Source organism: Paenibacillus sp. VCA1, from assembly GCF_031583795.1.
In the GTDB taxonomy this organism is placed as follows: Bacteria; Bacillota; Bacilli; order Paenibacillales; family Paenibacillaceae; genus Paenibacillus_AQ; species Paenibacillus_AQ albilobatus.
In genome coordinates this window covers 290,858-348,528 of record NZ_JAVLSX010000001.1, presented here as the reverse complement: position 1 = coordinate 348,528, position 57,671 = coordinate 290,858, and the positions used below count along the sequence as shown (strand labels likewise).

General features: G+C 53.9%; 42 protein-coding genes and 1 pseudogene (2 of these 43 running past the window's edge). 20 read left to right on the top strand and 23 right to left on the bottom strand.

All coding sequences use genetic code 11. The features are described 5' to 3' along the window. The 6 genes from RJP21_RS01440 to RJP21_RS01415 form a co-directional block, all read right to left on the bottom strand. Positions 1–771 carry the 5' portion of a hypothetical protein gene (locus RJP21_RS01440; RefSeq protein WP_310857784.1) on the bottom strand. The gene continues 492 nt to the left of window position 1, outside the view, so the window shows 771 of its 1,263 coding nt (coding positions 1–771); its start codon is at positions 769–771; its stop codon lies beyond the left edge, outside the window. Positions 772–1,731: 960 nt separating this feature from the next. Beyond that, the gene (locus RJP21_RS01435) at positions 1,732–2,379 is read right to left on the bottom strand and encodes a beta-mannanase (protein WP_310857783.1); all 648 of its coding nucleotides are present in this window, start codon (positions 2,377–2,379) and stop codon (positions 1,732–1,734) included. A gap of 18 nt (positions 2,380–2,397) precedes the next feature. Further along, a complete protein-coding gene (locus tag RJP21_RS01430; protein ID WP_310857782.1) occupies positions 2,398–3,678 on the bottom strand; it encodes a vWA domain-containing protein in 1,281 nt (426 codons plus the stop codon). Positions 3,679–3,737: 59 nt separating this feature from the next. Further along, entirely contained in the window at positions 3,738–6,194 is a 2,457-nt protein-coding gene (locus tag RJP21_RS01425; RefSeq protein WP_310858109.1) for a transcription initiation factor TFIID, read from the bottom strand. Continuing rightward, on the bottom strand, positions 6,194–9,586 hold the full coding sequence (locus RJP21_RS01420; protein ID WP_310857781.1) for a tubulin-like doman-containing protein: 3,393 nt from the start codon (positions 9,584–9,586) through the stop codon (positions 6,194–6,196). Before RJP21_RS01420 ends, RJP21_RS01425 begins: the two co-directional genes overlap by 1 nt. A 61-nt stretch (positions 9,587–9,647) precedes the next feature. Further along, complete coding sequence (locus RJP21_RS01415; protein WP_310857780.1) at positions 9,648–11,426, bottom strand: vWA domain-containing protein; 1,779 nt, start codon at positions 11,424–11,426, stop codon at positions 9,648–9,650. Between the two features lie 298 nt (positions 11,427–11,724). Between RJP21_RS01415 and RJP21_RS01410 the strand changes: the two genes are divergently transcribed. Then, positions 11,725–11,874, top strand: a complete 150-nt coding sequence (locus tag RJP21_RS01410; protein WP_310857779.1) for a hypothetical protein — start codon at positions 11,725–11,727, stop codon at positions 11,872–11,874. Next, a complete protein-coding gene (locus RJP21_RS01405) occupies positions 11,871–12,809 on the top strand; it encodes a hypothetical protein (protein WP_310857778.1) in 939 nt (312 codons plus the stop codon). The genes RJP21_RS01410 and RJP21_RS01405 overlap by 4 nt, the downstream gene beginning before the upstream one ends. A gap of 337 nt (positions 12,810–13,146) precedes the next feature. Here the strand turns inward: RJP21_RS01405 and RJP21_RS01400 are convergent, their stop codons facing one another. Continuing rightward, complete coding sequence (locus RJP21_RS01400) at positions 13,147–14,466, bottom strand: polysaccharide deacetylase family protein (RefSeq protein ID WP_310857777.1); 1,320 nt, start codon at positions 14,464–14,466, stop codon at positions 13,147–13,149. A 19-nt stretch (positions 14,467–14,485) separates the two neighbouring features. Next, entirely contained in the window at positions 14,486–15,190 is a 705-nt protein-coding gene (locus RJP21_RS01395; RefSeq protein WP_160039307.1) for a coiled-coil domain-containing protein, read from the bottom strand. Positions 15,191–15,324: 134 nt separating this feature from the next. On the opposite strand from RJP21_RS01395, the gene RJP21_RS01390 reads away from it, so the two are divergent. Next, positions 15,325–17,100 carry a hypothetical protein gene (locus RJP21_RS01390; protein WP_310857776.1) on the top strand — a complete coding sequence of 592 codons (1,776 nt, stop codon included), beginning with the start codon at positions 15,325–15,327 and terminating at the stop codon, positions 17,098–17,100. A 57-nt stretch (positions 17,101–17,157) separates the two neighbouring features. On the opposite strand, the gene RJP21_RS01385 is transcribed toward RJP21_RS01390, so the two are convergent. Continuing rightward, positions 17,158–19,545, bottom strand: a complete 2,388-nt coding sequence (locus tag RJP21_RS01385) for an Ig-like domain-containing protein (RefSeq protein WP_310857775.1) — start codon at positions 19,543–19,545, stop codon at positions 17,158–17,160. 233 nt (positions 19,546–19,778) lie between these two features. On the opposite strand from RJP21_RS01385, the gene RJP21_RS01380 reads away from it, so the two are divergent. Next, entirely contained in the window at positions 19,779–20,834 is a 1,056-nt protein-coding gene (locus RJP21_RS01380) for a serine hydrolase domain-containing protein (protein ID WP_310857774.1), read from the top strand. A gap of 102 nt (positions 20,835–20,936) precedes the next feature. Here RJP21_RS01380 and RJP21_RS01375 read toward each other — a convergent pair whose 3' ends face one another. Next, a complete protein-coding gene (locus tag RJP21_RS01375; protein ID WP_310857773.1) occupies positions 20,937–21,650 on the bottom strand; it encodes a DsbA family oxidoreductase in 714 nt (237 codons plus the stop codon). A gap of 222 nt (positions 21,651–21,872) precedes the next feature. Next, entirely contained in the window at positions 21,873–23,282 is a 1,410-nt protein-coding gene (locus tag RJP21_RS01370) for an MATE family efflux transporter (RefSeq protein WP_310857772.1), read from the bottom strand. Positions 23,283–23,725: 443 nt separating this feature from the next. Between RJP21_RS01370 and RJP21_RS01365 the strand changes: the two genes are divergently transcribed. The 6 genes from RJP21_RS01365 (at position 23,726) to RJP21_RS01340 (ending at position 30,484) form a co-directional block, all read left to right on the top strand. Further along, positions 23,726–24,580: a carbohydrate ABC transporter permease gene (locus tag RJP21_RS01365; RefSeq protein ID WP_397386165.1), complete on the top strand. Its 855-nt coding sequence runs from the start codon at positions 23,726–23,728 to the stop codon at positions 24,578–24,580. A gap of 1 nt (position 24,581) precedes the next feature. Further along, positions 24,582–25,466: a carbohydrate ABC transporter permease gene (locus tag RJP21_RS01360; RefSeq protein ID WP_310857770.1), complete on the top strand. Its 885-nt coding sequence runs from the start codon at positions 24,582–24,584 to the stop codon at positions 25,464–25,466. A 56-nt stretch (positions 25,467–25,522) separates the two neighbouring features. After that, positions 25,523–26,917, top strand: a complete 1,395-nt coding sequence (locus tag RJP21_RS01355; RefSeq protein ID WP_160039319.1) for an ABC transporter substrate-binding protein — start codon at positions 25,523–25,525, stop codon at positions 26,915–26,917. Positions 26,918–27,049: 132 nt separating this feature from the next. Next, on the top strand, positions 27,050–28,048 hold the full coding sequence (locus tag RJP21_RS01350) for a LacI family DNA-binding transcriptional regulator (protein ID WP_160039321.1): 999 nt from the start codon (positions 27,050–27,052) through the stop codon (positions 28,046–28,048). Between the two features lie 12 nt (positions 28,049–28,060). Beyond that, positions 28,061–29,065, top strand: coding sequence for an N-acetylglucosamine kinase (locus tag RJP21_RS01345; RefSeq protein WP_310857769.1), 1,005 nt, complete (start codon positions 28,061–28,063; stop codon positions 29,063–29,065). A gap of 93 nt (positions 29,066–29,158) precedes the next feature. After that, on the top strand, positions 29,159–30,484 hold the full coding sequence (locus RJP21_RS01340) for a 6-phospho-beta-glucosidase (protein ID WP_310857768.1): 1,326 nt from the start codon (positions 29,159–29,161) through the stop codon (positions 30,482–30,484). Positions 30,485–30,587: 103 nt separating this feature from the next. Here RJP21_RS01340 and RJP21_RS01335 read toward each other — a convergent pair. The 5 genes and pseudogenes from RJP21_RS01335 to RJP21_RS01315 form a co-directional block, all read right to left on the bottom strand. Beyond that, positions 30,588–31,789, bottom strand: a pseudogene (locus RJP21_RS01335) (multidrug effflux MFS transporter). A gap of 376 nt (positions 31,790–32,165) precedes the next feature. Beyond that, a complete protein-coding gene (locus RJP21_RS01330) occupies positions 32,166–35,969 on the bottom strand; it encodes a copper amine oxidase N-terminal domain-containing protein (RefSeq protein WP_310857767.1) in 3,804 nt (1,267 codons plus the stop codon). A gap of 247 nt (positions 35,970–36,216) precedes the next feature. Further along, positions 36,217–36,441 carry a hypothetical protein gene (locus RJP21_RS01325; protein WP_310857766.1) on the bottom strand — a complete coding sequence of 75 codons (225 nt, stop codon included), beginning with the start codon at positions 36,439–36,441 and terminating at the stop codon, positions 36,217–36,219. 167 nt (positions 36,442–36,608) lie between these two features. Continuing rightward, positions 36,609–37,478, bottom strand: coding sequence for a glycosyltransferase family 2 protein (locus RJP21_RS01320; RefSeq protein WP_310857765.1), 870 nt, complete (start codon positions 37,476–37,478; stop codon positions 36,609–36,611). Between the two features lie 33 nt (positions 37,479–37,511). Further along, entirely contained in the window at positions 37,512–38,207 is a 696-nt protein-coding gene (locus RJP21_RS01315) for a class I SAM-dependent methyltransferase (RefSeq protein WP_310857764.1), read from the bottom strand. Between the two features lie 378 nt (positions 38,208–38,585). On the opposite strand from RJP21_RS01315, the gene RJP21_RS01310 reads away from it, so the two are divergent. Then, positions 38,586–39,698 carry a tetratricopeptide repeat-containing glycosyltransferase family 2 protein gene (locus RJP21_RS01310; RefSeq protein ID WP_310857763.1) on the top strand — a complete coding sequence of 371 codons (1,113 nt, stop codon included), beginning with the start codon at positions 38,586–38,588 and terminating at the stop codon, positions 39,696–39,698. Positions 39,699–39,844: 146 nt separating this feature from the next. Here RJP21_RS01310 and RJP21_RS01305 read toward each other — a convergent pair whose 3' ends face one another. Continuing rightward, the gene (locus RJP21_RS01305; protein WP_310857762.1) at positions 39,845–41,299 is read right to left on the bottom strand and encodes a catalase; all 1,455 of its coding nucleotides are present in this window, start codon (positions 41,297–41,299) and stop codon (positions 39,845–39,847) included. A gap of 254 nt (positions 41,300–41,553) precedes the next feature. Between RJP21_RS01305 and RJP21_RS01300 the strand changes: the two genes are divergently transcribed. The 4 genes from RJP21_RS01300 (at position 41,554) to RJP21_RS01285 (ending at position 46,073) form a co-directional block, all read left to right on the top strand. After that, entirely contained in the window at positions 41,554–42,252 is a 699-nt protein-coding gene (locus tag RJP21_RS01300) for a response regulator transcription factor (RefSeq protein WP_310857761.1), read from the top strand. After that, on the top strand, positions 42,253–43,227 hold the full coding sequence (locus RJP21_RS01295; RefSeq protein ID WP_310857760.1) for a sensor histidine kinase: 975 nt from the start codon (positions 42,253–42,255) through the stop codon (positions 43,225–43,227). A gap of 166 nt (positions 43,228–43,393) precedes the next feature. Beyond that, positions 43,394–44,164 carry an ABC transporter ATP-binding protein gene (locus RJP21_RS01290; protein WP_310857759.1) on the top strand — a complete coding sequence of 257 codons (771 nt, stop codon included), beginning with the start codon at positions 43,394–43,396 and terminating at the stop codon, positions 44,162–44,164. Next, positions 44,139–46,073, top strand: a complete 1,935-nt coding sequence (locus RJP21_RS01285; protein WP_310857758.1) for an ABC transporter permease — start codon at positions 44,139–44,141, stop codon at positions 46,071–46,073. Before RJP21_RS01290 ends, RJP21_RS01285 begins: the two co-directional genes overlap by 26 nt. A gap of 81 nt (positions 46,074–46,154) precedes the next feature. Here the strand turns inward: RJP21_RS01285 and RJP21_RS01280 are convergent, their stop codons facing one another. After that, positions 46,155–47,213, bottom strand: a complete 1,059-nt coding sequence (locus RJP21_RS01280) for a CotH kinase family protein (protein ID WP_310857757.1) — start codon at positions 47,211–47,213, stop codon at positions 46,155–46,157. A gap of 296 nt (positions 47,214–47,509) precedes the next feature. On the opposite strand from RJP21_RS01280, the gene RJP21_RS01275 reads away from it, so the two are divergent. Then, entirely contained in the window at positions 47,510–48,307 is a 798-nt protein-coding gene (locus RJP21_RS01275) for a hypothetical protein (RefSeq protein ID WP_310857756.1), read from the top strand. Between the two features lie 279 nt (positions 48,308–48,586). Then, complete coding sequence (locus RJP21_RS01270) at positions 48,587–49,249, top strand: DUF2642 domain-containing protein (protein ID WP_160039360.1); 663 nt, start codon at positions 48,587–48,589, stop codon at positions 49,247–49,249. Positions 49,250–49,348: 99 nt separating this feature from the next. Here the strand turns inward: RJP21_RS01270 and RJP21_RS01265 are convergent, their stop codons facing one another. Genes RJP21_RS01265 through RJP21_RS01255 form a run of 3 tightly spaced genes read right to left on the bottom strand, consistent with a single transcriptional unit; the run spans position 49,349 to position 51,640 of the window. After that, a complete protein-coding gene (locus RJP21_RS01265; protein WP_397386157.1) occupies positions 49,349–50,623 on the bottom strand; it encodes a sensor histidine kinase in 1,275 nt (424 codons plus the stop codon). Continuing rightward, on the bottom strand, positions 50,620–51,294 hold the full coding sequence (locus RJP21_RS01260; protein WP_310857755.1) for a response regulator transcription factor: 675 nt from the start codon (positions 51,292–51,294) through the stop codon (positions 50,620–50,622). Before RJP21_RS01260 ends, RJP21_RS01265 begins: the two co-directional genes overlap by 4 nt. 52 nt (positions 51,295–51,346) lie before the next feature. Continuing rightward, positions 51,347–51,640 carry a hypothetical protein gene (locus RJP21_RS01255; protein WP_310857754.1) on the bottom strand — a complete coding sequence of 98 codons (294 nt, stop codon included), beginning with the start codon at positions 51,638–51,640 and terminating at the stop codon, positions 51,347–51,349. A 273-nt stretch (positions 51,641–51,913) separates the two neighbouring features. Between RJP21_RS01255 and RJP21_RS01250 the strand changes: the two genes are divergently transcribed. Further along, on the top strand, positions 51,914–53,659 hold the full coding sequence (locus RJP21_RS01250; RefSeq protein ID WP_310857753.1) for an ABC transporter ATP-binding protein: 1,746 nt from the start codon (positions 51,914–51,916) through the stop codon (positions 53,657–53,659). Then, on the top strand, positions 53,656–55,446 hold the full coding sequence (locus RJP21_RS01245; RefSeq protein WP_310857752.1) for an ABC transporter ATP-binding protein: 1,791 nt from the start codon (positions 53,656–53,658) through the stop codon (positions 55,444–55,446). Before RJP21_RS01250 ends, RJP21_RS01245 begins: the two co-directional genes overlap by 4 nt. Before the next feature lie 403 nt (positions 55,447–55,849). On the opposite strand, the gene RJP21_RS01240 is transcribed toward RJP21_RS01245, so the two are convergent. Further along, positions 55,850–56,299: a DUF6220 domain-containing protein gene (locus tag RJP21_RS01240; protein ID WP_310857751.1), complete on the bottom strand. Its 450-nt coding sequence runs from the start codon at positions 56,297–56,299 to the stop codon at positions 55,850–55,852. Positions 56,300–56,536: 237 nt separating this feature from the next. Between RJP21_RS01240 and RJP21_RS01235 the strand changes: the two genes are divergently transcribed. After that, positions 56,537–57,223 carry a response regulator transcription factor gene (locus tag RJP21_RS01235; protein ID WP_310857750.1) on the top strand — a complete coding sequence of 229 codons (687 nt, stop codon included), beginning with the start codon at positions 56,537–56,539 and terminating at the stop codon, positions 57,221–57,223. Positions 57,224–57,362: 139 nt separating this feature from the next. Here RJP21_RS01235 and RJP21_RS01230 read toward each other — a convergent pair whose 3' ends face one another. Next, positions 57,363–57,671, bottom strand: the end of a protein-coding gene (locus RJP21_RS01230) for a hypothetical protein (protein WP_310857749.1). Its footprint extends 612 nt past the window's final position; the window shows 309 of its 921 coding nt (coding positions 613–921); the start codon falls outside the window, past its right edge; its stop codon occupies positions 57,363–57,365.

Here is a 57,671-nt window from a genome sequence, read left to right as displayed (position 1 = left end):
GATGGAGCGGATTTGCAGCGGATCGACCATAAACAGGATGCCCGCCGAATTTTTGATATGCTGGCCGTGCAGGCCGAGGTAATCCTCGTCGACCATTCCTTCCCCCGCCACGTCGAAAAACACCAGCGTCAGCGGCGGTTTGCTTTCGTCCTTAAACACGAATTGGAAAATAAAAGGCTCCTGCATCTTTTCCTTCTGCGTCGAGGCAAGCAGGTCACCGCGTTCAAACAGCGGCTCCTCGTACATCGTCCGGAATTTTCGGCTGATTTCCGCGTTCAGCGGCATGCATGCCGCATTGAAATGATCGGCCGTCGAATGCTGAAGCGTATGGATCAGCGACGTCATATACACGGATTTCCCGACCTGGGAAGCGCCGATGATCGAAATGATGTTGCTCGGCACCTTGCCGGACGTGACCGGAAGCTCGTTATGGCATTTCGGGCACAGCCGGTGGCGCGTAACCACCCCATAGCGGTCATTCAGCCCGACAAGGACATGGTCGGAATAAATGTGACGTTCCACAGGAATATCGCCTGGCCGCAAAATGGCTTCCATATCATACACCGAATCAAGGCCGAAGCGCTCCCGGTACCGGTTCAGCACCTCATCCTCCTGCAGCGCATAATCCTCGTCATCGTCCCGGCTGTGGGCCGCGCGGAAGACAACTTCGTCCGGCGCGAACTTGCTGAAGCAGTACGGACACACAATATCGTAAAAAAGCGGCTTTGGCTCGGCGATCGGTTTCTTTTTGAACATATTGAAAATGCCCATTGGTTTTCTTTCTCCCCCTTTGCCTGGTGGGTTGCAACGTTGGCGGCCTTCAAGCTGCCCTTGCGTATGGATCATCATATCAAAAATCATATTAAAAGTTCAGTATGAAGCTTTTAATGGAATGTTTCATTTATGTTATTAAAACTTCACGCTATAAGTAAGGCTTATGCTAAGCACGATGCAAGGCGCCGTTGCGATGAAGGAACGTTCTTCCGATCTTGGGTTCAGATACGATTCGTGCCCTTCGCTGCCCTTGCCTCGTATCCATCTTCCTACTACATTATACTTCCTAAAGCAAGAAACTTCTCGTTTGGGGTGTGGGGCTCCGTGAAATCCTATTCTAGCAATGTTTATGACCTTATGCTCCTGCGAATCAGCTTGCACCTTACTCTCCAATACCAAGCGGAATGTAAATTACCCGCAGAGTCTACGTGCCTCCTTTGAAACCGTGTTATTTCTTCGCTTCAACGGAGCAGGCGGAATCATTCTGAAGAAGCGTTAGCGGTCGCCTTTGTCACCGCAAGAATGATCCACATGCGGAGTGATGCCCATCCCACCCTCGAATCAGCTTACTTTCCTCTCGAAACACCAGCGGAATGTAAATTACCCGCAGAGTTTACGCGCCTCCTTTGAAAGCGTGTTATGTCCTCGCTGGCGGAGGTCCAATCTATTCACTCCTGCAATTAAGCTTACACGTTCCTCCCTAAACACCAGCGGAATGTAAATTACCCGCAGAGTTTACACGCCTCCTTTGAAATCGTGTTATGTCCTCGCTTCAACGGAGCAGGCGGAATCATTCTGAAGAAGCGTTAGCGGTCGCCTTTGTCACCGGATTCCAACCATAACATACATTCCAAGGAATCCGGGGGCAACAGCGATCGGAAGAATGATCCGCATGCGGAGTGGTGCTCATCCCCCTCAATAACACGATTTCAATATACGAATAAACACAATGAAAATTTACGATTCCGGCACCAACTCATACATCTGCCCATACCTCTTCCCATCGGTAAAAAACAGCCGCACAAAATCGTTTTTGCCGACCTCGATCACCGGCAGCACGTTTACGCCGGCCTCAAAATCCGCCACAAACGGATACAGCGTGCCGTCGTCCTTATTCGCCGGGTAGCCGCCCGTTTTTTTGACGTAGCACAGCGCCTCTTTCGGGATCGGAATTTCGGTCGTTACCTTGATTTGCACCGCCTTGTATTTTTGCAGCCAGCCGCCTTTGTGGCGGATGGAAAACCACACCTTGGCTTTACCCGTGCTGAATTCCTGCCGATTCTGGCCGTCATGCTGGCGGATCAGCGCCGGGCCCTCCTCCGTTTCCGTGGCGGCATAAATCGTGTATACGACCTTGCCGACGCCGTCGATCCGGTCGTGGTAACCGTTCGCGGCCTTGTATTCATTCCGGGTGTACAGCTTCAGCCTGCTCATGTTCGGCCGGCGGGTGTCCTGCATCGGCTCCTCACCCGCCAAGCAGCGCTCGATATAGACCGCCTTGATGTCCTCCGGCCAGCGCCAGCGGAGCGTGCAGCGGTCTCCATCCAGCTGATGGGTCACGCCGCGAATGAGCATGGAGCTGATATCCGCATCGATGAACCTCATCCTGTTTTCTCCTCCCGTTTAAAATCCTCTGCTGCCGCTGTTTTTGTTCCGGTCCGCAAATCCGCCCCGCGAACGCCCGGCCAAACCCGGACGCTGCAGGCCCGCTTCGAGCTTCCCGTTTTCTTTGACCGGCACGATCGCCGTAAAGACCGCCAGCACGCCGGCAAGCACCAGGCAGGCCAAAAGCCGGATGATGCTGTCCTTCCAATCTTCGCCCGTCAGGCCGAACTCCAGCAGCAATCCGGCCAGCAGCCCGGAAACCGCGCCTCCGGCGCCAAAGCTGCGCGCAAGATAACGGTTGTCAAAAATAAGTCCCAGCGCGAGGCCGATGCCGGCGCCGATCAAAGCGAGGAAAACCACGCGAGCGATCAGATAGAGGACGCTGTTTGCCTGCGGTCCGGTTCGCTCGGTAACAAGCGTGCGCTCGCCTGCGTCCCGGTAAATTTTTTGGAACACCGGCGACAAATCGCCGGCATTTTGCACGTCGTAATATTGTCCGCCCGTTTCCTGCGCGATCGCTTTGAGCAGGTTCGAACCTTGCGGATCCATCAGTCTCAGCCCGATCGTGTTCACTTGAACTTGCTTTTGCTTATAAGGAGCAAGCGCCGCATTCAGGTCGACGCTGCTGGCGCCGTCGGAAAGCAGGACGACCATCGTCCCGCGGCCCGCATTGCCTTGATCTTCGATATGCTCCATCGCATCGGACAACGCCAGGCCGATATCCGTGCCGCCGTCGGTCGCTTCCAGCGCGTCGATTTCGCCGGTGACTTGGTCTTTGGCAGCTTGGTTCTTCAATTTCGTAAAAGGCTGCAGCAGCGTCGTCTTGTCGTTAAACACCAGTACCGCTACCCTGTTGCTGCCGTCCATCCGGTCGATCATGTTTTTGGCGGCAGTATAACGATCATTATCCGGGTCCGTCTGCGTCATGCTGCCCGAGTTGTCGATGACCAGCGCGATATCCTTCACCGGCTTCATTCCGCCGCCATTGATCTCGTAGACGAACTCAAGCGCCAGCGCCAGAACGAATATCATCACAAGCGTAGCCGGCACCAGCAGCTTCCACGACGTCCCTGCATATCGCTGTCTCCAAGAGGGGCCGTTCAACCGCGGCGACATGACTTCGGCGATCAGGCAGCCGAGCCCGATAAATAAGGCAAGCAATCCGAAATAGAGACCGATTACCACGATCCGCGGCCAGTTTTCTCCCCACGTATTCAGCATGATCTCCGCGATAATGTAGCCGACGGCGCCGCCAAGCAGGCTGAAAAGCAGCAGGAGCAGATTCAATTTTCGCTGCATATCCATCTTCCTTTCCTATAAAGCCAAACGAAAAGTTCGGCGACCGATTGAAAACGGGGCTATTTGAGCTCCGGCAGCCGCTCGGCTTCGATTCCATGAAATTCGTAGCCGTTTTGAACGTAGGTTTCGTAATACACTTTGCCGTTGCGGTAATACATCAGATCCTCCAGATGAAAACCGCCCATCAGGTTCAATTTTTCCACGCCGCTGCTGCGTTTCTCGTGCACGACGCCAAGCTTGTAGATGCGGGAGGTTTCGTCGGCCCCGGCCGCATACCGGATAAACTCGCTTTCCGCATCCCCGAAAAAATATTTCTCCTCGTAGCGGTGCTCCTGCGTGTATTCCAGGAGACGCAAGTTGATGACCGCATGCTCTTCCAGCGTCCGGTACAGCTTTTTGAACAGCTCTTCCTTCGACAGCACCTGGCGATTGCCGTATTCCGTCGTGACATTCGCTCGGTTCAAAAGCTCCTCTTCGAAGGTCTGGTCGAACGCTTCCGATTCCAGCAGCTCTTGTCTGCACACTTCGATCAGCCGCAGAAGCAGCCGCTCCCTGCCTTCATCCAAAAGCTCCGCCAAACTTCCCATGTACCGTTCCCCGAAAAAGACGCCTTCGCCGCGCCGCGCTTCCAGCTCGCGCATCAGTTCTTCCGTGACGACGCCGTAATACTCCATAATGTTCTGGCCGATGTAATCGTCGGCCTCCCGGATGCTTGCGCGGGCCGCATGCAGCAGCATTTCCTGCAACCCGGTAAGCTCCAGCGCTTTTTGCTTATATTCCGCGTGAATTTGCGTCAATTCCGCCTCGTAACGCCGATACAGCTTCAGTTCGGTTTCAAGCAATAGCAGTTCCAGCTTCCGCCGGTACACCGTTTCGAAGAAAAAACGGATGAAGCTGCGCACGTTATGCTTCTCCATCAGCGGCCGTTTCGGGAACGGCTGGTTTTCGACGCGCTCATCATAATAACTTGCAAGCTCCGCTTTTTCGGCTTCCAGATGCCCCGCCAAATCGCGAATCCGGCTCCGTACCGCCTCCAGCACGCTGCCGCCGTTTTTCTCGTCGGTCCATAACGCGATCCCAAACATCCCCACGGCGGACCGCTCGCGCAAACGGCGGCGGATGCGTTCCCGCAGCCCTTCGCCGGTCTGCTGCTCTTTCAGGCGCTGCTCGGTTTCCTGCACGTAATTGCTTTGAAAATACGCCTCGCAGCCGCCGCCGAACAACGCCTCCTCCGCGTCGCGCAGCGTCATGCGCTTTAACGAGCCGTAGCTGACCGGATGCGTCATCATGCCGGTCATCTCGGCGATTTTGCCGCCGTCCGGAACCATTCGTTCCGCTTGCCCGGATATGGCCGCCGGATCGAGGCCGAAAAAGGACATTTTTTCTTTGAGTCCCCACTCCGGCACGTTTTTCATCCGACTGAGCAAACCGCCGTAAAAATGGTACAGCACCGCAAGGGCGATCGACTCGTTCGGCCGCTTGACGCGGGAAAAACCTGCCGAAACGTATCCTTGCCGGCCGGATTCGGTCATGACGTTATTTTTGAAGGAGGTGTTGTTGTATCCTCCGGCATTCAGGTCGTAATGCCCTTCCTTCTGCTTCCGGTTTTTGAGCAGGCTGACATGGCAAATGATTTCGTAATTATCTTGCATGCCGTGGGCGGCCGTAATGCCGCGCTCGTTTTTGTCGGAAAGCACGTACACAAGATCAAACAACGGGGCAGGCTGGTGCGTGACCGGGATGGACAACCCGTCCTCCGTGACATGCAATTTGGCCGAAAAACGATAGTCCGAACCCTGCATCACTTCCAGCTCCCGGAGAAAAGCGACGCCCGCCGAGCTGCCGTATCCGAACGACTCCATCTGGTCCCGTTCGCTGATCAGGGCGTACAGATCCATCTGCACCGATTTGAAGGACTGGGCGAAGATCGACTGCGCCAGCAGCGAAATTTCCGGTATGAACACATTAAGCGGGTCGTCGACCCGCGTAATGACAGAAAGATGAATGCGGTCGAATGACGAATAGAGCCGTCCGTAGTCCGCTATGTTGTAACTGAGCTGCCGCAATGCCCGGTTCAGGCCGTACAGCTGCTCTTCGTTCCGGTAAAAAGAATGGTACAGCGCTTTGCGGAATGTCTTGGGATCATTCCCTGCCGGTCCGGCGTCGATCGTAAATCGGCTGACCCGCAGCAACGCGCTGCCGGAAGCTTCGTCCGCCCCGGGTTCCCGGATTCCCCCCTGCGTGGAACCAGGCTTCCCGAATTCCTGATTGGCCAGCCCGGGGGTCGTTCCCCCGGGCGCACTCCCGGTTCCGACATGAAAATACATGACGCCGGCGCTGTTATCCCATTTTTTATGGTTAATGCGCATCATCGGCTCGATCGCCTCGGCCGACTTATCTCCAATGAACAGAAACACGGCCGGGTAGTGGATGCTGCTCTGGTCATCCCCTTTGCCCGACAGCTTATCCTGATCGGCGGCATAACCTGCGGCGAACCGCTCCAATACCCGCTCCATCATGATTTCAACCTTCTGCGGATATCGTTTAATTTGGAGGACACCTGCTTATAGAACTGATGGCGTTCTTCCCCGTCGGCCAACTCCACCTTTTCGTATTCCAGCGTCTCCCGCGCGTCGAGGAACGCCCCGGCCAGCTCATCCAGCTTGGCAAGCAGCGCCGAAATATCCTCGGATGCCGTCAGCTCTTGATCGCGGCGGGCTGATTTGCGCATCAGCGTGCTCCGGCTTCGCTCGTCCAGACCGCGGAAATGCTTGTAGACCTCGTACTCCACATAACGGACGCTTTTCATCAGATTCGCGAACGGTTCCCACGCCTCTTCCTCCGGATCGCGGTCGTAGACGTACAACGCGCCTTTTTTGCAGATCGTGCCCGTGTACATCGCTTCGATAAACTGGTCGATCCACTTTTCTTCGTCCTGGTTCCGGCTGATGACCTCCTCCAGCTCCTTCAGCTTGGAATCGATCGCCCGGTATTTCGCCAGCTCGGCGCGCATGGACGCAATTTGCTCCGGCGAGCGGATCAGGTTTTCTTTAGCCATCTCTTCATTGATGCTGCCGAAAATGTCCTTGCTGCCCGTTCGTTCCAGACCGCCTTCAAGCAGGCGCTTCAATTCGGTGACGGCCCGTTTCACCTCGCCTAGATTCGGCTTGGCTGCCTCAAGCTGCATATCGTAAGCGCGGAGCCAATCATTCAGGTCGAACGGCTTCGTATACATCACAGCGTAACGGTTGCTCGTATTCTGATCGATGTCTTTTTCCACGATGACCTTGTACGCCAAGGCCTGGTCGAATTCGGCACGAACGCGGGCGTTGTAGCTTTGAACCCGCGGGTTGACGTAGGTTTCACCCCATGATTTTTCCGGGATCGGCGACGGCAGGTACGTCCAGTTGGCGCGGTCGGTCTGCACCAAATGGCGTCCGATGCCCTCTTTGTCGAGAATGGTGCGTTCGTAACTTTCCTCGTACACCTTCAACGGCGTATACACAAACAGCGGCACGCCGTTTTTCGTGTTCAGCCAGAAAATCCGGTTTTTCACTTCGCTTTCCTTAACCGTAAAGTTCGATTTGCCGATCGAATTGTTCTGGTAGTTGCGAATCCCTTTCAGGATGCTCGGCGCCTGCACCGGCACGGACACGAAACCCCAGGAAGGGAAATAGAGATTGCCCGCGCTGTTGCTCAAATGGAAGACCGGCACGGCTTCCTCGTCCAGCTTGCTGGCGATTTTCCGTTCGACGAATTTCTCGATCGACTCCTCCTGCCCGAACTTCATCACGAGGAAATCCTCCATCGATTTCGTGATCAGGTCGCCGAATTTCTCGGTCAGGAAGTCCGAAATGGAACTGACGATGTCGATCTCCTGTTCCTTGATCCATTGGTCGGAATGGCGCAGCAGCTCTTGGGTAAAGTCGCGGATCAAATCCTCCACGTCCTTCTGCTCCATCATCCGGTTGATGACCTTGGAAATGTCCGGCACGCTGACGATGTTCCAGTAGTATGTTTTGTTGCCTTTATGGTCCTGCTGCTCCTCGCCGTTCAGGAGGATGTCCCCGTTTTTGGCGAAGATGGCGTTCAAAGCGTTCAAAATTTCGGTATATACGTTATAAATGCGGTTGTTTTCCTGATTCAAAAGATCGTACAGATCTTCGTAAAACTCGATCATCTGCTCCGTGCGCTCCACGTCCGCCATCAGCCAATATTCGTTGATTTTCGCTTCGATGTAGACGTTTTTCTTTTTCTCCTTCGAGACAAAAGCGCTTTTCGCGTCGCCCAGACGCTCGTTCGCCTGCTCCCTTGCCGCTTCGATGTCGCGCGGAATGCGGGTCAAATTCTCCCGCAGCGTCTCGATGTAGGACAGCAGCATTTTCAGGAGGCAGAAGCCCTTTTCCGTGTACAGCAGACGGGATACGTAAAACGGACCCTGCTGCGGATGCAGGAAGATGCGGCGCACCTGGTCGCTGAACTGCTCCACGATTTCGCCGGGCAGCTGCTTTTTCGCCTTGATGTATTCTTCACGGGCGCGGGCCAGGAACATCTGCTCCAGCTCCGTATCCATGCTCACGACCTGGTTTTTCACGACGTTCGTATAACTCAGGCGTTCGCTGTTCTGGTAACCCGGCAGCGGCTCGGGCACGCGGGATTCGAACGTTTTGACCATCGTGTCGAGGTCGATGCCGAGCTTGCGCGCGAATTTCTCCACGTCCTCCTGGCTTGGCGCCTTTTCGAACATCGTTTCCATTTTGCCGAACAGACGGTATGCCAGGAAGGTCGTCATTTCTTCAATCGGGAGCACCGCGGACGATGCGCCGATAATGTTGTAATCGTAGTTGGCCGGATACATCTTGTTCATCTGCGCGATGTTCGTGCGGATGTTGCTGATGTAGTCATGTATGGCGAATTCTTCGCCGGATTGTTTTTCTTCGCTGGCCATAAAGTTCGTAATATTCTCGGCCGTGACGTTCATGCAATAGTCGTACGCGCTTTCCAGCAGTTTGCCCTCCGTATTCGTCGCGGAAATAAGATGGCACAGGTTAAACGGCGGCAGCGGCGAATTGACCGTCAAAATGTTGCCGTACTGCTGCTTGAAGCGCTCGCCGCGGGCGTCGACGTTCATCCAGTAGTCGAGCTCCTTCAGGGCGGCGTAGCCGTTTTTCTTGATGTATTCGCGCGTATGTTCGCTCAGGCTTTTGTTCGACAAATTCACGTCCGGCGTAAACAGGTAGCCGAGCGTGTTGACGCGGTCGATTCCCGCGGAGCCGTAATCGCGTTCGATGATGCCGCGCACGATATAGGCGATGTCCAGGAAGCAGCCGCTGCCCGTGCCGCCGGAAAGGCCCGTCAGCAGAAACACCATCAGCTTTTTGTTGGTGCCGACGGAGAGCGTTTTGATCTTTTTGTCGATGGCTTGAACGACCTGATTGATTTTCGTGAACAACAGCAGGCGTCCCGCTTGGCGCACCCCGGCCGCGCCGTTCATGCCGTCGGTGATGCTGAGCTCGGGAGACAGCCAATCCGTGATGTAAGGCTCCAAAATGCTGCGGTTCTGCAGCAGCCCGCCGATTTCGGCGTTGGAGAGCAGGACGAATTCGTTGATCGAATCCAGCCCCACGCCCTTATAGCGTTTATTCCGGTCCTGTTCGTTGGTTTCAAACGCCAAAAATTCCACGTTGGCCGGTTTCTCCATTTTTTTCTTGGACAGCGGATCCTCCGGCAGCTTGAAGCGGCGGTTGATTTGGTATTTCAGGCGCAAAAGCGCGTCAATCCCCGTGCCTCCAAGGCCGATGATGAGAATCGGATTGTCGATCGTATCGACCCGGATTTTCTCGCTGACGATCCCTCCGCCAAGCGATACGTCAAGCTGCTGGATGTGTTCTCTTACTACCGGTTTCATCGTTTCCCCTCCTGAGTGCTTCTCAAGGTTCGTATATTTACCACGTTTAAGTCCTTCAACATCACACCAAATATTCGATCAAAATCGTCTTATCCACCTGCGGCAGCGAGATGCTGAGGCGGTCGCCGCTTTTTAGCTCTGCTCCCTGGGCGGCGTTCACCGCGCGCCCCGATTTCTCGACGGTACAAGCGGAGTTGTTTTTCAGCACAAGCCGGTCGTTTTTGCCCGGCATAAACATGACTTTATCCGTTTCCTTCAGCTCCGGCGCAAGCTGGAGCAGCTGATGCAGATTGAATTTGCCCTTGAAGGCGGTCAGCTTTTTATATTGCGGATACGTTTTTTCGCCGGTGTTCTCGTCGCGGATTTCCACGACGATCTGCCCGACAAATCCTTTATTCGCTTTGCGGACCGCACCCATGACAAAGTAGGCGGCAGCCGCCAGAGCGGCCAGGACAACAATGCTTATCACTACGGGCCACACCGGAAATGGTTTCTTGTCTTCCTTGTCCGCCGCCGGGGTCCCTCCGCTTCCTGCGCCGGCAGCTTTGGCGCTGATCGTCACCGGCTTCGATTCCCGGTAAAAGCTTTTGTCTTCGGCCCGAACCTTCAGTTCGTATTGATGTTTCTCCTCGACCTTGTAAGAGCCTTCGAAATGGTCTCCTTTATTGGCAAGCTCCACTTCCTTCGGTTCCCCGGTGTCGAGATCCTTGACGAGAAGTTTGGCGCTCATGTCATTGTAAAGGCCGTTGTTCTGGAGCTTCTGGCCGTTGCTGACGAGATAAGCGTTGATGTCGACCGTGTCGCCTTTTTTGACGGCGGTCGATTTCAGCGGCTCCATGGCCAGTTCGAGATCATAGTTGAAAATGAGATTGATATCGATTTTATCTTTGGGAACACCTTTGACCTGCAGCTTCCAATCGCCCTGCTCCGGCTTCAGGAGCTTGATCAGGGAATAGGTTTTCGACGTGGAGCGCTGTACGTTCGCCGACGGAACCGGTACGTTTTTGCCCGACGGATCGGTCAGCTTCACGTCCACCGGCTTGCCGGACATCAGCGAAATGTTGGCTTCCAGCACGTTTGCGTTCGGCACGTTGACGGTGACTTCCTGATAGCTTCCGTTTGCGGTAATCGAGCTGATCGGTACGATTTTCAGCTTCTGGTGGCTGGCGAAAATTTCGCTCAAAATTTGCGGCAGCTCATCCGCCGAACTGGTCGAAAAAGATTTGCCCCCGGTCTGGTCCGAAAGCTTGGAAAGCGCGTCCTTGTTCAGCTTGCCGTCCGCATTGAGCCCGATCGTATAAATCGGAATGCCCCCGGCTTTTGCTTCCTGTACCGATTGGCTGAGCTCCTGATTGGACTCGGCAGCGGTCCGGCCCGATTTTGGATCGAGCTCATTGTTGCCGTCCGCCAGCACGACGATCATCGGCTCATGGCCGGGTTCCGCGCCCTGCTTCAGCACCTTGACCGCTTCCTTCAAGCCGACGGAAATGTCCGTGTAAGCCCCGCGGTCGATTTGGTCGATGAATTGCTTCAGATCGTTTTTGTCCGAGTTCGACTGGATCGTCAGCAGCGCCTTTTCCCGCTGGATTTTGTCGGTATAGGAGACGATCCCTACCTTGTCCCCTCGCGCCTGAAGCATGTCGATGAACATTTTCATCGCTTCGCTGCTGATTCTTTTCGGGTCGCTTGCTTTCATGGAGTTGCTTGCATCGAGAACGAGCACGGCGTCGATATGGGAGGAAGGCTGCGCAGGCGCAGCCGAAACCCCGGGACTTATAACCGGCAAGATCAGCAAACATACCAGCAGGAGACAAAGTGCTATTTTATTTTTATGAAGCATAGACTTTCGATACTCCTTCTCTAGTGAATTGTCAGATTTCTTAGGCCTTCATTCTACTTTAGGAAAAAAGTCTTAAAAAATGCTTAAGAAACGATAAAATTGCGTAAATAACCAATTTGAAAGATTTGCAAATCTAGCAACAGGGCCGCCGTAAGACGACTAAAAACTCCCAATACTTTTATATTATGATATAATTAAAGCCGGTAAAGTTCAATGTGAGCGGCCGTCGCGCTGTACATAGGGCATAAGTCCCACCAACGAAAACTCATCGTTTTGAACCCCGAAAGGAGTGCGGATTATGATTGCATACGGATGCCTCGGCATTTTGTTTCTTTTTACCGCCATAAAAATCGCCGTGTACTTCCATCGACAAAAGAAGGCGCCTTCGCCCGAGGATCTCGATGAAACGCTCCTTGAAATCGCCAACCCGCGGGGGGATCGCGCATGATGACCAAGAAAAAGCCGCTGATCCTACGCCCTTATCATAAGACGAGATATGCCTACGAAAAGTTAAGAATTTGCAAACATTGCCGATTTTTTACGGTGCTGTGGGAAGACAAATGCGCGAATTGCGGCAGACAGGCTTTGATTCCGGTCATGCAGCTGGCCCGTATTCAAGCCAAACATGCCATGCAAAACGAGCGGCTGATCGCCCTGCTCATTACCCTTGCGGCCGTGCTGTTCAGCCAAACTTTCCTGCAGATCATCCTCAGTCTTGCGGGCGGGTTCCTGCTGACGGGGCTGCTCTGGTGGGTTCAGCGAAAAACGGTCGAGCCCGAAACCCGAAGGCAGCTGGATAAGCTGCTGCGCAGCAGCGAACGGCGCATTATCGAAGGCATTTATATGAACCTGACGACCGCTTCGGCCGCCATCAAAGACGATGAGCAGCTCGGCTACGAAATTTTGCGGGAAATGGCGACGATTGTACGTAATGACCGGATCCGCTTGCAGCAGATCATGCTTCTGCAGTCGTTTGCGCTCCGCAAAGACATGGATCTGACGCTCGAGCCGCTGATGATCGAGGATTTTGAGCCGGCCTTGGCCGAATACATCGGCGAGCTGGCCAAAATCAAACGCGAGCTGATCAAACATCAAGCCATCCGTTACGTCCTGCGGTATGAACGGGAAATTCTCGAAATGAAAAACGGCTCCCGGATCCTGGCGCTTGTGGCCGGCGCGGCCGTCCGGATGAAAACGTACGTGGATGCATATCCGGATTTCATTCTCCGCTACGTCCGCCAGATGCCCAAAGACCGCTTCCTTCGCTTGTACCGGCTGGTGCGCCGCCATCCCGACCAAACATGGAACGGACTGCGCAACGAAGTATCGGCTCTCTACAACGAAAAATACCGCTGGGACCCCGAATTTCAAAACTGGGAATAAGGCATGTGTCCAAATTCTATTAGAGGGGCCGTTAATATATGACGATAAAACCGCCCCGAACCCTGCGCAAATTTCGGATTTGTCCGCAAAACGCCGTAAAAAATAAAGAAACGGAAAGCATATACGGCTTCGCCGGCCTGGACTGGCGGAGATTCCACCTTCGCGAAAATAAAGCCGGGCGATATGCGTGAAACATATAACCCGGCATAAATTTTGAAAAGGCCTGCTCACAAATGGAGCAGGCCTTTTCGGGTTCGATGCTTATGTCAGGATTTTGCAAAATCCTTATGTATATAAAATATTTACGGGATGAACCAAGCAGTTTGGGGAGTCAGGACTATTCCAGATTTACGATCGGAATCTGCTGCTTTTGCAAATATTCTATCAGTTGCGGGAGCAGACTGACCGTTTTTTCGGATTCATGCAGAAGGATGACCGATCCCCCCGCCTGGGCATGCTCGATGTAATTGAGCACGTGCTGCGGGCTGTTTTTGCTTTTCCAATCTTCCGGATCGCGGTTCCACAACACGATTTTCATGTCGGCGCCTTCCGCCGCTTTTCGGGTATGTCCGTTCATGGAGCCGTAGGGAGGCCTGAACAGCACGACAGGCTTGGAGGTAATGTCCTTTATGAGCTTGTTTGTCTGCAAAATTTCCGCCTGCTGCCGCTCCGCAGTCAGCTTCTGCAAATTGGAATGCGTCATGGAATGGTTGCCGATCGCCAATCCTTGGTCGGAGACGTATTTCACCGCCTCGGGAAACCTTTTGACCTGGGCTCCGACGAAAAAAAACGTCCCCCCGACATGGTAATGCTCCAAAATATCGACGATCTCTTTGGTGTATTTGGAAGGCCCGTCATCAAAGGTGATCGCGACGGACTCCTTCGAAATGCCGAAATTCACCGGCTTATCCAAGCTGACCGCTGCCGGCGCCCGAAATTCCGGCTTGAGGGGGACGGGCGGCCCGGACGCCGCAGGAACGGCGGCGGCAGCCGTTTTTACCCAGGATTCCCTTTCGGTTTGGGCGGTCAAACGTTCCCCCTGCGCGGATTTGCCCTCCGCGGCAACGCCTTCCCCCAGGGCCGTCCCGTCTGTATTGGCCAGCGCCTTTTCATCCATGAGTGAAGATTTGGAAAAAGAGAAATAAAATAAAAGAATAAGGACCAGCAAAGCGGCGCCCACACTTACCATTTTTTTGGCATTCACTGCAGCCTTGGCAGGTTTCGGATCGGGCTTGGGCTCGGGTTCGGGCTCGATTCCGCCGCTATTTCTCCCGTCAAGACTTGGAGCGATGAAAGACGCTCGCTCCAACTCGCCGGCATCGCCGATCCGCTTCAGCACGGCAAGCTGTTCCGCAAACGTCTCTGAACAAGCGTATTTGACTTTCCGCACGGCGTTTCTGCCGTATCTGGTAATTTGGCCGTACCTTTGTTGATCCAGAGAGCTGCGTTCGCTCGCAAAAGACAGCCTGAATTTTATGTCGGAGTCCTCGGTCTCCGTCAGCGCCCGGCGAATTTGCTGTCCCGTAAACGAGTCCACTTTCCAGACCAACGCGGTCGTTTGACCGCAAACGAAATCCACCTGCATGAAAAAATCCCCGGACTCCCGCTCTTCAATGGACCGGATCTCAAGCCACTTCGTCAAATAGGGTTGCTGCATGGTAAACCTCCCGTTGCCGTTATTCCGTTGGAGGGGTCAGCGAGAAATTCATGCGTGCGGTAAAATCGGAAATGGTCTGCAGCAGATGGTTTTTCTCTTCCAGCACCTTTTGGTATTGGCTTTCCACCTTCTGGTTTTCGCTTTCCAGATCCCGGATTTTTTCGTCAAGCTCTTTCGTTTTTCTCACGCTATCATGCTGATATTGGCTGAACTCCTCGTTGAGTTTGGCGTATTTGTTCCGTTCCTTTTCCAGCTGGTACTTCAAATTTTCCATGCCGGAGCTTGCGGAGTTTTGATATTCTTTATAGTCTTCAAGCAGCTGGTCGTAGCTCATTTGCTTTTGCGTCAGCTTGTCCTCGAGACTCCGGAATTCTTTTTCCTTTTCGAGGATCGCATGTTCCTTTTTGCCCAGCTCGTTTTTCAGACGATTGATGGTATCGTAAGCGTTTTGCAGCTGCTCTTCGTGGTCTTTTAATCTGAACGCGGTCAGCTGGCGGTCATTCAGCATGTTTTCGACGGCAACGATGAGGTCCAAAGCCGCTTTGTCCTGGTCCAGCAGCGAAAGTTCCACGTCGGACGAAGCCGGGACGGCAGGTTCAGCCTCGTTTTCGGTTATTGCCTGAATTTCGGCCGCCGCAGTCTCGGATGCGGTTTCAGAGCGGGCGGTCAAAAGATTTTTCAGCCAGCCTCTAGTTTTCATATTCGGGTTCGGTTTGCCGTTCATGGTACATATCTCCTCGATATCAAATTAACCTGTCGAAATGCTTGCCATTTGACGTACATTCGAAAAATGCTACATTCTATTTATATCGGAATATGTTTCGGATAATTTTAGAGGGAGCTTGGAGGACCGTCCATATGATGAAAATAAAACAAGTGCTGACCTTGCGGCATGCGCTCATTTTGTTTTGTTTAACCATGCTGGTTCTGATCGCGTTCAAAGGAATGGACATGAAACGCAAAATGGCATGGATCGACGAGGCGGAGCGGTACTACCGGCAAAACAACCTCATTCAGGCGGAGGAATGGTACCAAAAAGCGGCCAAAAACCAATCCATTCGTTATAAGGAATCGCTGATCCAAGAGCGCCTGAACGAACTTTCGCCGATCACTGAAATGAAAACGGCGTTGTCCCGCCTTGATGAACGCGTGGAGACGGCCGGTTCGCGCCAGGATTTTAACGGCTTCCTTCAGGCCTATGGCGAATTCCAGGACGCGCGGAACAAGTTCATGCATGCGGAAGCGCGGTTTGCGGCCGTTTATCCGAAAATTTCGGCTGGCTACGGCATATCGGACGATATTACGCGTTATTTCCAGCAGTTCAAAAGCTTGTTTTACGGCCAGCTGGAGCAGCAGCTGAATCAAGGGAACGGGGACGAAGCCGGCGCAAAGTGGAATTTGCAGGCGATCCCGGATGCGTTTTACGGCGGAGCGGACGAGAAAACCAAGCAGCTCGGCGCGAAGTTCAAGGACTTTGACGAAAGGCTGATGTCCCGGCTCGCCGGCACGGGCAAATTCGCCCAGCTGCTGGATTTCTCGCAATCGCTGATGGACCAGTACGAAGGCCGGAAACACAAAGCGCCATGGGTCAAAAGCAAAACGGAGGAACTGGCGCGAACCATTCTAAAAAAGGATATCGAAGGGGATCAACCGGCCAATTACGCGCTCCATGCCAAAACCTACGAGTCCTATGCCAAAAGCGCCGGGATCAAGTCCGGTCTCCTGAAAGACATTGACCGGCAAATCCGGAAATGGCTTGCATCCGCCCAGCGGAAAATCAAAAGCAACGATTACGAAGGAGCCATCGCTCTCTACGAAGCGCTGTCCGCCTACCAGGACACGTCCGAGGAAGTGAAAAAGGCGAAATTGGCCTGGACCGCCCATGACCCGGTCCGACTGCTGCAGCTCATCGGGCAAACGGCCAGCTACAGCCATGTCAGCGGCGGCGGCAGCCGGTTTGGCGGCAGCGCTTATGCGATCGGCTCGGATGAAGCCAACGCGATCTACTTTGCGGTCATGAATGCCGACGAGTCGGTACAGGCGGCCAGCACGACCGAATTTCCCGGGGACGTCGCCATCCGCAGCGTGTCTATCGAGGAATCGCTCAGCACGAAGTCGGCGCCGGTCATTCTCGTCGAAGGGGAATCCGCCTCGCGCAAAGCGCTCTATGCCGCTTATGAGGTGCATGACCGCCGGATGACTCCGCTGTTCTTCTTCGAAGCCGACGGTTACACGGTGCAGCCGGACCGGTCGCTGCTGGTGACGAACCCGGCCGGCGCAAGCGAAGACGGAGGCGGGGCCGCAACCCAAAACGCCATCTACGTCCGGCAGGGGGACAGCTACCAATTCTCCGGCTTCCAAAAGGATTACGCCGATATCGATGGGGCCGATCTGCTTGCCCATCCGAACGAAAAGGTGCGTTTCGCCTGCTACATCGTATACGGCGGTGAAGGAGACGCGCTGGCGCAGGTAGGGACGACTTACATGAAGCTGCATGGCGATTACATGTTTAACGAGGGGGCGAGCATAACCGTTGTCGGGAAGTTCAGTCGATTCGAAGACGTCGTTCCCGGCGGAGATCCGCTCGCTCAGCCGATCAACGTACCGGTGTTGGATGTGGAACGGGTAGAATAAAAAAACGGGCGGCGCAAGATGATTTCTTGCGCCGCCCGTTCTTTTATTGCCGTTTATTTATTTAACGTTTACGACCACCTTCGTCGACTTGCCGCCAAACGAAACGGTAATCGTCGCCTTGCCCTTGCCCGTCGCCTTCACCACGCCGTCCTTGACCGTTGCGGTCAGGATGCGGGAGGATTTCCACAGCGCCGGCTTCGACACGTCTGTCTCGCTTCCGTCGTTGTACGTGGCCGTCGCGACTAGATTGAAGGTTTGGCCAACGCTCATGTTCAGGTTGACTTCGTTCGTTTGCAAATATTTCAGGACGTCCACTTCCACCGGAATGCGGACGGTTTTGTTGGCGTATTTGGCCGTAATCGTCGTTTTGCCGCTGCCCATCGCCGTGATTTTGCCGTTTACGACGGAAGCCACCTTGTAATTGGAGCTTTTCCATTCGGCTTTATCGCTCACGTCTTTCGTAGAGCCGTCGCTGAACGTTACCGTAACGGTCGCGTTTGCGGTTTTGTCCTTCGCGCTGCCGGCCGTTTTCAATAACACGAAATCTACGTTGGCGTCGATCTTCGAAATGACATCGACTTCAACCTGCACGGTGACTTTTTTGCCGCCGTATTCGGCGGTAATCGTCGTTTTGCCGCTCTTCATGCCTGTTACGATGCCTTCGCCGTCAACGCTGGCTACCGAAGGATTGCCCGATTTCCAGGTTGCCCTTTTGTTCAGACCGTCCGGCGATTCCGGATCGTCCACCGCCGTCAGGTCGATTTTCTTCTTGTCGCCGGTCGACATAATGATCAGACTTTGCGGAGAGGTCAATTCGCTGACGAGTCCTACCTCAACGGTCAGCGTATACGTTTTTCCTTCGTATTTGGCGGTAATCGTCGCCGTGCCCGTGCCAACGCCCGTCACGACGCCGTTTTCGTCCACCTTGGCGATGTCTTCCTTGCTGGAGCTCCATTCGGCTTTATCCGTTACCTGTTCCGCCGGTTGGCTTGCGCCGTAATCCAGCACGATGCTTGCCTGGTACGTCCCGTTTACCTTCAAGGAAACCTTTTTCGAGGAAAGCTCGGTTTTCAAAGGCATGTCCACCGCAACATGGGTTTTCACGCTCACGCCGCCATAAGTCGCCGTGATGTCCGCCTCGCCTTTTTTATAGGCAGTCAAATACCCGTTCGAGACATAAACGACATCTTCCTTGCTGGATTTCCACTGCGCTTTGTCATGCACCGGTTTGGTCTCGCCGTTGGCGTATGTTGCATTCAGCTCAATCTGATACGTTTTGTTTCCGTTCAAACTCAAAGCCACGTCCTCCACCATATCGAGATGGCGGGGAACGTCGACGTCGACGTTGATCGTCACGCTTTTATCGCCGTATTTGGCCGTAATGACCGCCGTGCCCGGCGAATTGGCCGTCACCGCGCCCTGTTTCACGAATACCACTTGCTCGTTGCTGGAAGTCCACGTTGCATCTTTTGTCACGTCTACCGCGCCTTTGTCCGGATACACGGCCTCCAGCTTAATCGGATTCGGAAGCGAGTCCTTGGCGTGCAGGAAGATGTTCTGCTCGCTGGCCTGCAAACGGATCGCCTTGTCAACGTCCACTTGGATGGTCGCGGTCTGCGTGCCGTATTTTGCCGTAATGGTCGCCGTACCCGGGCCGTAAGCGGTGATTTCGCCTTTAATGACGTCCGCTACCTCCGCGTTGCTGGTGGACCACTCGGCTTGCGCCGACACGTCGTTCTTCACGTTGCCGTCGGGATATGTAGCTTGCAGCTTGATTTGAACCGGTTTGTTTTCGCTCAGCAGCATCGATACCTGCGTTGTGCTTGGGTCCAAGCGTTTGACCACTTCCACGCTGACCGGAATGGTCGCCGATTGTCTGCCGTAAGTGGCCGTAATGGTCGCTTTGCCCGGACCGATCGGCGTCACTTTGCCGTTCACGACCGAAACCACGCTGCTGTCGTCCACGGTCCAGTCCGCTTTGTTCGAAGCGTCCTTGTCCTCAGAGTTGTCCGTATAGGTTGCGGTCAGATGGATCGTAGGGCTGTCGCCCATTTTCAGATCAAGCTTCTGCACGTCTTTCGTGAGCGCCTTGACCTTTTTCGTCACGTTGACCTGCACCGATTCGGTTTCATTGCCGTAAACGACCGAAATCGTCGAGGTGCCTTCCCCTACCGCGGTAATCGTGCCGTTATAAACGGTGGCCACCGCGTTGTTTTTACTGCTCCAATTTGCTTTTATCGTCACATTTTCGGTTGAATTGTCCTTATAAACGCCCGTCGCCGTCACAGAAGCCGAATCGCCGATCTCCAGCGTAACCTGGGATTTCGATAGAACCAGCTTGGTCAAATCGGCCGCCGTGTTCGCAGCCATGCTGACCCCTGAATATGCCATGCACAATACGAGTACAAGCAGCATGACAAGCATCTTTTGAAGCTTCTTCTGCAATGTTAATTCCCTCCAATTCCGTTTTGATATAAGCACATCATACCTCACATATCGGCCGCGCGGGCGTCGAATGTTAGGTTTTTTGAACGTTTTTCGGTTTTTTTTCAGAATATGGGAGGAATTTGTCGGATTTTCACCTGTTGTGCATAAAAGATTTTCAAGCGTCAAATGTCCATTTTTCCGGCAACTATCTGGCAAAATCAGCGTCTATATTCATATGGAGGTGCCAACCGATGATCACAACCGACCATCCAATCGCGAGTCTGGCCGAGGAGCTGGTCCGGAAACATTACGGCCGAAAATCCCCGTTAACCGTCACGATCGGCATTCTGGAACATGGAAACCAATACTGCTTTGGGCAAGGGGGACCCCATGGCTTCGATTATGCTTCCGCCATTTACGAGGCCGCATCCATTACCAAGGCTTTTACGAACACACTGCTGTTTATTCTCGAACGGCAAGGCAAGTTAAAATTAACGGACACCGTCGGAAAATACATACCTGAATGCGAGCCGAACCCCGAGGTCGGCCGGATTACCCTTGAACAGCTGGGAACGCACACTTCCGGGCTCCCCCGGCTGCCCGCAGGCTTAAAGTACGTAAAGACGGACAAACTGAATCCTTACCAGCATTACACCGAAGAGCATCTGCTAAAGGATTTGTTGACCTGCAAACCGCAGGCGCCGGGGCATTTCGAATATTCCAATCTGGGCGCCGGGCTTCTCGGGTACATTTTGGCCCGCTGTACGGGCCGGAGCCTGGAGGAGCTTGTACGCGAGGAAATCTGCGGCCCTTTGTTTATGGAGGATACCGCGTTCCGTCTGCGTCCCGACCAGCAGCAGAGATTCCTGCCCGTTTATACGGCCAACGGCAAACCCGTCCCCCATTGGGACCTCGGCGTGCTGGAGGGAGCCGGCGGGCTGCGGACCACGGCCCGGGATTTGCTGCAGTTCGCCAAGGCCAACGTCGGCATGGGGGCAGCACCCGTCACCGCCGCCATGAAGGAAACCCATCGGCCCAGACACCGTCTCCGCCGCAGCGACGAAGCGGGCATGGGATGGATGATCCGGACCGGCGTCTATCACGACAAGGTGCACTGGCACAACGGCGGGACCTTCGGATCGAGCAGCTTCATCGGTTTTCACAAGGAGAAAAATATGGCGGTGATCGTTCTGGCGAACAACGGCAGCTTTGCGCTCAGGCCTTTTTCCATTCTCCGCCCCCAAAAAAGCCATGTCGAAGACATCGGCTTCGAGCTGCTCAAGGTGATGACCAAGACGATTGATTAAAGGTCTGTTTTGTCGTTTGCATACAAAAAAGGAAGCCCGCTCCCTGCCGCTTCGCGATGAAGGGTCAGGAAGGAAGCTTCCTTTTTGCCGTTCAAGTCCGTATTACTCTTTGTCCGTCGGCAGCGCGCAGGAACCGTCCTTGCATGCCAGTTCGTCCGAACCGCCGACCATTTTCAGCGGGTGATCTTCTTTCCAAATTTCGTTCAGCGCGTTCGTGAACACTTCCTCCGGCTGGGCGCCGGAAATGCCGTATTTTTGGTTTACGACGAAAAACGGCACGCCGGAGATGCCAAGCTTCGACGCCTGGCCTTCATCCTCGCGGACATCGGCTTGATAGGCGTCGCTTTCGAGCATGTCGGCCGCCGCCTTCGCATCCAGCCCGATTTCTCCGGCCAGGCGCGCCAGAACCGCACGGTCGCCCAAAAGTTCCGAATCCGTGAAATAGGCTTTGAACAGGCGCTCCGTCATCTCGTAACGTTTGCCGAATTCGCCTGCCCAATGCGTCAAGCGGTGCGCGTCCAGCATATTCGTCGGCTTCATCGTATCGAAGCGGTACGTCAGCCCTACCGTTTTCGCCTGCTCGGTCATATTGTCGTTCATCTCTTTGGCGCGTTCATAACTCATGCCGTACTTTGACGCCAAAATCGCGTGCATGTCTTTATCGTTAACACGCGGCGCGTTAGGGTCAAGCTCGAAACTGCGGAACACCACTTCCACTTCGTCTTTATGCTCAAAACCTTCCAATGCCGCTTCGAAACGCCGTTTCCCGATATAGCAGAACGGGCACGCAAAATCGGACCATACTTCAACTTTCATGTTGTCATCCTCCTCGAAATGATAAACCTAGATTTGACTAACTGATACTTTTTTATGCACAGTACAACCCAAAAAGAAAGGCGGATTTCCCCGCCGACTAACTGTAACTATTGTATTTACATTATATAATGGCCGTCTGGTTTATGCAACTTGGGAACTGCCCACCAGACAGCGCCTTCTTTTCTTATATCGCATTTTATGACCCTCTTATACCGCGGCCTGTTAACCGGTCGTCGCCGCCGCTTCAGGCGCCGGTTCCGGCTCCGTAGGCGCGACAAGCGCATGCCGCTCCCAAGCCCGGCTTTTCCAGCGGAAATACATGATGACGGCGCGCGTCCATTCATCCGCCGCGATCGCCAGCCATACGCCGGCCAAACCGAGATGAAGGCGGAACACCAGGAAATACCCGAGCGGCAGCGACATGCAGACCATGGAAATAAGCCCCATGTACACCGGGAAACGGGCATCGCCGGAGGCGCGTAGCGAGTTGATGATGACGATGTTCACCGTCCGCCCCGTTTCCAGCAAGATGCTGAGCAGAATGACCTGCGCTCCCATGCGAATAATCGCCAGGTTGTCGGTAAACAAGCCCATGAGCGGAGTACGGAACGCAATGACGATCAGGTCGATGACGATGGTCGCGGCCAGAGCCCATTTCACGCTTTGAAACACCCGTGTATAGGCGTCCTGGTTGCGGCGCGAGCCGACGTAATGGCCGACGATGATCGCCGTCCCCATGCCGATCGCCATGCTGAACAAATAAATATACATTGAAATATTGTTGGCATACTGGCGCGTGGCCATCGCTTCGGCGCCCAGATAAGTCGCATACATCGTAAACACGAGCTGGCAGCTCTGATAAACAATGCTTTCAAACGCAGACGGAATGCCGATGCCGAGAATTTTGCGGACGTAGTCCTTGGATAAACGGACGTAAAATCTCCACTCGACCCGTACCTCCATAATCCGGTACAGCAGCCACAAAAACATGCCGAAACAAATGAACCGGCTGAAAACCGTCGATATGGCGGCACCTTCCACGCCCAACGCGGGAAAACCGAAATGTCCGAAAATCAGCACGTAGTTTCCTCCGACATGGATAAGGTTCATCAAAAACGAAACGACCATCGTTTCTTTCGTAAAACCGTGCGTACGAATCGTAGCGGCGAGGGCGTTGATGAGCGCCTGCAGGAATATTCCGCCCCCGACGATTTTCATATACGAATGCGCATATTCAAAAATATCCCCCTGAACGTGGAGCAGCTTCAGCATGACCCCTCCGAACGCAATAAACACGACGCTCAGGATAAGCCCGACAGCGAGGTTCAACGTCAGCGCGTTACCGGTAACCTGGGCGGCTTCAAGCTTTTTCCTCGACCCCAAATATTGGGCGACGACGATGGAGGCCCCGGTTCCGATGACTTCGAGGACGAGAATGGCGATCGACATGATTTGGTTGGCGGCCCCTACCCCGGATACGGCGTCGTCCGACACCGAACTGAGCATAAACGTATCCACGGTGCCCATCAGCATAAACAGAAACAATTCCAAAAAGATGGGCCAGGTTAAACGCACAAGGCTGAGACGTTTGGATTCTGACGCTTCTGATAATTCCTTCGAATGCGCGGTCATGAGTCAGAAATCACCTTGCTTCCTAAATAGTAAAATAAATTAAAACAATGGTATGTTAGCACACTTTTCATAAGATTACATTCCTTTCATGTAAATTTCATTTTAACAATTTTTAAGAAAACGGTTGCCTGGAAAAATCATGAAAACCCGCGCCGCATCGGCCTTTTCCGCATGGTCGGGCAAGGCTTGGCCGCAGACGCTAACGGCAGCGCTTACAAAGGCGGCAAAAAAAGTGTTGATAATTGGAAAATCATCCTCTATGATTATGTCATCAGGCCGGACTCAAAAATTAAAGCACTTTAACTTTTGGATGTCATAACCCTCTAAAAACATACATAATATAGTGAATTTTATCCTGAAAGTTAAAGCGTTATAATTTTTAGAATAAAAGAAAGGTTGGTGTTTCCGTGACTCACCGCGAAAGCCGGCGGCAGACCTTGTACATGTACCTTTTCATCTCTCCATGGCTGATCGGATTTCTGGTATTCGCCTTGTATCCGATTTTGTCATCGCTTTATTACAGCTTCACGGACTATGACATCATTCACCCGCCGAAATTTGTCGGACTTGCCAATTACGCCGAGATGCTGCATAACGACCTGTTTTGGAAGTCGGTTGTGGTGACGGTGCGGTATACGTTCATCAGCGTGCCGATCCAACTGCTTTTGTCGCTCGGCTTTGCGCTCCTGCTCAACCAGAAAATACCGTTCCGCGGCTTTTTCCGCACCGCCATGTATTTTCCGAGCATGGTTTCCGGCGTGGCGATGTCGCTCCTGTGGTACTGGATTTTCAATCCTTCGATCGGCCTGTTCAACTACGTGCTGTCCTGGTTCGGCATCAAGGGCCCGGCGTGGCTCATGAGTCCGGACTACGCGCTGTACGCGCTGATGATCATGTCCTTCTGGACGGCGGGCTCCGGCATGATTTTGTTCCTCGCGGGACTGCAGGGCGTGCCCGCAAGCCTGGTCGAAGCCGCCAAGCTTGACGGCGCAGGACGCTTCCGGATTTTCCTGAACGTGACGCTTCCGATGATTTCGCCGGTGCTTCTGTTCCAGCTCATCATGGGGATCATCGACTCCTTCCAGGTGTTTACCCAAGCGTATGTCATGACCCAAGGGGGACCGAACTATTCGACCTGGTTCTATGTGTATAACCTGTACACCAGCGCCTTCAAGGAATACCGGGCCGGATACTCTTCCGCGCTGGCATGGGTGCTGCTGGTCGTCGTCATGGTGTTTACGGCCCTGATCATGAAATTTTCGAACCGATATGTCCACTATGAAGGAGGCGGACGCTAGAATGAGTACGATCCCGGCTGCAGGCCCGCAAAGGGCGTCATCCCGGACCCGAACCCGGCGCAAAATCGACGGGGTCCGCATCGCCAGCTTTATCGCCCTGCTCGTCACCACCTTTCTGATGTTATTGCCGCTGTTCTTTATGGTCTCCACCTCGCTCAAATCGAAAAAAGAGCTGCTGAAGTTTCCTCCGTCCTTTTTCCCGGAATCGTGGCAGTGGGGCAACTATAAGGAAATTTTCGAAACGCTGAACTTCGGCCAGATGTACATGAACAGCTTGATCATCGGCGTTTTGACCGTCTTCGGCACGCTGCTTTCGTCGGCTCTGGCGGCGTACGGTTTTTCGAGATATCGGGGCAAAGGCAACAACCTGTGGTTCATGCTGATGCTCAGCACGATGATGCTCCCTTATCCGGCGATCATGATCCCGCAGTTCATTCTCTTTTCCAAGCTGAACTGGCTGGATACGTTTTTGCCGCTCGTCGTGCCCGCGTTTTTCGGATCGGCGTACAACATCTTTTTGCTGAGGCAGTTTTTTTCGACGCTGCCGGAGGAGCTGTTCGACGCGGGACGCATCGACGGCTGCGGCGAGCTGCGCATGTGGCGGCAAATCGCCCTTCCGCTTTCGGGACCGGCGCTTGCGACCGTCGCCATTTTTGCCTTCATTTACAGCTGGAACGACCTTTTGACGCCCGTGCTCTACTTAAGCTCATCGGATAAATTCACGCTTCCGGTCGGCATGTCTTCCTTTACCTCGTCCCGTTTCCGCATTCCGCCTTGGCATCTGCTGATGGTCGCCTCCGTGCTGGCCATGCTGCCGATCGTCACCCTGTTTGCGGTAGCCCAAAAGCGGTTCGTCGAAGGAATCGTGCTCACAGGCATCAAGTAAAGGCCCCGCCGCCAGGAGGCGGCAACGACTCTTGAATAAGATGGGGGATACCGTTCATGAAAAGGAAAAGGATTAAAAAGACGTTTACGCTGCTGCTGGCGAGCACCACGCTTCTCGCACTCATGTTGTCCGGATGCGGCGGCGGCAAATCGGCGGTCGACGTCGCTCCCGCGGGCGATGGGGATACCGGCAAAAACGCTTCTTCCGGCGAGCAGGTGACCATTACGCATTACACCATCGATTCGGAAGACCGTACATTTATCGAAAAGCTCATTCCGGACTTTGAAGCCAAACATCCGAACATCAAGGTCAGAGTGGAAAAGGCGCCTTACGAGCAGTTCGACAGCAAGCTGCAGACGATGATCGCCGGCGGCAAATCGCCCGACGTGACGAGCCATTACGGCTACGGCGGCTTCGCGGAGTATTACAACAAAGACATGCTGCTCGACCTGAACGACATCATCAAAGAAGACGGGTTCAAAGCATCGGACTACAGCATTCCGGAAGACCTCATGAAAATTTATACCATTAAAGACCACGTGTACGGCATTCCGGTCAACATGTACGTCACGCTGATGCTGTACAACAAGGACATGTTCGATGCAGCCAACCTGCCTTATCCGCCAAGCGATTACGAAGACAAAAGCTGGACGTTCGACAAAATGGTCGAAGACGCGAAAAAATTGACCCACGTCTCCGACGATATCGCCAAAACGCAATACGGCGTCGACTTCACCTGGTCCGAACGCGACATGCGCCCGCTGTATTTCGGCGTGGAGCCTTACTCCCAGGATACCTGGACCAACGGCGGCGTGCCGTCCGAAACCCGCTTTGACTCTCCGGATGTCATCGCGGCTTATAAAAAGCTGTACGATTTGATTTTCAAAGACAAGGTTTCCCCGACAACCGAATGGAGCAAAAGCGTAGCCGGCCAAAACGGCGATGCGTTCGTCACCGGCAAGCTTGGAATGAGCATCGGCGGTTCATGGAACCTGGCAGGCGCAAACGACTTCCCGTTCAAGGTCGGCGTAGCGGCCGTGCCGGCGGGCGGCAACGACAAAGTGCGCAGCGTCCTGTTCGTCGATCCGTTGTTTATTCTGAAGGGCTCCAAACATCCGAAGGAAGCTTTTGAATGGATCAAATATTTGGTCAGCGACGAAGTCCAGGAAAAATCCATCGACCTCAGCGGAGGCAACCCGCCGGTCAATACGAAAGCGGCCGAAACGTATTACAAGCATTTTGACGGCGTCGACCCGGCAGACGTGAAAAAGGTGTACGAAGGCGCGGTGAAATACGGCTTTGAATCCTACAACCATCTGATCACCAACTATTCGCAAATCAACGACATGTTCATCAACGAGATGCAGCCGCTCGACACCGGGCACAAAACCGTAGAAGAAGTCATGCCGACGGTGCAGAAAAAAGTGACGGAAATCATCAAACGCAAATAAATAAGGCGTGCCGTCCCGAAACCGGGACGGTGCATCTGTTAATTTCGCTTCGCGGCGGCCTTTCGTCCATGTATACTAATGTTAAGCTGATATAAAATGTACGGAAAATCTGCCGCAAGGAGAATAAAAACGATGAAGGTTAGTATATTTGATGTTGCCAAAAAATCAGGATTGTCGGTTGTGACGGTATCCAGGGTATTAAACGGCGCCGAATCGGTGCGCGAGAAAAACAGACAAAAGGTGCTTGACGCGATCAAGGAGCTTGACTATCGCCCGAACGCCGCAGCGCGCAGCCTTGCCCGCGGCAAAACGGGCATCGTCGGCCTGATCGTCACCACGCTCCAGGACTCCTTCTTCGACGCCGTCGTCAAGGAGCTGAACGAGGTGCTTGCGCTGCACGGTTATTTTCTTGCGGTGTCGGTCTCAACGGGAATCGACTCCGACGAACATCATTACCTGATTCAGGAGGACCGCGTCGACGGCCTGATCCTGCTGTCGCCGATGGAAGAGGACAACTACATCGTGGAGCTGAAGCGCCGCAACATTCCTTACGTGCTGATCGACAACCAAAAGCCCGAAAACGATGCGTTTTCCGTAACGATCGACAACTATAAAGGCGGATACGACGCTGCCAAACATTTGATCGATCTCGGGCATACCCGGATCGCCCATCTTAGCGGACAAGAGATGTTCCGCAGTACGAAAGAACGCCGGAGCGGTTTCCTGCAGGCGCTTGAAGAGAAAGGGCTCGCACCGTTCGAGATGGTAACGGGCGAATTCGAAATCGCTTTTGGTTACGAAACGTGCCGCAGATGGATCCGCGAAGGAACGCTTCCTTCCGCCGTTTTTGCCGGCGACGACAATATTGCGCTGGGCGTCGTCAACGCCTTGATGGAGGAAGGCATCCGCGTACCCGACCAGGTGGCCGTCGTCGGTTATGACGACCAGCAAATCTCCTCGCAGCTTCATCCGCATTTAACGACCGTCCGCCAGCCTGCCGACCGGATCGGCCTGGCCGCCGCGGATATGCTGCTCAAGCGGATGGACGGCACGATGAAACGCGGGTCGAGCGTCAAAATCAATCCCGAACTCATTATCAGGGAATCAACCGCCGCAACGACAAATCAATAGGAGTGACGACCATTGGCTTACTACTTGGGAATCGATGGGGGAGGCACCAAAACATACGCCCTGCTGACCGATGACCGCGGCAACGTGCTGGGCAAAGGCGTCGGCGGCAACGGCAATCATCAGATTGACCGCGGCCTTGCCGCGCAGAGCATCCGCGAAGCCGCCGAAAGCGCGCTCGGCGAAGCCGGCCTGGAGGTGCGGCAGCTGGCTCACGCCTACTTCGGGCTTGCAGGCGCGGACCGCGAACCGGATTACCGGATTTTGCACCCGCTGGTTCAGGAAATCGGCTTTACCCGGAACTATTCCATTAATTGCGATACGATGATCGGCCTTCGGGCCGGCACCAACCGCCCTTACGGCGTTGCGCTGATCTGCGGCACCGGAACCAATGCCGCGGGGCGAAACCCGGCGGGCGAGCACGTCCAAGTCGGAGGCTTCGACTATATGTACGGCGATTTCGGCGGCGGCGGCTCGCTGAACATCGAAGTGTTCCGTTCGGTGATCCGTGCTTGGGACGGCCGCGAGCAGCCGACGAAATTGACCCCGCTGCTGCTGGGCTTCCTGGGATATGACAGCGTCGGCGATATGTTCGATGATTTTCAGGATCACGGGAAACACGTGCCCGTCCATGCAGCCAAGCTGCTGTTCGAAGCCGCGGCGGACAACGACGCCGTGGCCTTGGAGATTTTGTCCCGTCAAGGGATCGAGCTCGGCAAATCCGCCGCGGCGGTGATCCGCAGACTGGGAATGGAAAACGACGTGTTTGACGTCGTTCTGGCCGGAAGTCTGCTAACAAGGGGTGACCGCGGCTGGATAAGAGGCAAAATCGAGCAGGCCGTAGCCGCCGCCGCTCCGAACGCGACGGTCGTCACGTTGTCCACGGAGCCTGTCGTCGGAGCGGTATGGTCGGCCATGGAGGCGGACGGACTGGCGGTTAACCGGGAAGCTTATGAACAAATGCGGACCTTTCGCGATTTTGAGCATATCCCGTTAACGACAAGATCGTCGGATAACTAGACCCGGGCAAAACTATAGATTTGGCGTTCATTATGTGCCGAACTGCGAATTCAAATCGGCATTTATTTCATTCATAAAAAGGAGCGTGCAGATATGGCCACTGAACAAGGACTGAAAATTGCCGTCATCGGCGGCGGATCTTCTTATACCCCGGAGCTTGTCGAAGGTTTCATCCAGCACTACGACGAGCTTCCCGTACGCGAATTATGGCTCGTGGATATCGAGCCGGGACAGCGGAAGCTGAACATCGTCGGCAACCTGGCGAAACGCATGGTCGAGAAATCCGGCCTTCCGATCGAAGTGCATTTGACGTTGGACCGCCGCGAGGCGATTTCCGGAGCGGATTTCGTCAGCACCCAAATGCGCGTGGGCATGCTCGAGGCGCGCGGCCGCGACGAGTCCATCCCGCTCAAATACGGAGTGATCGGCCAGGAAACGACCGGTCCCGGAGGCATGATGAAGGCGCTGCGGACGATTCCGGTCCTGCTCGACATATGCCGCGACATCGAGGAGCTGTCTCCGAATGCCTGGCTGCTGAACTTTACGAACCCGGCCGGCATGGTGACGGAAGCCATCCTGAAATACACGAACGTGCGCAGCGTCGGTTTGTGCAATGCGCCGATCGGGTTGATCAAGCGGACCGCAGCCAAATACGGCGTCGCAACGGATCGGGTTTATGCCGAATTCGTCGGTCTGAACCATCTTCACTGGGTTTCGCGCGTCGACGTGAACGGCGAAGACAAGCTCGATGAGCTGCTGGCCGATACGGCCGGCTACAGCGCCAATAACGTTCCCGCGAGAGAATGGAATCCCGAATTCCTGCAATCTTTGCGCGCCCTGCCTTCCTATTACTTGAAATATTTCTACATGACCGACGCCATGCTTGAAGAGCAGCTGGAATCCCTTCAAAAAGGCGAAAATCGCGCCGAGGTCGTAAAACGCGTCGAAGAAGAGCTGTTCGAGCTTTACAACGATCCGGAGCTGAAAGAGAAGCCGAAGCAGCTGGAACAGCGCGGCGGGGCGTTTTATTCCGAAGCGGCCGTCAACCTGATGTGCTCGTTATACAACGGCAAAAACGACATCCAAACGCTGAACGTCGCCAATCAGGGCATCATCGGCTTCCTGCCGGACGATGCCAGCATCGAAGTAAACTGCGTCGTTACCAAAAACGGCCCGCTGCCGCTGCCGTTAACCAAAATCCCGCCGATGGCCGTCGGTTTGATCCATGCGGTCAAAACGTACGAACGCCTGGCCATCGACGCGGCCGTAACGGGCGACCGCGGCTTGGCCATCCAGGCGCTGGCCCATCATCCGCTGGTGCCTTCGGTGGAAGTCGCCATCAAGATGCTGGACGAAATGCTGGAAGCGAACAAGGAATATTTGCCGCAGTTTTTCAAAGCCTCGGAGGCCGGTGTTTAAACATCTAAATATCTGATTGCATGAGCAGCTCCGGAGCTAAAAGATCGGTCCATACTTCCATCCGGAGCAACAAAAAGAGACTGCCGCGGCAGTCTCTTTTTGATTACATCCCCTTGTTATGCATGTTCGAAACCTCTGCTGCTTTCGTCCGCTGAATCGAGCCGCGGACAAGCAGCAGGTAACACAAGACGGAACACACATCCGCCCCGGCGATGACGAAGCCCATCGGCAGAGCCGACGCGCTGCCGCCCAGACCGACCAAGGGGCTGACGATCCCTAAATGTACGACAGAAGCCCTAACAGCGCCGAGGCGCTGCCCGCCGCGTGGCCGTAATCCTGCAAAGCCAGCGACGATCCGGCCGTGCCCACAATGCCGACGCATGAAACGACGATAAATAGCGGCGGCAAAACCGCGGCGATCGGAGCTTTGACGGCCAGCATCATCAACAGGGTCATCCCTCCGATGGTGGCCAGGGTAATCCCGGTCACCAGCAGCTTTTTCTCGCTGATCTTTCCGGCCAATCTTCCCGTAATTTGCCCAGCGATAATGATGCCGACGCCGTTCATGGCAAAAATAAGGCTGAAAACCTGCGGGCTGACCCCGTAAATATTTTGAAGCACAAACGGCGATCCGGAGATATAGGCAAACATGGCGGCCGAAATAAAACCGGAGCTTAATGCAAGCCCCATAAATTTGCGGTCCTTCAGCAGCACGCCAAAGATTTTAAGCGTATTGACGGTGCCGCCTTTGGACCGTCTGCTAGCGGCAAGCGTCTCCGGCAGCCCGAATAATACCGCCAGCAGCATGACGACGCCGATCGCCGCCAGCACGATAAATACGCCGCGCCAGGAAGTGACCTGAAGCAGCTGGCCTCCCACGATCGGGGACAAAATCGGCGCCGCGCCGTTCACCAGCATCAGCATGGAGAAAAACTTCGTTAATTCGGAGCCGGAATACATATCCCTCACGATCGCCCGCGAAATGACGATTCCCGCCGACCCGGCGATCCCCTGAATAAAACGCAGTGCAACCAGCATCTCGATGGACGTGCTGAACGCGCATAACAAGGAGGACAAGCCGTACACGACCATCCCGATCAACAGCGGCAGCCGCCGCCCGCGCACGTCGCTCAGCGGCCCGGCGAACAGCTGCCCGACCGACAGCCCGATCAGGCACGACGTCAAGCTGAGCTGCGTCAGCGATGTCGTGGTATGCATCGTATCGGCCAAAAGCGGCAGCGAAGGCAAATACATGTCCAGCGAAAACGGTCCAAAAGCGGATAACGCTCCCAGAACGATAATCATCCAAAGCCTGCTTGCGCCCGGACGGGCAGGCAGGGATTCTCCGTGACCGTCTTGGCCCGGGATCGTTGATAATGATTTACTCATAAGATGTTACGGTTCCCCCCTTATCCCCTGATACAGCATATAGGATGGTGGTCGGCGCTTTCTCCGTAATGCGGAAGACGAAGCGCCCTCCCTCCCATGTTAACGTCATTCTATTGTAGCTCATCCGCCTCCCAAAAAAGAACCCAAAAATTAAATACCGCCACGGAATTACGTTAACCATCCCGACCGAGCAGACAGCTTAACAGACAATTTACTAGGGATGGTCTATCGTCGTCATCTCATCAAAAAATAAAGACGCCGGATCCGATGGATCCGGCGTCTTTATGCCTGCTTAAGGCTTGAGCTGTTTTTTCCCTTGCGTGGCAGCTTTTGAATCGGTTTTCGCGGTCGTGACCGGAATCGGGTCAGACAACACATTCTTCTTTTCGCCTATGCTAAGAATGTAGATATTGTAGGAAGTTTTGTCGCTGATTTTGTTTCCCGCAATATCGTTGTCTTCCGCCTTAAAGGTGACTGCGTAAGCCTCGTCGAGGTTTACGATCTTAACGTTCGAATCGGAGCCGCTCTTGTTTGCAGCGGTTTTCAGGTCAAAACCTTTTGACGCTGCCGGCACAAGCATGACGGCGTATTTTTGAACCTGACTGTCATCGGCCGGCTTCTTAAAAGTCACGTCAATCGAGCCATTGTTCCAGACGGCCGTAATATTCGCCGGAACGGACGTTGTATCCCTCAGCACGACCGCCGCAGGTTCCGACAAGACGCTGTTTCCTGATTTGGCCACGGACAGGACGTAGACTTTGTAAGGAGTTTCTTCGGCCAAAGCATTATTGTCCGTATCTTTCGTCGAGCCGCTCATCGCCTTGTTAAAATCACTTCCCGCCTGAGCTCTTGTAAATTGATCCGACGCCAACGCGCTTTCAAGGTTGAGGTCTTTCGACCCGGGTACGATGAAAATCCGGTACTCTTTGATGTTCGCTTCGTTATCGGCACGGGTAAACGAGATCTTCATATCTTTTCCGTTATGCTCGTCTCCGGCGTCGTTCGCTCTCAGGTCTTTTACCGGTGAAGCCGGAAGCTGCGTATCGAGCGTGACCGCTTCGGAAGCGGTCGACAGCGCGTAGCTGTTGTGATTTCCAATGGACAGGACATAAATTCTGTAGGAGATTCCGTTACGGATCAAATCGCCGTCGGAATCCCTGGCATTGTCGTCCAAGGCGATCTCATAACTTCCTTTATTGCTGTTTTCGACAGCTTTGAAATAGCTCAGATTTGCTGCGATTTTTTCGTTAAAGCTGCCCGTCTGCGTGGATTTTACGGCAATGATCCGGTACTGGGCCACGTCATTGTCGTTATCCGGCCGGGTAAAGGTCACCTGCAAATCGCGGCCGTTGCCCGCGTCCCCGATATCTTTTGCGGCCACGTTTTTGGCCGGTCCCACGGTAAAGGTTTGCGACAAGCTGATCGCCTGGGAAGGAGCGGACAATGCATGATTGGCATCCGCCGACCCTACGGACAGGACAAACACTTTGTACTTGGTGCCGCTCTGAATCAACCGGCCGTTGACGTCTTTCGAGTCCGCGGCGAGCGTACGGGTGATATTGCCGCCGGTTTTGTTGACGGACGTATAATTTGGACCGGATACGGCCAAGGCATCCGTCAGGTTGAAGTAGTTGGCATCCGATTCTTTTACGACCAGGATCCGGTATTCCCTGATGTTTTGTTCTTCATTCGCCCGCGTAAATGAAACCTGCAGATCGCGGCCATCGCCGTAATCGGCCACGTCGCTGACCGTTACGTTGGTCGCCGGCGTTACGCTCGCGTTCCCCGTCAAGGTGATGGCCGGGGAATAAGCGGACAGCGCATTCGTTCCGTAGGCCCCTACCGAGAGCACAAACACGCGGTAGCTGACGCCGGTGCGGATCGTATGTCCGTCCACGTCCCTGGCCCCCGCAGGAAGCGTTTGAGTAATGTTATATCCGGTTCTGTTGACGGACGTGTAATTCGAACCGGAAACGGAGTTCGCTTTGGACAAATTGAAATTATTGGCGTCCGAAGACTTCACAACCAGGATCCGGTAACCGTTCAAGTTGCCTTCGTCCGCAGCCCGCGTAAACGAAACCTGCAGATCGCGGCCGTCGCCGTAATCGGCCACGTCGTTGACGGATACATTCGTCGCCGGAGACACGCTCGAATTCCCCGCCAGTGTAATGGCCGGAGAATACGAAGATAATGCATTCGTTCCGTAAGCCCCTACCGAGAGCACGAATACGCGGTAATTGACGCCGTTGCGGATCAATTGCCCATCCACGTCTCTGGCATTTGAATCGAGGGTCTTCGTAATGTTGTAGCCCGTTTTGTTTACGGACGTGTAGTTGGAGCTGGAGACTTTATTCGCGTCCGACAACCCGAAATAATAAGCATCGGCAGCTTTGACGACCAAAATCCGGTAGCCGTAAATGCTGCTTTCATCCGAAGCCCGCGTAAACGATACGCGCAAATCGCGGCCGTCGCCGTAATCGGAAACGTCGCTGACGCTGACGTTCGATGGCGCGTAGACGTCGGAACCGCCGCCGTTATTGCCGTACAGCACGACGGCATACGAAGGCGACGAAAGCGCGTAGTTGCCGTAATAGCTGCCGGTTCCCACCGCCATCACAAACACGCGGTAGGCAACGCCGGACGTGATCAGCGATCCGTCCACATCTCTTGCACCATAAGACAAGGTCTTGCTGATGTTATAACCTGTTTTGCCGACTTCCGTATAATAGGAGCTCGACAGATTTTTTGCGTCGGACAGCGAGAAGTTTCCGGCTTTGCTGTCTTTTACGACAAAAATCCGATAACTGCCGACCCGCGCTTCATCGGAAGAACGGTTGAACCGAACCATCAAATCGCGGCCGTCACCGTAATTGCTGACGTCTTCCACGCTGGTGATGACCGGCGCCGAAATCGGGCTTGCAGCCAACGTGAACGATGCGGAACCTGCGGACAGCTGGTTCGTTTCATTGCTGCCGTTTGCTACGGAAAGCACGAAAACGGTATAGGAAACGCCATTTTTAATGTACTCGCCGGAAGTATCCCTGGAGCCCGAACTTAAAGTCGTCGTAATCGTGGCGGCATTTGTTTTGCTGACCGTCGTGTAATTTGCGCTTGCCACGTTATTCGCGGCATTCAGGCTGAAGCTGCTTGCATCCTTGGTCTTTACGACCATGATTCGGTAATTCTGAATGTTGCCGGTATTTGACGGTTGGCTAAAGCTGACCGAAATATCCCGTCCGTCGCCGTAGTCGCTGACATCCGACGCTTTGACGCCGGAAACCGCATTTACGGGCGAAGCCGTCGACAAGGTTACGGAAGGGGATACGCCGGACAAGGCGCTGGCGCCTTTTTTGGCTACCGTGAGCACATAGGCGGTGTAAGGCTGATTGGCCCGCAGCAGCTCACCGTTGACGTCGCGCGATTGCGCGGACAACGTGATCGCCTGATCGCTTCCGTTCGGCCGCACCGACGAGTAATACCCGTTGGAAAGCGCCTGGGAGAGCGTAAACCCGTATGCATTGGAGGATTTGACGATGAAGACGCGGTATTCGCTGACGTTCGTCTCGCGCTGCACTTTCGGGAAGCTCACTTCCAAGTCGCGTCCGTCTCCGTTTTTGCCGACCGTGCGCGCAGTCACGTAGGAAACGGGGTTCACCGCCGTTTCGGATGTGATGATGTTGACGGTTTGCGTCTGCTGATTCCAGAGCACCTCCGCGCCAAGCGTCTCGCTGACGAAACGGACCGGCACCATGGTCGTTCCCTTCAAGTTTTGCGCAGGTACGTCCAGTGCCACGGTTTGCTGATTCACCGTAGCTGTTTTCGCGCCGATTTTCAGCACAATCGTGATGTCGTCACGTAAAGCCGTGACCGTGCTTGTTTTTTGATTCCATAAAATTTTGGCGTCAAACGCCTCGAAAATGGCCCGCATCGGCAGCATCGTTCGGCCCTTGATCATCATGGGCGGCTGCAGCGGATTCAATTTCACCCCGTCGACGTAAACGCTGATCGGTTTGGCCGCCGCCTGCACCTGTGCAGTCGGCAGGGACAGAGAAACGACCATCAGCACAGCGACGAGCATAACCCAAAGCTTTTTCACGGTTCTCCTCCTCTTGGTTTTGTGTAAAAAACGGCTACACTTATTTGACGGAAGAACGGGTTGAAATGTTTTCCATCGCTAAAAAAAATTTCGGTGTGGATGTCCGATCCTCTTGCCCGGAAGCAAGCAGTAACACAACCCCACAAAGTGGGGCCTCGGCTTCGAAGCTGGTTCAGGTACTCTGCGGGGAGCCCCAATATTGATAATAAAGTAGAAAAGCCCTGCGCAGGGGCAGAGCTCTTTGCTTTTACGACTTGTTTTTATGCAGCTTGACCAGCTCGTTGAAAGTCAAAAGGATCGACCAGATGACCAGAATCAATCCGACAAATTGCAGCAGGTAAATGAGATAGGGCTCGATTTTGGTCACAGACCCGAAAATGGATTTGAAAAGGGACAAGGGCTCCTCCGATGACAGCTGCATAAGCATAAATCCGATGATAAAGCTGATCAGAACCGTGACTTTTTTCTCCAAAGCATATGGCCTCCCGTCATGCGCAGAACATAATATATGTTTCAATATAACCCACATGGTATATATTGTCTATTGATTCATTAACATGAAATCTTCGCCAGTTTTCTGGAAAATGCGCCTCGGAAACGCAAAAAACCGGCTTTCCCTTATCGGGAACCGCGCCGGCTCTACGATTCTGTCGGATCGGTTATTTTAGTTTTGAAAGCGGTACTCCCGCCAAGGGGAACGAAGTGTTTTTTAGGAATGAAAAACGGCTCCCTCGCCACGATATCGGATGGATTGTAGCCCAAGCAGTCCATTTCGGGCGCGGACAATCCGGTGCTCCACTTGTCCCGGAATTTTTCGGCATTCGCCAAAGAAGAGCGTTTATAGTCGAGCCGGTTCGAGGCGAACGTTCCCTGCCCTTCGTGATGGATAAATACATCCTGCGCAACCCACAGCCTTTTCCCGCTTATCCGGGTCCGGATTGAAAAATCGTCGTCTTCGTAATTGCCCGGAAAAAAACGTTCATCAAAACCGCCGATCCGGTCCAGCAAACTGCGGTGGAAAAGCATGCAAAATCCGATCAGTTTATGCGCGTAAAAACCGGATCCTGCCCATTCCTTTTGCCGTTTCGCTGCGTAAGCTTCAAGGTTCTCCGGGGCCGGCCACTCCTCGAAGGGAACCCTCTGGATCGGAGCCACATGATTGGAGACAGGTCCCACGATGCCGATGTTCGGATCACGAAAAAGCGCGGCATACAAGCTGGAAAGCCAATGCGGCGTAACGACGGTATCGTTGTTCAACAGCAGGATATAGTCCCCCGAAGCTTCCATCATGCCTTGGTTGGTTCCGGCGGCAAAGCCCCGGTTGTCCTCGTTCGCAATCAGCTTAACGTTATCCATTGAATGCCAGAATTCCAGCGTGCCGTCATCGGAGCCGTTATCCACGGCAATCCATTCGAGCGGTCCTTCGGTATGGAGTTTTACGCTGTCGACGCACCTGCGCGTCAGGTTCAGGCCGTTGCGGGTCAGCATGACGATCGAAGTAAGCGGCATAGGCACCCCCTGTTTTTTTAAAATAATCAATGCTTACAACCCCGATGTATTCAAAATGAACGGGATCGTGCGGCCAAACGGCGAATCGGTGGGCAGGAGGATCCCGAGGCCGTTGTTCGATCTGAGGGAATGCCAGGACAAATCAAACGTCGTTTCCTTCAAGAAATCCTCGACGGCCGTCAACACCCCGTTTCGCTCGCCATGCTCAAGGACGGCGTTGTGGACCATATGATTAAAGCCTCCCGGCACGAGCAGGGGATTGCCCGGCTCCAAACCTTGCATGGCGTGAGGCTGGCGGTATTCCTGCGGTATGCTTTCGGGAAAATAGTACATGTCCCGCCGCCCGTACGGCCAATCGATGTCATGCAGCATCACGACGGGAAAGGCCCCTGCCGACAGGGCCATGCGTTCCACCTGCTTTAATTCATGGTACACCGTGTACCAGTTGTGATCCCCGTCGATTAAAATCATGTCGTACGGCTCAAGGTCAGGCATGGACTTCAAACTGAGCTCATGAATCATCCGGAAGGCTTCCCCGTAATATGCCGATAGCAGCTCCACGTCGAACTGCGGAGCGGGGTCTATGACCGTGCAACTGCTCCCCATATGATGGCAATAGTCCAAAATTTTGAACGTATTCAGCCCCGTTAGCGACCCGATTTCGACGATATGCGCGGGCCGCGCCGCGATCATGACCGGTTTGATGACCTTTTCCCAGAAACGGTGCATATCTACTCTCCTGACTTATAAATTGTAACCCCCCTCGTTCAAATGTATTAAATTCCAACCTATTTCATGCTTTGCATAACGCCGTTTTTTGACTTCAGCCATCGGTAGTTGATGGTATGACTTGAACGCCGCCGGCAAAAAATCCCCCTTTTGATTGCAGGGTCGATCCCATGACCTCAAGCCCGAGCATACCTATGATCGGTCTGCTTTCCGACGTTCCGTCATACATATGACTGAACCGGTTTGAAGGTTTTTTCCGCAGCCCGGAACTGAAATATATTCGATAGTTTTGTGCCATTTGCCAAGTCTTTGCGTTGTCCTGCCCTAATGGTGAAATTTGCAGCATCCTGAAAACTTCGCATACAAAGGAGTGGAAACATGATCGGCATCAGCTTGTGTATGATCGTCAAAAACGAGGAGAAAACGCTGGAACGCTGCCTTTCTTCCGTTCAAAAGGCGGTTGACCAGATGATCATCGTCGACACCGGTTCGACCGACCGTACCAAACAAATCGCCCGCAAATTCACCCGCTGCGTTTTCGATTTCGAATGGGTCGACGATTTTGCCGCAGCCCGCAACTTTGCGTTCAGCAAAGCGGAGATGGATTATATTCTATGGCTGGACGCGGACGACGTTTTTAAGGAAGAGGACCTTGAAAAACTGCTTGAGCTGAAAAAAACGTTAAGTTCCGACATCGATTCCGTCACCATGAAATACAACCTCGCATTTGACGAACACGGGAATGTGACATCCAGCCTGCGGCGCAACCGGCTGGTCAAAAGAAGCAACAACTTCCGCTGGGTCGGATCCGTTCATGAATATCTCGAAGTAGCCGGGCGGATTATCGACAGCGACATTGCCGTCACGCATTGCGGCGACGACCGGGACCGCGATCGAAACCTGAATATTTATATGAAAAGGCAAGCAAACGGCGAGGCGTTTTCGCCGCGGGACGTCTATTATTTCGCCAACGAGCTTAAAGACCATCGGCTTTTCGATCTGGCCGCCGTCTATTACCGAAAATTCCTCGAGGAAGGCAAAGGCTGGGTCGAGGACAATATCGCGGCCTGCGGCAAGCTGGCGGATTGTTATCTTGAGCTGGGCGATACGGGCAAGGCTTTGGCTTATACGCTGAAATCCTTCGAATACGGAGCGCCCCGTCCGGAATTTTGCTGCCGCATGGGTTACCATTTCCTGCAGACGGGAGATTATTCGGCGGCGGTGTATTGGTATAAGCAGGCCATCGAGAATCCGGCTCCCGCCAACAGCTGGGGCATGCAAAACCTAAACTGTTCCACCTGGCTTCCCCATTTGCAGCTTTGCGTTTGCTACGACCGGCTTGGCATGCACCAAATCGCCTATCATCACAACGAAGCTGCCAGGCATTATCGGCCCGACCATCCTTCCGTGATTCAGAACAAGGCGTATCTGGAAAACAAATTGGGGATAAAAGCCGTCGCCGAACCCGCAAAAGAAACGGCCAACCCATGACATCCCTTTTTATATACGGAAGAAAAACCGTTCCTCCCCGGCCCGTGCCGCACCTGAACGGTTTCTTTCTTTTGCTTTTGCCGGCTCCAAACAAAAAAAGGGCCGCCCCAAAGCCGCGCGGCTTTTGGGACAACCCTTGTATTCACTTACGACATACGGGACAAAAACGGCGTCAAATCAACGTTCAGCGCGGCCGCGAGGCGTTTGCCCAGCTCTTCGTCGGCGCGGTAGAAGTTGCAGATCGCAAGCAGCTTGGTCTGTTCCGCTACAGGCGCAAGGTCGGCCGCCAAATTGCCGATCAGCTGTTCCTGAACTTCCGGGGAATATTTGCGGAACACTTGGCCCGCCTGGCCGAAATCGTTCGGCTTGTCGATTTTTTGGCGGGATACGGTACCCTGCAAAGGCTGCGGCACGTCTTGGTAAGCCGGATCTTCCTTCGGCGTATGCTGGTAGCGGTTCGGCTCGTAATTAATGCGGTCCGATTGCTGTTTGAACGGCATCGCCCCGTCGCGCTGATTGTTGCTTACCTTCGCAAACGGGCAGTTGATCGGAAGCTGGAGATAGTTCGGGCCGATCCGGTAGCGCTGGGTATCCGAATAAGAGAACAGCCGCCCCTGCAGCATCTTATCCTCCGAAGGTTCGATGCCCGGCACGAGCACGCCAGGGTTAAAGCCGACCGACTCCGTTTCCGCAAACACGTTTTCCGGGTTCCGGTTCAGCGTCATCGTCCCTACCAGCTGGTATGGAACGTCCTCCTCGAACCAGTCCTTCGTGGAATCCAAAGGATTAAAATCAAAGCTGTCCAAATCCGCCGGATCGAGCACCTGCACGTACAAATCCCATTCCGGATAGTCGCCGCGCTCGATCGCTTCATACAAATCGCGGGTGGCATGGTTGAAATCTTTGCCCTGAATTTGCGCCGCTTCCTCGCGGCTCAGGTTTTTCACGCCCTGCTTCGGAACCCAGCGCAGCTTCACGTAAACCGTGTTTCCGTATTCGTTGATCCACTTGAAGGCATGCACGCTCGAGCCGCGCATCTGGCGGTAATTGGCCGGAATTCCCTCGTCCGTGAACAGATGGACCAGCATATTCGTCGACTCGGGCGTCAGCGACATAAAGTCCCAATAACGATCCTCTTCTTGAATGTTCGTGCGGGGGTCGGGTTTCAACGCATGCACCATGTCCGGGAACTTCATCGCATCGCGGATAAAGAAGATCGGCAGGTTGTTGCCGACAAAATCATAATTGCCTTCCTCCGTGTAAAATTTGACCGCGAACCCGCGCGGGTCGCGCAGCGTTTCCGGGGAATGCAAACCGTGGATCACGGTGGAAAAACGGGCGAACACCGGCGTTTCCTGTCCTTCTTTTTGCAAGAACGCCGCTTTCGTGTACCGCTTCATGCTGTTGACGACCTTAAAGACTCCGTGCGCTCCCGCCCCGCGGGCATGAACGACGCGTTCCGGAATGCGCTCCCGGTCGAAATGCGCCAGCTTCTCCAGAAGCTGATAATCCTCCAGCAGTGTAGGTCCATTTTGCCCCGCCGTTCTGGAGTTTTGATTATCACCGATAGGTACACCCTGATTTGTCGTAAGTTTGGCCATGTTGGCATAACCTCCTTGATTTATTTTAAATTAGAATAATTCTAAATAAGCAACTCGACGTCATTTATTGTACCTTCAATGATAATGAAAATCAATATTAAATTAAAATTATTCTAAATTAATATTATGCAGGTCCGCTCCTCGATATGCCGCAATCGTTTTCCGGCGTCTATAGTGAAGCCCCGGCAGCGTGTATAATATTGAGGAAGATACTTTCCAATCGCGGGCCGCGAACGGATGAAGGAGCTGTCTCTATGTATAAAATACTAATCGTTGAGGACGACCCAAAAATTGCGGATCTGCTGAAGTCCCATATTGAAAAATACGGGGATACGGCCATCGTTATTCATGAATTCGACCGGGTCCTGGAACAATTTCGACTGCATGCCCCGCACATCGTGCTGCTGGATATAAACCTCCCGAGCTTTGACGGGTATTTTTGGTGCCGCCAGATCCGGCAAGTATCGACTTGCCCGATCATTTTCATATCCGCCCGCGACGGCAAAATGGACCAGGTGATGGCGCTCGAAAACGGCGCCGACGACTTTATTACCAAACCTTTTTATTACGAAATCGTCATGGCCAAAATCCGCAGCCAGCTCCGCCGGGTGTACGGCGACTATGCCGTAAAAGGCGAGGAGCGCACGGTCGAACAAGGCGGCCTCGTTTTATATCCGGAGCGCATGGAGCTGCATTTCGGCAACCGAAGCGTAGCGCTCAGCAAAAAAGAAACGATTTTGATGGAAACGCTGATGGAGCGCAGCCCCCGGGTGGTCAGCCGCGAGGTCATTTTGGAAAAGCTGTGGGACGACGCCTTTGTGGACGACAACACGCTCAGCGTCAATATAACCCGCGTGCGGAAAAGGCTGGCCGAGCTTGGTTTGGAAGAAACGCTCGAAACGGTGCGGGGACTCGGATACAGGCTGAACATGAACGAAAAGGGGCCAAGGTAGATGAAGCTGTTTATCAGGGAGCACCTCCCTTTGCTTTTTTTCACCCTCGTGCAGCTGCTCGCCGTGCTCGCGGTATTTTGGTTCGACGGATACGATCATCCGCTTACCGCCGTGTACGCCTTGTTTTTGGGACTGTTTGTTTTTGCGGGTTACCTCGGACTTCGTTACGCGACGCATCGCGGCTTTTACGCACGGCTCTCCCGCCCTGTCGCTTCCCTCGCGGAGTCCGTTCACAGGCATGAACCCGCTCCGCTTCCCGCCGCCTTGAGCGAGCTCTTGGAAAACCAATACCGGCAGTACCAAAACATGCTGCAAAGCTGGGAACGGAAAAACGAGCAGTACATGACCTTCCTGAATCAATGGATTCACCAGATGAAAACCCCACTGTCCGTGATCGAAATGATCACGCAGGATGCAGGGGATGAGCGGATGAGCAGCATTTCGGAGGAGGCTGACCGCTTGAGGAGAGGGCTCGAAATGGCGCTGTACGCGGCGAGGCTGGGCACCTTCGAGCAGGACTTCAGCGTGGATGACGCCGACCTGAAACGGCTTGTCAGCGAAGCGGTGCATGAATACAGACGTTATTTCATCCGCAGCCATGTGTATCCGGAAGTTCGGATCGACGAGGGCATTTCCGTGCGGACGGACGCCAAGTGGATGCGTTTTATTCTGGAGCAGCTGCTGAACAACGCCATCAAATATTCCGCGGGCAGCGGGCAAAAGGTGACCATTAGCGCTAAAAAGGAGCAGCGAGACGTCGTTTTGGAAATCAAGGACCGCGGCGTCGGCATTCCGAAGGCGGATCTTCCCCGGGTGTTCCGTCCCTTTTATACCGGCGAAAACGGCCGGCGTTTCAAGGAATCCACGGGTATGGGGCTGTACATCGTCAAGGAAGTGATCGATAAGCTGCATCACGGCATCGAGCTGGAATCGGCCGAGGGACAGGGCACCTTGGTGCGCATCCGTTTCCGCTGAGTCACGCCACGCGAATCGCCTCCTTGACGGACGCCGTTTCTTACAGCGTTGTAAGCTGCGTGAAAGCTGCGTCGATAGGAGAACTCCCGGCCTGGGCGTATACTGGGGGTACGAAAACCGAAGGACGCGGCAAGAAGTCCGGACAATGAAAGGAGCAGTTACGGCCATGGAAATTTTATCCGTCCGAAACCTCGGCAAAATATACAAAGGCATGGTCTCGTACGAGGCGCTCTCCAACATCGACCTGTCGATCAACCGGGGAGAATTCGTGGGGATTATGGGGCCTTCCGGCAGCGGCAAAACCACCCTGCTCAACATGATCGCAACGATCGACAAACCGACCTCGGGCGAAATCCGGATCGGCGGCGAAGACCCTTACGCCCTGTCGCAAGATCAGCTGGCCATGTTTCGAAGACGGGAGCTCGGCTTTGTGTTCCAGTCTTTTAATCTGCTGAATACGCTCACGGTCAAAGAAAATATTTTGCTGCCGCTTACGCTGGACGGTACCGGCCTGGCGGAAATGAACGAAAAGGTGGCTGCCCTGGCGGAAAAGCTGGGCATCGATTCCATTCTGGACAAACGGACGTATGAAATCTCCGGAGGGCAAGCGCAGCGCACGGCCATTGCGCGGGCTTTGATCCACGAACCCAAGCTGCTGCTAGCCGATGAACCGACAGGCAACCTGGATTCCAAATCGGCGCGCGAAGTGATGGAGATTTTGGAGAAGCGAAACCGCGAGGACCAGGTAACGATGCTGCTCGTCACGCATGACCCGGTGGCTGCAAGCTACTGCAGCCGGGTCGTTTTCATCAAGGACGGACAGCTCTATAACGAGATCTACTGCGGCGAAAGCCGGACGGCCTTCTACCAAAAGATCATCAACGTGTTGTCGCTGCTGGGAGGGAACGGACATGAATTTCCGCCAGTTCGCATTTAACAACGTCTTCCGGAACAAGCGGACCTATGTCGCCCATTTCCTCAGCAGCTCGTTTTCGGTCATGATATTTTTTACGTACGCCATGTTGGCGTTTCATCCCGACCTCAAGGGGCAAATCATGTCCGACAGCGCTACGCTCAGCTTGCTCGCAACGATAGGAATGCACATTTCGCAAGTTATCGTCTTCGTGTTTTCCTTCCTGTTCCTGCTTTATTCCGTCAGCTCTTTCGTCAAGGTCCGCAAAAAGGAATTCGGCATCCTGCTGCTGCTCGGCATGTCCCGCAAGCAGCTGAACCGCATGCTTTTTACCGAAAACGTCCTGATCGGCGTCGCAGCCATCGTCACGGGCATCGTCGTCGGCGTCGTTTTCTCCAAGCTGATCCTGCTGATCTGCGCTTCCATGCTGGCGGTTGAGCGCGGGCTCCCGTTTTATTTGCCGGGAAAAGCGGTTGCGCTGACCGCAGGCGGCTATTTGGCGCTGTTTATCGCCGTGGCGGCGTTCACCTCGCTCATGACCAAAAAAGGCACGCTGGGGGAGCTCATCAAGTCCGAGGACAAACCGAAACCCGAACCCAAAGCATCCGTGCCGCTGTCCATACTGGCCGTGCTTCTGATCGGGCTGGGCTATGCCTGCGTATTTTTGTTCGCGCTGCGCCGGATCTATTCGTTTAGCCTGTTGTTTGGCGGCGTGGTTTTGGTCGTGATCGGCACCTATTTTCTCTTCACCCAGCTCAGCGTGTACGTCATTAGGGCCTTAAAAAACAGACCCCGTTTCGTGTTCAAGCGAACGAATCTGCTGACGGTTTCCGAGCTGGTTTACCGGATGAAGGATAATGCGGTCATGTTTTTTATGGTGGCGGTCATTTCGGCAACGGCCTTTACCGGCATCGGGACGGCTCTTGCCATCGGCGATCCGGGTCTGGCGGCGATGAAAAACCCGTACGCTTTTACGCATATCTCCTTTCCGGAACCTGGTGATGACCTTTCATATGAGCAGAAGCATATCCATTTGATCGAGCAAACGCTGAAAAAAGGAGGTTTTGCCTACCGCAAGGCCTCGTACATTCCAGCATTCTCGGATGACGGGAAAACATTGATCCGGCTAAGCGACTATAACGGTCTTGCCGCAGTTCTCGGCTATCCCCGGGAAACGCTCCGCAGCGGAGAAACGCTGGCGTCTCCGTCGTCGGTTACGCAAAATGACAAGTACAGGCTCGAAGGCCTTCAAACGGATCGGCTTACGATCACAAAAGGCGAACATACCATGACACTGCCCATCGTCAAGGCGCTGCCCCATATTGTCATTCCGGATTACGGCAGTGTTTGGATTATTGCAGATTCGGATTACGAGCGGCTGGCGAAGGGCGATGAATATAAGACCCGAGTTGTCGTGTTCGTCGTCCCGGAGTGGCATCATACGCGTGCGGTTGCCGAAGAAATAAGGAAAGCCCTAGATGCGGATTTAGCAAACGAGCAACAACACGCCTATAACTTTTCTGCGCTTGTACTGGATTGGATGCATTCGAAGCAGTTAAACGGCTTGCTGCTCATCGTCAGCGGGCTGGTTGGAATCGTCTTTTTCACGTTTGCCGCAAGCTTCGTCTATTTCAGGCTTTATGCCGATTTATCGAGAGACGAGGAGCAGTACCGGATGATTTCAAAAGTGGGGCTGAGCCGGAAGGAGCTGGCAAAAACCGTCACGCGCCAGCTTGTCCTCATGTTTTTCCTGCCGCTTCTGGTCGCTTTCGTTCACAGCGGCGTCGCATTCGTCGCGCTTCAAGGGCTCGTCGAGTTTTCCGTCGTCTCCCATACGCTGGCCGTCTACGCGTCGTTTTTCGCGATTCAGGTCATCTACTTCTTTATTACTCGCTGGCGTTATTTAAGCCATTTAAACCAAAAAATCATGTAAACCTTGCTAGCAAAAAAGACATCTGCCCGTCTTCCCAACGTCGGCTGCAGATGCCTTTTTTTCATTCTACAAATAAATTTTTCATAGATTTTGAAGCTCGCGCCGGATGTCCCTGCGCCGGTTTTCAATGTACGCATGGATAACGTCGGGTTCGTACAGGAACATGCCGAGAGGCCATTTGTATTTCGGATCCCGGTAGACGTCTTCTTCGATCTGATGGAACATTTTCCGGACCACCGGCATCAATCGCTGAGCGGTAAACGAGCCCGCCAGAATGTCCTCGAGAATCCTTTTGTATTGCTGTCGATTCGCGCTGTAGGCCAGCACCTTCCCCGTCAGCTTGTTATGGCCTTTAATGCTCACCAAGTTCGAGGCCACTTCCTTCCCGTAACAGTTGCGTCCCCAGGTGCCCTCGTAGTCCCATGGCAGAAAACCGTACGCTTTGCGTTTTTGGTATTCGAAAATCGTATAGTTGTGCCGAAACCCGTCGTAATTGCCTGTAAGTACCGCGCCGCTCAGCCATCTCAAATAATTGTCCATATGCAGACTGCCGTTCAAATATTTTTCCAGCGCTTTGCCCCGTTTGGCATGGATGCTTCGAATAAAGCGCGTCAGCCGCAATCGGTCCCCTCCCGTTCCTTTGATTAACCGGTATCCGGAGAACAGGGAAGTTTTCGGCGTATTCGTGCTCACGTTGTTCAAATCGAAGGTGGCATTGTCGTTAACGGCGTAAATGATGCTCCGGACCGGGATTTTGCGCACTCGAAAGAAGGTCCGGTTTACCGCTTCGATCCTCAAATACACGCCTTGGTTCGCTCCGTTCAACTGCAGGACGCAATGCAGCGTGGTCGGACTGGGAACGCCGATCATATTAAAAAAATGAAAGGAAAGCGCATTACGGATCAAGGAGGGATCGTCATATTCCGCATTAAAATGGTATGTTGCGCGCGACGTGCGGATTTCATAGGATTTTTTGGGATATTCGCGCGTGTGGCCCCCGCGGTACCGAATTTGAATGGGTTGCGACGATCCGTTTCCACTCGACAACGTCGCCGGAAAAAAACGGTCGGACCATATGTTATTCTCCATCTGCTTCAGATCCTTATCCTTGATTACGATCCGGTATACGGGCAGACCCATACTGCAACCGCCTTTCCAACACGAAGGATAGCCTATTTTACGGGCTTTTCACCATTCTATGCCGGATCGGCGAATGCCGTCAGGGCGAATGTCTCGGTCGTTTAGGATTATTGCGCTTTCGAGCCGCCCGGTTTCTAGCAAACGGGAAGAGGGATATTCACTCAATTTTGCGAATCTAGTTTATTCGGCTAGTCCCTTCCAACACGAGGACACATATAAATAGAGCATAGATAGACTTGAAGGACGAATCGACGCTCTTCTCGTCTACCTAAACATCTAAGGAAGGGGAATGTGAAATGTCTTTATCCGGTCTCGAATTCATGGGCTTGGTCGGCCAGACCGTAAAAGTCAATCGCGGCGGGCCCGATTCGGTGGAAGGTGTGCTGCTCAGCGCGCAAAACAGCTACCTTGCCGTATGGTCCAAAGACAAAAAGATTGTGTATATCAGCACGCAGCACATCAAAAGCATCACGGCATCGCAGGGCTCCCAAGGCTCCCGGTCCGGAGGCACCCAATCCGGCTCGAAAGGCTCGCGCTCGGGAGGTGCATCGTATATGGGACGCCCGATCCATGCCCACAGCTTCGCCGGTCTTCTTCAATCCCTGCAATACCGTCATGTGCAAATCAACCGCGGCGGTCCGGAAAAGCTTGAAGGTGTCATTATCAACGCCAATCAAAACTATCTGATGCTGGCCGTTAAGGGAGAAGAGGTCGTGCGCATTCCAATCTTCCACATCAAATCGGTAACGGTGGTCGGCAGCTCCAGCAATAATAACGGCTCCAAAGGCAACAGCTCCAATGGAAATAAAGGAAACAACCAATCGGGAGGCAACAAATCGGGAGGCAACAAATCGGGAGGCAACCAATCAGGAGGCAAACAGTCGGGAGGCAACCGTTCCGGAGAAAATCGCACTGGCGGCAATCGCAGCGGCGGCAGCTATGACTGGGGAAGCCAATCCTGGGGCAACCGCAGCAAAAATCGGAGCAAACGCAACAGCAGCGGCCGGCGCACCAGCGGTCGGCGCACCGCCGGAAACCGCAGCGGCGGACGTAACGGCGGACGTAGCGGCGGTCGCACCAGCGGACGCCGGTAATCGGATCAACCACACTTGTCCCCGCGTAACCTAATCCGCATCGCCGGACCGCAACAAAATATAGACGCTCCCTGCGGAATCCTTGAATCGGATGCAAGGCAAAAGAAACGCCGATTCGTGAGCCGCAGGGACCGTCCCTTATTTTATTGCCCTGCCGCCATGCGTGCCGCTTAAAGGAGTATATGCAGGCTGTATCGATTCTGATCCTGGCGATAAGCCGGGATACAGCTTGTCCGTTTGCTTCATTGCCCCTTGATTGCGCTTGAAAGGAGGTAGACTATGGAGTCTATCCGTTCTCTCCTCGGCAAAAATGTCGAACTCAAACTATCCGGATGCAAAGTTCCCATTACGGGCGAACTCATCGATCTTGGCAGCGATATCATCGTCGTTTTTTCGGACACCCGATATGTATACGCACCGGTCCACCATTTGCAGCATATGAAGCTGTCCGACGACGGCGAGGATTTCACGCCCGCAGACCGGGAACCGCTCGTTGACCATCAGCATATTTCCTATCGGAAAATGCTGATGAATTCCAGAGGCATCTTTACGGAAATCGGCTTGGGAGGCTCCCATCCCGTATACGGTTATGTGACCAGCATCATGAACGATTACTTTATCTTTTATTCGCCCCTTTACCATTCGATCTATATTTCGCTTCAGCATGTAAAATATATCTGCCCGCTGCCGCCAAGCATGACCCCATTCTATCTCAATCAGCATCCTTTCCAGCTCCAACAGCCGGCCATGCCTCTCTCCCGTACATTAGACCAGCAGTTGGAGAAATTTCAAAACGAGCTCGTCATCTTTGATTTGGGAGAATCTCCGTTAAAGGCGGGCCTGCTGAAAAAGGTGGACAACCGGATCGTCGAACTGATCGAAGCCGGCGGGAAAACCGTCTTCCTTCATTGCGACCATATCAAATCCATCCATCTGCCTTAAAACGACAAAAACGGCTGCTGTAGATCACCTACATCGGCCGTTTTTTTGGAAACCGTGCTGCACGGAGAGCGTCAAGGGAAAGTCAAAAGTAGTTTCTAGCTAAGACGGGGACTTCCCGGGCTCGGGCGCAGGCTTTTGCCCCGCAGTACGGGCCGCTGCCAAAGGAAGGCTCACGGTCATGCACGTCCCTTCGCCCAGCGCGCTTCTTACCGACACGCTGCCGCCGTGCATCTGCACGATTTTTTGGATGATGGACAAGCCGAGCCCGCTGCCGCCGCCGGAGCGGGTTCTGGATTTGTCCGCTTTGAAGAACCTTTCGAAAACATGCGCCTGGTCCTCCTCGGAAATGCCGATGCCGGTGTCCTCGATGGACACGGTCGCCCCGCGTTCATCCGCTTCAAGCGATACCTGAATCGAACCGCCTTCCGCCGTAAATTTGACCGCGTTGTGGAGCAGGTTTACCCATACCTGACTCAGCAGATCCTCATCCGCTTCGATGGTAACCGGCTTCAGATCCACCGACATCTCCAGGTTTTTCCCCTGCCACTGCGGTTCGCAGGCGAGAATGAGCGTCTGAAGCTGTTTGTCCAGCCTTAGGGGAGCCGCATGGAACGGATGTTTATCCGAATCAAGCGACGCAAGTTTAAGCATGTTTTCGGACAAACGCGACAATCGCTCGCTCTCCTGTTCGATGATGTTTAAATAATGGTCCCGCTGGTTCGAGCTTAAATTCTCTTCGCGGAGGACTCTCGCAAAGCCGCCGATCGACGTGAGCGGGGACTGAATTTCATGGGACACGTTCGAAATGAATTCCTGACGCATATGCTCCATTTTGTCCAGATCGGAGGCCATGTTGTTAATGCTCTGGACGACTTCTCTCCAGGGGTCGTCATCCCTGCCATGCACAGGCAGGCTGACTTTAAAATCCCCTTTCGATATCCGTTTCAGCGCATCGATGATCATCCGCCAATACTCCTTCTGCCTCCCCTTTCCGAACCTGGAAACAATCGAAATGATCATGCCGAAAATAACAAATCCGAGCACCGAGTTCACGAGCTGCCCGACGAGCGGCTTCATGTTCCATCTTAAGGAATGGGAAATATAGTATGCTGCAATCCAGCATATGACAAGTGAACACAAAATGAGCAGCATAAAAAATACGATTCTGACGCGAAGCCAAAAGCTGAAAGCAGGGTCATCCTTTTTACCGTCCATCTGCCACCACCGCTCCTGGCGCGCCTTCCGTTTCTTTTCCGCCTTTTCGAGCCGTGCCGCCGCGATTTCCTGCCGCTTCATCCGCCGCCAGGCCTTGTTCTGCTCGCGATCCCGCTCCAGCAGCTCACGCCGCCCCTGCCTCCGATCCCGGCTGCTCATGAAGGCACCTCCAGCCGATACCCGAGCCCCCGGATCGTGCGGATGTAAAATTGGTCCTGCTGTTCCGCAAACCGTTCCCGCAGCCGTTTGATATGCACGTCGACGGTACGTTCGTCGCCTTCGTAATCATACCCCCAAATATGCTCGATAATTTGGTCGCGGGAAAACGTTTTGCCCGGGTAGCTGCCGAGCAGGAACAACAGCTCAAATTCCTTCAATGGCAAGGTGAGGGCAACCGGTCCAAGATAACATTCATACGTTTTCCGGTTCAGCCGTAAATCGCCGAACTGAATTTCCTGGGAAGCCGAGATCCGGTACCGCTTCAGCAGCGCTTTGACCCGGACGATGAGCTCCAGCGGATCAAACGGTTTGACGAGATAGTCGTCCGTCCCAAGCTCAAAACCTTTCACCTTCTGCGATGTTTCTCCTTTGGCGGTAAGCATGAGGAGCGGAATGTCGTAATCCTTGTCCAGCTCCCGGCACAGCTCCCAGCCGTCCATGCCGGGCATCATGATGTCGAGGATGACCAGATCGGCCCTAAACGACTCCATCGCTCTGAGCGCCTCAAGCCCGTTCGCAGCTTCCGTCACCGTAAAGCCTTCTTTTTTGAGCAGATGACTCACCAGCTCCCGGATATGGGGATCGTCATCGACAACGAGAATATGGGCCATTGCAGCCTCCACTCCTTTCTATATATCAGAACGTTCATTTGCTGCATTTCATCTACCTGCATTTTAACGATTCCGCTCGGATTTCGTAAACATCAAAGTCCCCACAATGCAAATACGAGGAATACGAAATCGGAATCATGGCGCCGGACAGGAACATTTGCGGCATCACGAGCAGCATGGAGCCAATATCCGCCGCCGTCTTACTGTCATGGACAAACCCGATGAAGAAAATACCCAGCAACCCGCCGACAAGGCAGAACAGCGGTGTAATCAGGAACAGCCCATGCGATGTGCATACCGTGGTCTCGAAGCTGACGCCGTCTACGGCCGGGCGCCGCGCCATCATCGCAGGCAACGGCCTTGCGAACGATATTAAGAATAACCCCGTTTCATGAACTCAATATGAACTGAGGTTGAATTCAATACGAACCGGAATTTTGGCGTCCTCTCATTAAGGAAACGGGGGTGCGGGAAAGATTTCATTTTAATCAAACTTTATCTTGAATCGCTTCCAAATTATTGTATGATGGATATTATTTGCGTCTGGTCGTTAGCCGCTTCAGGCATCGATAAGCTCAAATACATACGGTTTCTTCTTTTGGAATTGGGGGTTTTTCATATGTTGCAACCTAAACAGCAATCCATGGCATGGCTGCTCCGGTATCTGCGCCCGGTTTCAGGGCGGCTTGGGATCCTGCTCCTGCTCTTGCTCGCTTCGACCGGCGTGCAGCTGGTCAATCCGCAGATCGTGCAGCGCTTCATCGATACGGCGGCGGGGAGCGGCGTCGTTTCAAGCCTGCTGACGCTGGCCGGCACGTACCTCATCCTGGCCGCCCTGAATCAGCTCTTGACGGTGGCTGTGAGCTATTTGGGCAATGACGTATCCTGGCGTTCGACCAACCTGCTGCGCGGCGATTTGCTGAAGCATTGCCTTCGGCTCGACATGCGTTTTCACAACGTGAAAACGCCGGGAGAGATGATCGAGCGCATCGACGGAGACGTCACTCACATGTCGAACTTTTTTTCCATGTTTATCATCAAGGTCATCGGCAGCTTCGTGCTGCTTGCCGGCATTCTCGGCTTTATGTTTACGATCAATTGGCCGATCGCGGCGGTCATGACGCTCTTCACGTTCGCTTCCATCGGCGCCATGGTGTTCATCCGCGACATGGGCGTCAAATCGTCCAAGGACGAACGCGGAGCGAGCGCGGCGCTGTTCGGTTTTATCGAGGAAAGAATCGCGGGAATCGAAGACGTGCAGGCGAACGGCAACGTGCCTTATGTCATGAACCGGTTTTACCGCGCGATGCGAAACGTCTTTCTGAAAGGGCGAAAAGCGTGGATGCTGCGCGTCGTTCCCTGGAACACGACGGTGGTTCTGTTTGCCGTCGCCGTGACCGCCGTCCTGCTGCTTGGCGTCCATTATTATTTGAACGAAAAAATATCGCTCGGCACGCTTTTTCTTATTTACCAGTACACCCAGATGCTGAATGATCCGATCGAGCAGCTTGGCGATCAGGTGCAGGAATTTCAGAAGGCCAAATCCGGCATCATGCGCTCCCAGGAGCTGCTGGGAAGCCGCAGCGAAATCGCGGAAGGAACCCGAACGGCGCTGCCTGAAGGCCCGCTTGGATTGGAATTCGAGCATGTCCATTTCAGCTACACCCCGGATAAGCCGGTCCTGCACGACATTACGTTTACGGTTCGTCCCGGCGAACGCCTCGGCATCATCGGCCGCACAGGCAGCGGCAAGTCAAGCCTCAGCCGCGTGCTTCTGCGTCTGTACAACATCGGCAGCGGCGCCATCCGGGTCGGGGGCGTGGATATCCGTGAACTGAGCCTTTCGGCGCTGTACCGCCGCGTGGGAATGGTAACGCAGGACGTCCAGCTGTTTGACGGCTCGCTCCGCGACAACCTGACGCTGTTTGACGGCAGCATTTCGGACAGCTACATCCTGGAGACGACGGAACGCCTCGGGCTCAAGCAGTGGATCGATTCGCAGCCGGAAGGGCTCGACACGCATCTGAAAGCCGGCGGTTCATCCTTGTCGGCCGGAGAAGCGCAGCTGTTCGCGCTGACGCGGGTATTCCTGACCCAGCCGAGCCTCGTCATTCTGGATGAGCCGTCCTCGCGCCTCGACGCGGCGACCGAGGCGATGCTGCAAACCGCGGTGGACCAGCTCATGACGCACTGCACGGGCATCGTCATCGCGCATCGGCTCTCCACGCTGGAGCAGGTAGATCATATTATGGTGCTGGGGGATGGGCGCATTCTTGAATTCGGCGAAAGGGAGAAGCTCGCCAAAGACCCCGCCTCCCATTACGCTCAGCTCCTGATTACGGGCCGAGAGGAGGATTTGGCATGACCGTAACCCGTTTTATCCAACGTTTGTTTACCTATAACATCTCGCTTTTTATCGTCAACGGGCTGCTCTGGGGATTGTTCCACTCCATCCCGATATTGATCGGCCTCGGCATGCAGTGGTTTTTCGACCGGGCGACCAGCCAGTCGCATAATTATTTATGGCTCGCCGTCCCGCTCATTTTTATCGCGCTCGTCAGGTTTTCGCGGGTAGGCGTCTTTTTCTGGGCGTTCTGGAAATGGGTGACCTACATTTACGACATCCAGGCGATTTTGCGCACCAACATGCTCAAAGGCATTATGCGCTGGCCCGGCCGCAACCTTCCGGCATCCCCGGGGGAAGCGGTCAGCCGGTTCCGGGAGGACGTCGATGAGGTCGTCGAATACGTCGAATCGTGGGTCGACTTCTGGGGAAGGCTGGCTTTCGCGGTCATATCCCTCGTCATTATGGCCCGGATCAACTGGCAGATTACGCTCGTCGCCCTGATGCCTCTGCTCGCGGTTACGCTGCTGAACAATCTTTCGGGCAACCGGGCGAGACGTTACGGCCAATTGAACCGGGAAGCGACCGGACGCATTACGAGCTTCATCGCCGAATCCTTCGGGGCGGTGCAAGCGCTGAAGCTGGGGCAGGCGGAAGAACATGTGCACCGGCGCTTCGTCCAGCTGAACGAATCCCGCCGGCAAGCGGCGCTGAAAGATAATTTGTTCAAGGAATGGATGCGTTCGCTGAATCAGCATGTGCTCAGCATCAGCACGGGCATCATTCTGCTGATGTGCGCATCGGCTATGAAAGCGGGAAGATTTACCGTGGGCGATTTTGCGCTGTTTACGTCGTACCTGTCGAACATCGCCTTCAGCATCTCGTTGTTCGGGTATATGGTGTTTCAGCATAAACGGCTAAAAGTGTCTTTGGACCGCATGAGCGTCCTTTTCCGCCCCGGGGAACAAGAGCGCCTTATGGAGTTCAGCAAAACCTATCTGTACGAAGACCCGCCTGAGCTGCCCGCCATCCGCAAAGATCCGAACGAACGGCTGCAGCATCTGGAAGTCAAAGGCTTATCGTACACGTATCCGGGTTCGGAAAACGGCATCCGCGACATCAGCTTCTCAGTGGAACGCGGAAAATTCGTGGTCATTACCGGCCGCATCGGTTCGGGCAAATCCACGCTGGTGCGCGCTTTGCTCGGCCTGCTTCCCAAGTCCGAAGGATCCGTGCTTTGGAACGGCAAGGAAGTCGACCCGCCGAAGTTTCTCATTCCGCCAAGGGCGGCTTATACGCCGCAAGTACCGCGACTGTTCAGCGATTCGCTTCGCGAAAACATCGTCCAGGGCAGTCCCGGGGGCGAGGATCGCCTCGCGCAATCGGTTCGGCTGGCAGTCATGGAAAAGGATATCGGCGACCTGGAAAGAGGCCTCGATACCTTCGTCGGCCCGCGCGGCGTCATGCTTTCCGGCGGCCAAATCCAGCGCGCCGCCACCGCGCGGATGATGATGACGGATTCCGACCTGCTGATCTTCGACGACTTGTCGAGCGCGCTTGACGTCGAGACGGAAAAACAGCTGTGGGAACGGCTTTTCAAGGAAGAGGACGCGACCTGCATCGCCGTTTCCCACCGCAAAGCGGCGCTTGCGGAAGCCGACCATATCATCGTCATGAAGGACGGCCGCATCGAGGCGGAGGGCACCTTGTCCGAGCTGCTGGCCACCTGCTCCGAAATGCAGCTGCTGTGGCAGGGCGAAGCTTCCGAAGCTGCTGAAGCGGATGGGAGCCTAGTGGAGGCGACATAGAAAGATAGCGGATCGCTGTGCTGTGCAGAAGGTCCAATGTGCTTCAAAAATAAAGTGCCGGGAAAGCCGATAAAACTTTCCCGGCACTTTTTATTTATTTTCAAACCCCGGGTTTACTTTTTCCGTGCCAGATCGGGATGTTTTGTTTTAACGCGCGTCGTTTACATTCGTTGAACAAAAATGAAGAGGACAACAATGCACGTTAACCCATAAAGGGTAATGACTTTTGTTCGAAACCTTTGCGACCCTTTTATACACGCTTTTGCAACGAAGTGAAGCGATACGCCGGAAATAACCAGGAATAAAAAGAACAACATGTAATCGAATAGTGTAGGAAACATCTTTTCCTCCATTCCGATTGAAGACTGCCCGATTCGATGCCGAAGGCTTGATCACGGCCTCCCTATTTTGCTTTCGTGAGGGCTTGAGCCTTCCTTGCGATGTTCATGGTTTGGCCAAACAACATGATGGCAAGGACGGGATGCAGGGCGGATAAATATCCAACCCCGGACGGTAATTTAGCACAAACCGCTATCAAAACGACAAGAGCAATCAAACCAGCACTATGCAGACAAAGAGAACGCGGCAGCTTGGCGATAAAAGAAAAAGCGAAGATCAGGACCGGCAAAATGATCAGCACCCTGGAAAAGCCGATATGACTGGCCCATTGAGCCGAATTCCAAAACAACGCAAGACCGGCAAGAAATATTTGAATCATAATCCCAATCGCAAATAACCATACCATTGCCTTATAGGCCAGACGCATTCCGATTGCGAGCGGGGAGAGATTGGATATTTCCGCCTTGGGATCCCCGCCTTTAGGTTTGTCGCTGTTTAAGGATAAGTTACTCATCTTTGAATCCTCGCTTTCGATAAAATAAGATGGTGTTTCTTGTTTTTTTAAATGTTCTTCTATTCTCCGGGGCTGCTCTCTTTCCACAGCCAGTGTACAAAACAATTATTGAGAACTTGTGCAGATCTTCCTCTTTTTGCATGGACTTCTTCAAGATCCCGTTCAATCGCGGTATAATTTCGGCAAGCGTTATATTTTCGTTGATGGAAGCCAACTAAAACGGAAAGATGTGATGGGATGGAACCGAAGTTGCTGCTTGTGGAAGACGAGACGGGCTTGCTGGAGGAGATGCAAACCTATCTGCAGAATGAGGGGTTTCGGGTATTGACCGCCCGCACCGGCAAGGAAGCGCTCGCGATGGCCCGAGCCGAACGGCCTGCCCTTGTCGTGCTGGATTGGATGCTCCCCGAAAAAAGCGGCATTGACGTATGCCGCGAATTAAGGCTAACGTCGGATTGCGGCATCATTATGGTCACGGCCCGATCGGATGAATCGGATAAAATCGTCGGCCTGGAAATCGGCGCGGACGATTATTTGACGAAGCCGTTCAGCTTGCGGGAGCTTGCTTCGCGCATCCGCGCGTTGCTTCGCCGCATGCGCGGACCCGAAGAAAGGCCAACGTTTATGGAAAGGGACAACCTGATCATATCCGAGGCCAAATGTCAGGTATTCAAAGACGGTCAAGAAATCCAATTGACACCGACCGAATTCAAAATTTTGTACACGCTTGCCGCGCGTCCCGGTATCGTTTTTAGCCGCCTGCAATTGTTAAGGGCCGCACTGGAGGACGAATATGCGGGATATGAGCGGACGATGGATTCACATATCCGAAACCTCCGCCGAAAGCTGGAAGACGACGCGGCCAACCCCCGGTATATTCAAACCGTGTACGGTTTTGGATACCGCTTCGGCGAACGATCATGAAGCTGACAAATCATCTGTCGATAGGCATAATGAGGAATTGCAAAAGAGCCTTCGCCGCAAATCGGCAAAGGCTCTTAGAAGTATTATCGATCTAAAATATGGGTCGACGACCGGCTAACCAGGCAAATAACCTCGCTCCTTAAATCACCGAGCTCAGCTTTGCATAGGACAGCGTCTTTTTAATATAACTCGAATCGCTGTAATACTTCGCGCCCGACTCGAAGTTGATGTACAAATTGCCCTTGATGATGGCCAGATCCTCGGACATGTTCGGGATTTTCATCGTTTTCTTCAGCTTGGGCGAGGACGCCTTCGTGTAAATGCGAAGGTATCCCGGGTTGTTCCGGCCGTACGATGTCGAGAAAATCAAATGGCTGCCCGTCACGGCAACGCCCTGCACCTTGGCCGGCGTTTTGTAGGTTACAATCGGGCTCGACGACGGATTTTC

Excerpts from the sequence above, each read along its gene's own strand:
- RJP21_RS01400 (WP_310857777.1), bottom strand. The coding sequence starts at position 14,466 with ATGCAGCAACCCTATTTGACGAAGTGGCTTGAGATCCGGTCCATTGAA.
- RJP21_RS01430 (WP_310857782.1), bottom strand. The coding sequence starts at position 3,678 with ATGCAGCGAAAATTGAATCTGCTCCTGCTGCTTTTCAGCCTGCTTGGC.
- RJP21_RS01260 (WP_310857755.1), bottom strand. The coding sequence starts at position 51,294 with ATGGCCCATATTCTCGTTGTCGATGACGATCCCCATATCCGGGAGCTG.
- RJP21_RS01420 (WP_310857781.1), bottom strand. The coding sequence starts at position 9,586 with ATGAAACCGGTAGTAAGAGAACACATCCAGCAGCTTGACGTATCGCTT.
- RJP21_RS01365 (WP_397386165.1), top strand. The coding sequence starts at position 23,726 with ATGTACCTTTTCATCTCTCCATGGCTGATCGGATTTCTGGTATTCGCC.
- RJP21_RS01235 (WP_310857750.1), top strand. The coding sequence starts at position 56,537 with ATGGAACCGAAGTTGCTGCTTGTGGAAGACGAGACGGGCTTGCTGGAG.
- RJP21_RS01280 (WP_310857757.1), bottom strand. The coding sequence starts at position 47,213 with ATGGGTCTGCCCGTATACCGGATCGTAATCAAGGATAAGGATCTGAAG.
- RJP21_RS01435 (WP_310857783.1), bottom strand. The coding sequence starts at position 2,379 with ATGAGGTTCATCGATGCGGATATCAGCTCCATGCTCATTCGCGGCGTG.
- RJP21_RS01410 (WP_310857779.1), top strand. The coding sequence starts at position 11,725 with ATGATTGCATACGGATGCCTCGGCATTTTGTTTCTTTTTACCGCCATA.
- RJP21_RS01370 (WP_310857772.1), bottom strand. The coding sequence starts at position 23,282 with ATGACCGCGCATTCGAAGGAATTATCAGAAGCGTCAGAATCCAAACGT.
- RJP21_RS01355 (WP_160039319.1), top strand. The coding sequence starts at position 25,523 with ATGAAAAGGAAAAGGATTAAAAAGACGTTTACGCTGCTGCTGGCGAGC.
- RJP21_RS01350 (WP_160039321.1), top strand. The coding sequence starts at position 27,050 with ATGAAGGTTAGTATATTTGATGTTGCCAAAAAATCAGGATTGTCGGTT.
- RJP21_RS01265 (WP_397386157.1), bottom strand. The coding sequence starts at position 50,623 with ATGAGCAGCCGGGATCGGAGGCAGGGGCGGCGTGAGCTGCTGGAGCGG.
- RJP21_RS01320 (WP_310857765.1), bottom strand. The coding sequence starts at position 37,478 with ATGCCGCTTACTTCGATCGTCATGCTGACCCGCAACGGCCTGAACCTG.
- RJP21_RS01360 (WP_310857770.1), top strand. The coding sequence starts at position 24,582 with ATGAGTACGATCCCGGCTGCAGGCCCGCAAAGGGCGTCATCCCGGACC.
- RJP21_RS01275 (WP_310857756.1), top strand. The coding sequence starts at position 47,510 with ATGTCTTTATCCGGTCTCGAATTCATGGGCTTGGTCGGCCAGACCGTA.
- RJP21_RS01250 (WP_310857753.1), top strand. The coding sequence starts at position 51,914 with ATGTTGCAACCTAAACAGCAATCCATGGCATGGCTGCTCCGGTATCTG.
- RJP21_RS01315 (WP_310857764.1), bottom strand. The coding sequence starts at position 38,207 with ATGCACCGTTTCTGGGAAAAGGTCATCAAACCGGTCATGATCGCGGCG.
- RJP21_RS01405 (WP_310857778.1), top strand. The coding sequence starts at position 11,871 with ATGATGACCAAGAAAAAGCCGCTGATCCTACGCCCTTATCATAAGACG.
- RJP21_RS01290 (WP_310857759.1), top strand. The coding sequence starts at position 43,394 with ATGGAAATTTTATCCGTCCGAAACCTCGGCAAAATATACAAAGGCATG.
- RJP21_RS01415 (WP_310857780.1), bottom strand. The coding sequence starts at position 11,426 with ATGCTTCATAAAAATAAAATAGCACTTTGTCTCCTGCTGGTATGTTTG.
- RJP21_RS01395 (WP_160039307.1), bottom strand. The coding sequence starts at position 15,190 with ATGAACGGCAAACCGAACCCGAATATGAAAACTAGAGGCTGGCTGAAA.
- RJP21_RS01270 (WP_160039360.1), top strand. The coding sequence starts at position 48,587 with ATGGAGTCTATCCGTTCTCTCCTCGGCAAAAATGTCGAACTCAAACTA.
- RJP21_RS01300 (WP_310857761.1), top strand. The coding sequence starts at position 41,554 with ATGTATAAAATACTAATCGTTGAGGACGACCCAAAAATTGCGGATCTG.
- RJP21_RS01340 (WP_310857768.1), top strand. The coding sequence starts at position 29,159 with ATGGCCACTGAACAAGGACTGAAAATTGCCGTCATCGGCGGCGGATCT.
- RJP21_RS01285 (WP_310857758.1), top strand. The coding sequence starts at position 44,139 with ATGAATTTCCGCCAGTTCGCATTTAACAACGTCTTCCGGAACAAGCGG.
- RJP21_RS01380 (WP_310857774.1), top strand. The coding sequence starts at position 19,779 with ATGATCACAACCGACCATCCAATCGCGAGTCTGGCCGAGGAGCTGGTC.
- RJP21_RS01245 (WP_310857752.1), top strand. The coding sequence starts at position 53,656 with ATGACCGTAACCCGTTTTATCCAACGTTTGTTTACCTATAACATCTCG.
- RJP21_RS01390 (WP_310857776.1), top strand. The coding sequence starts at position 15,325 with ATGATGAAAATAAAACAAGTGCTGACCTTGCGGCATGCGCTCATTTTG.
- RJP21_RS01295 (WP_310857760.1), top strand. The coding sequence starts at position 42,253 with ATGAAGCTGTTTATCAGGGAGCACCTCCCTTTGCTTTTTTTCACCCTC.
- RJP21_RS01310 (WP_310857763.1), top strand. The coding sequence starts at position 38,586 with ATGATCGGCATCAGCTTGTGTATGATCGTCAAAAACGAGGAGAAAACG.
- RJP21_RS01375 (WP_310857773.1), bottom strand. The coding sequence starts at position 21,650 with ATGAAAGTTGAAGTATGGTCCGATTTTGCGTGCCCGTTCTGCTATATC.
- RJP21_RS01305 (WP_310857762.1), bottom strand. The coding sequence starts at position 41,299 with ATGGCCAAACTTACGACAAATCAGGGTGTACCTATCGGTGATAATCAA.
- RJP21_RS01240 (WP_310857751.1), bottom strand. The coding sequence starts at position 56,299 with ATGAGTAACTTATCCTTAAACAGCGACAAACCTAAAGGCGGGGATCCC.
- RJP21_RS01255 (WP_310857754.1), bottom strand. The coding sequence starts at position 51,640 with ATGATGGCGCGGCGCCCGGCCGTAGACGGCGTCAGCTTCGAGACCACG.
- RJP21_RS01425 (WP_310858109.1), bottom strand. The coding sequence starts at position 6,194 with ATGGAGCGGGTATTGGAGCGGTTCGCCGCAGGTTATGCCGCCGATCAG.